At 71.1% G+C, this 56,721-nt stretch carries 49 protein-coding genes, 3 tRNA genes and 1 pseudogene (2 of these 53 running past the window's edge); 19 read left to right on the top strand and 34 right to left on the bottom strand.

All coding sequences use genetic code 11. The features are described from left to right. On the bottom strand, nt 1-956 hold the 5' portion of the coding sequence (locus tag RKD05_RS10250; RefSeq protein ID WP_424709825.1) for a class I adenylate-forming enzyme family protein. 487 nt of this gene lie to the left of the window's left edge; only the first 956 of its 1,443 coding nucleotides appear in the window; its start codon is at nt 954-956; its stop codon lies beyond the left edge, outside the window. A 706-nt stretch (nt 957-1,662) separates the two neighbouring features. Here RKD05_RS10250 and RKD05_RS10245 point away from each other — a divergent pair. Beyond that, entirely contained in the window at nt 1,663-2,046 is a 384-nt protein-coding gene (locus tag RKD05_RS10245; RefSeq protein ID WP_424709824.1) for a hypothetical protein, read from the top strand. A 136-nt stretch (nt 2,047-2,182) separates the two neighbouring features. On the opposite strand, the gene RKD05_RS10240 is transcribed toward RKD05_RS10245, so the two are convergent. From RKD05_RS10240 to RKD05_RS10225, 4 genes are all read right to left on the bottom strand, one after another. Further along, nucleotides 2,183-2,259, bottom strand: a tRNA-Met gene (locus RKD05_RS10240). Between the two features lie 30 nt (nt 2,260-2,289). Then, nucleotides 2,290-2,361: transfer RNA gene (locus RKD05_RS10235), tRNA-Thr, on the bottom strand. A gap of 55 nt (nt 2,362-2,416) precedes the next feature. Continuing rightward, on the bottom strand, nt 2,417-3,967 hold the full coding sequence (locus RKD05_RS10230) for a peptidoglycan DD-metalloendopeptidase family protein (RefSeq protein ID WP_424709822.1): 1,551 nt from the start codon (nt 3,965-3,967) through the stop codon (nt 2,417-2,419). A 147-nt stretch (nt 3,968-4,114) separates the two neighbouring features. Then, nucleotides 4,115-4,912 carry an inositol monophosphatase family protein gene (locus RKD05_RS10225; RefSeq protein ID WP_424709821.1) on the bottom strand — a complete coding sequence of 266 codons (798 nt, stop codon included), beginning with the start codon at nt 4,910-4,912 and terminating at the stop codon, nt 4,115-4,117. A gap of 65 nt (nt 4,913-4,977) precedes the next feature. Between RKD05_RS10225 and RKD05_RS10220 the strand changes: the two genes are divergently transcribed. Beyond that, nucleotides 4,978-6,750, top strand: coding sequence for a phytoene desaturase family protein (locus tag RKD05_RS10220; RefSeq protein ID WP_424709819.1), 1,773 nt, complete (start codon nt 4,978-4,980; stop codon nt 6,748-6,750). An 802-nt stretch (nt 6,751-7,552) separates the two neighbouring features. Beyond that, nucleotides 7,553-9,112 (top strand): DUF222 domain-containing protein, encoded by a 1,560-nt coding sequence (locus tag RKD05_RS10215; RefSeq protein ID WP_424709818.1) that lies wholly within the window; start codon nt 7,553-7,555, stop codon nt 9,110-9,112. 39 nt (nt 9,113-9,151) lie between these two features. On the opposite strand, the gene RKD05_RS10210 is transcribed toward RKD05_RS10215, so the two are convergent. Continuing rightward, nucleotides 9,152-9,703, bottom strand: coding sequence for an aminotransferase class I/II-fold pyridoxal phosphate-dependent enzyme (locus RKD05_RS10210; RefSeq protein ID WP_424711892.1), 552 nt, complete (start codon nt 9,701-9,703; stop codon nt 9,152-9,154). Between the two features lie 79 nt (nt 9,704-9,782). After that, nucleotides 9,783-10,601: pseudogene (locus RKD05_RS10205) on the bottom strand (PLP-dependent aminotransferase family protein); the annotation flags it as partial. A gap of 106 nt (nt 10,602-10,707) precedes the next feature. On the opposite strand from RKD05_RS10205, the gene RKD05_RS10200 reads away from it, so the two are divergent. Continuing rightward, a complete protein-coding gene (locus RKD05_RS10200; protein ID WP_424709817.1) occupies nt 10,708-11,382 on the top strand; it encodes a pyridoxamine 5'-phosphate oxidase family protein in 675 nt (224 codons plus the stop codon). A gap of 6 nt (nt 11,383-11,388) precedes the next feature. Here RKD05_RS10200 and RKD05_RS10195 read toward each other — a convergent pair whose 3' ends face one another. Further along, a complete protein-coding gene (locus RKD05_RS10195; RefSeq protein WP_424709815.1) occupies nt 11,389-14,823 on the bottom strand; it encodes a bifunctional proline dehydrogenase/L-glutamate gamma-semialdehyde dehydrogenase in 3,435 nt (1,144 codons plus the stop codon). 98 nt (nt 14,824-14,921) lie between these two features. Here RKD05_RS10195 and RKD05_RS10190 point away from each other — a divergent pair, with 98 nt between their 5' ends. Then, on the top strand, nt 14,922-15,836 hold the full coding sequence (locus RKD05_RS10190) for a LysR family transcriptional regulator (RefSeq protein ID WP_424709814.1): 915 nt from the start codon (nt 14,922-14,924) through the stop codon (nt 15,834-15,836). Here the strand turns inward: RKD05_RS10190 and RKD05_RS10185 are convergent. Beyond that, entirely contained in the window at nt 15,808-16,236 is a 429-nt protein-coding gene (locus RKD05_RS10185; protein ID WP_424709813.1) for a MarR family transcriptional regulator, read from the bottom strand. The genes RKD05_RS10190 and RKD05_RS10185 overlap by 29 nt on opposite strands. An 85-nt stretch (nt 16,237-16,321) precedes the next feature. Between RKD05_RS10185 and RKD05_RS10180 the strand changes: the two genes are divergently transcribed. Continuing rightward, complete coding sequence (locus RKD05_RS10180) at nt 16,322-16,699, top strand: hypothetical protein (protein WP_424709812.1); 378 nt, start codon at nt 16,322-16,324, stop codon at nt 16,697-16,699. Nucleotides 16,700-16,792: 93 nt separating this feature from the next. Next, a complete protein-coding gene (locus RKD05_RS10175; RefSeq protein ID WP_424709811.1) occupies nt 16,793-17,140 on the top strand; it encodes a hypothetical protein in 348 nt (115 codons plus the stop codon). A gap of 73 nt (nt 17,141-17,213) precedes the next feature. Here the strand turns inward: RKD05_RS10175 and RKD05_RS10170 are convergent, their stop codons facing one another. Beyond that, entirely contained in the window at nt 17,214-18,023 is an 810-nt protein-coding gene (locus RKD05_RS10170) for a helix-turn-helix domain-containing protein (RefSeq protein WP_424709809.1), read from the bottom strand. 73 nt (nt 18,024-18,096) lie between these two features. On the opposite strand from RKD05_RS10170, the gene RKD05_RS10165 reads away from it, so the two are divergent. Continuing rightward, nucleotides 18,097-19,044: a phytanoyl-CoA dioxygenase family protein gene (locus RKD05_RS10165; RefSeq protein ID WP_424709807.1), complete on the top strand. Its 948-nt coding sequence runs from the start codon at nt 18,097-18,099 to the stop codon at nt 19,042-19,044. A gap of 70 nt (nt 19,045-19,114) precedes the next feature. Here the strand turns inward: RKD05_RS10165 and RKD05_RS10160 are convergent, their stop codons facing one another. From RKD05_RS10160 to RKD05_RS10140, 5 genes are read right to left on the bottom strand one after another with little or no spacing between them, the layout of a single operon-like run. Continuing rightward, nucleotides 19,115-21,178 (bottom strand): alpha-galactosidase, encoded by a 2,064-nt coding sequence (locus tag RKD05_RS10160; protein WP_424709805.1) that lies wholly within the window; start codon nt 21,176-21,178, stop codon nt 19,115-19,117. 9 nt (nt 21,179-21,187) lie between these two features. Then, a complete protein-coding gene (locus tag RKD05_RS10155) occupies nt 21,188-22,513 on the bottom strand; it encodes an ABC transporter substrate-binding protein (protein WP_424709803.1) in 1,326 nt (441 codons plus the stop codon). Between the two features lie 48 nt (nt 22,514-22,561). Continuing rightward, nucleotides 22,562-23,500: a carbohydrate ABC transporter permease gene (locus RKD05_RS10150; RefSeq protein WP_424709801.1), complete on the bottom strand. Its 939-nt coding sequence runs from the start codon at nt 23,498-23,500 to the stop codon at nt 22,562-22,564. Next, on the bottom strand, nt 23,497-24,405 hold the full coding sequence (locus RKD05_RS10145; protein ID WP_424709800.1) for a carbohydrate ABC transporter permease: 909 nt from the start codon (nt 24,403-24,405) through the stop codon (nt 23,497-23,499). The genes RKD05_RS10150 and RKD05_RS10145 overlap by 4 nt, the downstream gene beginning before the upstream one ends. Continuing rightward, complete coding sequence (locus RKD05_RS10140; RefSeq protein ID WP_424709799.1) at nt 24,402-26,411, bottom strand: beta-galactosidase; 2,010 nt, start codon at nt 26,409-26,411, stop codon at nt 24,402-24,404. The genes RKD05_RS10145 and RKD05_RS10140 overlap by 4 nt, the downstream gene beginning before the upstream one ends. 163 nt (nt 26,412-26,574) lie before the next feature. Here RKD05_RS10140 and RKD05_RS10135 point away from each other — a divergent pair, with 163 nt between their 5' ends. Further along, nucleotides 26,575-27,588 carry a LacI family DNA-binding transcriptional regulator gene (locus RKD05_RS10135; RefSeq protein ID WP_424709798.1) on the top strand — a complete coding sequence of 338 codons (1,014 nt, stop codon included), beginning with the start codon at nt 26,575-26,577 and terminating at the stop codon, nt 27,586-27,588. 61 nt (nt 27,589-27,649) lie between these two features. Here the strand turns inward: RKD05_RS10135 and RKD05_RS10130 are convergent. The 3 genes from RKD05_RS10130 to RKD05_RS10120 form a co-directional block, all read right to left on the bottom strand. Continuing rightward, nucleotides 27,650-27,731 (bottom strand) — tRNA-Tyr (locus tag RKD05_RS10130). Between the two features lie 92 nt (nt 27,732-27,823). Beyond that, complete coding sequence (locus RKD05_RS10125) at nt 27,824-28,699, bottom strand: PfkB family carbohydrate kinase (protein ID WP_424709796.1); 876 nt, start codon at nt 28,697-28,699, stop codon at nt 27,824-27,826. Continuing rightward, a complete protein-coding gene (locus tag RKD05_RS10120; RefSeq protein ID WP_424709795.1) occupies nt 28,696-29,196 on the bottom strand; it encodes an FBP domain-containing protein in 501 nt (166 codons plus the stop codon). The genes RKD05_RS10125 and RKD05_RS10120 overlap by 4 nt, the downstream gene beginning before the upstream one ends. A gap of 67 nt (nt 29,197-29,263) precedes the next feature. Here RKD05_RS10120 and RKD05_RS10115 point away from each other — a divergent pair, with 67 nt between their 5' ends. The 3 genes from RKD05_RS10115 to RKD05_RS10105 are packed head-to-tail and all read left to right on the top strand — an operon-like array spanning nt 29,264 to nt 30,549. After that, a complete protein-coding gene (locus tag RKD05_RS10115) occupies nt 29,264-29,752 on the top strand; it encodes a YajQ family cyclic di-GMP-binding protein (RefSeq protein ID WP_063256091.1) in 489 nt (162 codons plus the stop codon). Between the two features lie 21 nt (nt 29,753-29,773). Further along, entirely contained in the window at nt 29,774-30,415 is a 642-nt protein-coding gene (locus RKD05_RS10110) for a dihydrofolate reductase family protein (RefSeq protein WP_424709793.1), read from the top strand. Further along, on the top strand, nt 30,412-30,549 hold the full coding sequence (locus RKD05_RS10105) for a hypothetical protein (RefSeq protein WP_424709791.1): 138 nt from the start codon (nt 30,412-30,414) through the stop codon (nt 30,547-30,549). Before RKD05_RS10110 ends, RKD05_RS10105 begins: the two co-directional genes overlap by 4 nt. A gap of 19 nt (nt 30,550-30,568) precedes the next feature. Here RKD05_RS10105 and RKD05_RS10100 read toward each other — a convergent pair whose 3' ends face one another. From RKD05_RS10100 to RKD05_RS10075, 6 genes are all read right to left on the bottom strand, one after another. Next, entirely contained in the window at nt 30,569-32,260 is a 1,692-nt protein-coding gene (locus tag RKD05_RS10100) for an AMP-binding protein (protein ID WP_424709789.1), read from the bottom strand. Nucleotides 32,261-32,280: 20 nt separating this feature from the next. Then, nucleotides 32,281-33,252 (bottom strand): alpha/beta hydrolase, encoded by a 972-nt coding sequence (locus tag RKD05_RS10095; protein WP_424709787.1) that lies wholly within the window; start codon nt 33,250-33,252, stop codon nt 32,281-32,283. Nucleotides 33,253-33,284: 32 nt separating this feature from the next. Further along, entirely contained in the window at nt 33,285-34,658 is a 1,374-nt protein-coding gene (locus RKD05_RS10090; protein ID WP_424709785.1) for an FAD-dependent oxidoreductase, read from the bottom strand. Between the two features lie 38 nt (nt 34,659-34,696). After that, nucleotides 34,697-35,758: a polyprenyl synthetase family protein gene (locus RKD05_RS10085; RefSeq protein ID WP_424709784.1), complete on the bottom strand. Its 1,062-nt coding sequence runs from the start codon at nt 35,756-35,758 to the stop codon at nt 34,697-34,699. 76 nt (nt 35,759-35,834) lie between these two features. Beyond that, complete coding sequence (locus RKD05_RS10080; protein WP_424711812.1) at nt 35,835-36,497, bottom strand: class I SAM-dependent methyltransferase; 663 nt, start codon at nt 36,495-36,497, stop codon at nt 35,835-35,837. A 66-nt stretch (nt 36,498-36,563) separates the two neighbouring features. Next, nucleotides 36,564-37,127, bottom strand: a complete 564-nt coding sequence (locus RKD05_RS10075; protein ID WP_424709782.1) for a DUF402 domain-containing protein — start codon at nt 37,125-37,127, stop codon at nt 36,564-36,566. Between the two features lie 161 nt (nt 37,128-37,288). Between RKD05_RS10075 and RKD05_RS10070 the strand changes: the two genes are divergently transcribed. After that, nucleotides 37,289-38,503 (top strand): isochorismate synthase, encoded by a 1,215-nt coding sequence (locus RKD05_RS10070; protein WP_424711811.1) that lies wholly within the window; start codon nt 37,289-37,291, stop codon nt 38,501-38,503. An 8-nt stretch (nt 38,504-38,511) separates the two neighbouring features. On the opposite strand, the gene RKD05_RS10065 is transcribed toward RKD05_RS10070, so the two are convergent. The 3 genes from RKD05_RS10065 to RKD05_RS10055 are packed head-to-tail and all read right to left on the bottom strand — an operon-like array spanning nt 38,512 to nt 41,627. Beyond that, nucleotides 38,512-39,369, bottom strand: a complete 858-nt coding sequence (locus RKD05_RS10065; RefSeq protein ID WP_424709781.1) for a polyphosphate kinase 2 family protein — start codon at nt 39,367-39,369, stop codon at nt 38,512-38,514. A 54-nt stretch (nt 39,370-39,423) separates the two neighbouring features. After that, entirely contained in the window at nt 39,424-41,199 is a 1,776-nt protein-coding gene (gene menD / locus RKD05_RS10060) for a 2-succinyl-5-enolpyruvyl-6-hydroxy-3-cyclohexene-1-carboxylic-acid synthase (RefSeq protein ID WP_424709780.1), read from the bottom strand. 2 nt (nt 41,200-41,201) lie between these two features. Then, the gene (locus tag RKD05_RS10055) at nt 41,202-41,627 is read right to left on the bottom strand and encodes a PLD nuclease N-terminal domain-containing protein (protein ID WP_022877862.1); all 426 of its coding nucleotides are present in this window, start codon (nt 41,625-41,627) and stop codon (nt 41,202-41,204) included. Between the two features lie 74 nt (nt 41,628-41,701). Here RKD05_RS10055 and RKD05_RS10050 point away from each other — a divergent pair, with 74 nt between their 5' ends. After that, entirely contained in the window at nt 41,702-42,013 is a 312-nt protein-coding gene (locus tag RKD05_RS10050) for a DUF4229 domain-containing protein (RefSeq protein WP_424709778.1), read from the top strand. A gap of 3 nt (nt 42,014-42,016) precedes the next feature. On the opposite strand, the gene RKD05_RS10045 is transcribed toward RKD05_RS10050, so the two are convergent. The 3 genes from RKD05_RS10045 to RKD05_RS10035 are packed head-to-tail and all read right to left on the bottom strand — an operon-like array spanning nt 42,017 to nt 45,076. Continuing rightward, complete coding sequence (locus RKD05_RS10045; RefSeq protein WP_424709776.1) at nt 42,017-42,985, bottom strand: 1,4-dihydroxy-2-naphthoate polyprenyltransferase; 969 nt, start codon at nt 42,983-42,985, stop codon at nt 42,017-42,019. 11 nt (nt 42,986-42,996) lie between these two features. Beyond that, nucleotides 42,997-44,145, bottom strand: coding sequence for an AMP-binding protein (locus tag RKD05_RS10040; RefSeq protein WP_424711809.1), 1,149 nt, complete (start codon nt 44,143-44,145; stop codon nt 42,997-42,999). 28 nt (nt 44,146-44,173) lie between these two features. Further along, the gene (locus RKD05_RS10035; RefSeq protein ID WP_424709774.1) at nt 44,174-45,076 is read right to left on the bottom strand and encodes a 1,4-dihydroxy-2-naphthoyl-CoA synthase; all 903 of its coding nucleotides are present in this window, start codon (nt 45,074-45,076) and stop codon (nt 44,174-44,176) included. Between the two features lie 162 nt (nt 45,077-45,238). On the opposite strand from RKD05_RS10035, the gene RKD05_RS10030 reads away from it, so the two are divergent. Continuing rightward, nucleotides 45,239-46,372 (top strand): Fic family protein, encoded by a 1,134-nt coding sequence (locus RKD05_RS10030; protein ID WP_424709773.1) that lies wholly within the window; start codon nt 45,239-45,241, stop codon nt 46,370-46,372. Nucleotides 46,373-46,385: 13 nt separating this feature from the next. Here the strand turns inward: RKD05_RS10030 and RKD05_RS10025 are convergent, their stop codons facing one another. Next, nucleotides 46,386-47,183 (bottom strand): LLM class F420-dependent oxidoreductase, encoded by a 798-nt coding sequence (locus tag RKD05_RS10025; RefSeq protein ID WP_424709771.1) that lies wholly within the window; start codon nt 47,181-47,183, stop codon nt 46,386-46,388. Between the two features lie 47 nt (nt 47,184-47,230). Between RKD05_RS10025 and RKD05_RS10020 the strand changes: the two genes are divergently transcribed. Continuing rightward, nucleotides 47,231-48,226 carry an o-succinylbenzoate synthase gene (locus tag RKD05_RS10020; protein WP_424709770.1) on the top strand — a complete coding sequence of 332 codons (996 nt, stop codon included), beginning with the start codon at nt 47,231-47,233 and terminating at the stop codon, nt 48,224-48,226. A gap of 4 nt (nt 48,227-48,230) precedes the next feature. On the opposite strand, the gene RKD05_RS10015 is transcribed toward RKD05_RS10020, so the two are convergent. Beyond that, nucleotides 48,231-48,854: a TetR/AcrR family transcriptional regulator gene (locus tag RKD05_RS10015; protein WP_063256041.1), complete on the bottom strand. Its 624-nt coding sequence runs from the start codon at nt 48,852-48,854 to the stop codon at nt 48,231-48,233. 122 nt (nt 48,855-48,976) lie between these two features. On the opposite strand from RKD05_RS10015, the gene RKD05_RS10010 reads away from it, so the two are divergent. From RKD05_RS10010 to RKD05_RS10000, 3 genes are all read left to right on the top strand, one after another. Further along, a complete protein-coding gene (locus RKD05_RS10010) occupies nt 48,977-51,778 on the top strand; it encodes an MMPL family transporter (protein WP_424709769.1) in 2,802 nt (933 codons plus the stop codon). Continuing rightward, on the top strand, nt 51,775-53,817 hold the full coding sequence (locus RKD05_RS10005; RefSeq protein ID WP_424709768.1) for a YhgE/Pip family protein: 2,043 nt from the start codon (nt 51,775-51,777) through the stop codon (nt 53,815-53,817). The genes RKD05_RS10010 and RKD05_RS10005 overlap by 4 nt, the downstream gene beginning before the upstream one ends. 220 nt (nt 53,818-54,037) lie before the next feature. Beyond that, a complete protein-coding gene (locus RKD05_RS10000; protein WP_424709767.1) occupies nt 54,038-54,934 on the top strand; it encodes an endonuclease domain-containing protein in 897 nt (298 codons plus the stop codon). A gap of 323 nt (nt 54,935-55,257) precedes the next feature. Here RKD05_RS10000 and ccsB read toward each other — a convergent pair whose 3' ends face one another. Continuing rightward, nucleotides 55,258-56,274 (bottom strand): c-type cytochrome biogenesis protein CcsB, encoded by a 1,017-nt coding sequence (gene ccsB, locus RKD05_RS09995; protein WP_063256030.1) that lies wholly within the window; start codon nt 56,272-56,274, stop codon nt 55,258-55,260. Nucleotides 56,275-56,278: 4 nt separating this feature from the next. Then, on the bottom strand, nt 56,279-56,721 hold the final stretch of the coding sequence (gene resB / locus RKD05_RS09990; protein WP_424709766.1) for a cytochrome c biogenesis protein ResB. Its footprint extends 1,258 nt past the window's final position; only the last 443 of its 1,701 coding nucleotides appear in the window; the start codon falls outside the window, past its right edge — the gene reads right to left on this strand; the stop codon is at nt 56,279-56,281.

Below are 56,721 nucleotides of genomic sequence, written 5' to 3'. Positions count from 1 at the left end.
AGGCCGTCTTCCCCGAGGATGACGATCTGCTGGCCGGGCAGGACGCGTCCCACGGTGCCGGGCTTGCGTTCGCCCCACAGGGGGTTGCACGTGGACGCGCACGTCGCCTCGGTCAGCCCGTAGCCTTCCAGCACGGGCACGCCCAGCCGCTCCTCGGTGAGCGCGAGCAGGTCCGCGTTGGCGGGGGCGGCGCCGCAGATGACGAAGCGGAGGGCGGGCAGCCGCGGAATCGCCTCACGGGGCAGCTCCGCCAGCCGCGCGAGAATCGCCGGCACCGTCGAGAAGTAGGTCACCCCGGAGCGCGCTGCGGTCTGCAGGAAGGTGTCGGGCGAGAACCGCTCCAGGATCGTCACGCTCCCGCCGGCGCTGAGCGGCGCGAGGAAGCTGACGCACAGCGAGTTGACGTGGAACAGCGGGAGGACGAGCAGCGCCTGGTCGTCGGGCCCGAAGCCGACGTGCGACCGCAGGGCCTGCGCCATCGCCCGCAGGTTCGCGTGGTCGAGCATCACCCCCTTCGGCTGGCCCGTCGACCCGCTCGTGTACACGAGCAGAGCGAGGGTGTCTTCGGCGATGGCCGGATCCGTCACCGGGTCGTCGGGGACGCGCTTGAGATCGCTGGGGCGGAGGGTTTCGACATCCATCCCGGGGTACTCGTTCGCGGTGATGAGCAGGCGCGCGCCCGAGTCTTCGAGCTGGTAGCGAAGCTCCCGTTCGGTGAACGTCGGGTTCACCGGCGTGACCGCCGCCCCGACCCGCCACGCTCCCAGCAACGCGACGACAAACGCGACGGAGTTGGGCAGCATGATCGCGACGACATCGCCCCGACCGATGCCCCGCTCCTCGAGTTGCTCGGCGCACGCGGCCGCACGCTTCTCCAGGCCGATGTAGGTGAGCTCTTCGTTCGCGTCGCGGACGCTCAGCCGCGTCGATCCCGCTCCCGGGCTGAGCCACGGCAAGTGCTGCAGAGAGGTGTGCGCTCCCTCGCGAACAGGGGAAGGTCCCGATACGAATACGCGTGACATGGATCCGCCTTTCCTCCCGACCACCGCGTCGATGCGATGTCGGTCTGCGCGACATCGCGCTCGCTCCACGGTAGAAATCGGCTGGGCACGGCACAGTGGCTGGGGTGGCGAAGTTCACGGCGGCGGGTGTGCACAGTGCACGGGTGGTCCGAGCGCACTCGATCCGAGATGCGGGATTATGCGATGGCCACCCGAGGAGCGCGCACTCTGCGCTCGACCTCGTCACGAGACCCTGCCGTTCCTGCAAGGAGCCCCACGGAAAGAACCGGAATGTTCCGCGGCCGGACCGCGCGATCACTTCCTCGAGTTCGTAAGAGTCGGACCTGCGAACCGTGTCACCGAGCGCGATAGCCGGGTCGGGCGGATATTTCAAGACACTGCTGTTGCTACAACCCTGGAGTCGTGCGAATCAACCGCAGGTGAAGTGCCGATTCGATCGCCCCTGAGAAACACCGCAGAATGCCGATCCTTCCCATTCGGCTGCACGTGCACGAACATGGCCGACGATGCGACGGAGGGCGAAGGGGAAGGTGAGATGAACATGTACAGAGGGCTGGCCTTTGTCGGAGCCGTGCCACTCGTGATGGCAGTGGCGGCGTGCACACCACAAGCCCCGCGCCCCGCTCCGACACCTCCCTCCGTGACATCGACGACTCCCGCCGCTGGCACCACTGACGGGGAACGCTTCGCCAGCCAAGGAGAGAAGGTCCTGACGCAATATCCCCGCGCGGTCCCCGCCGGCAACTTCTCCGGGTATGAGGACGAGACCGTCACGCTCCCGGCCACCGAACTCAGCGCCCCCGTCGAAGTGGTGGTTCTTCTGACCTGCACCGGCACGGACACCTACTCGGTGACGGTGGAACAAGCGCACCCGAACACCGTCGGCGCCACCTGCGGCACGGCGGGCACATCGATCGCCGCGGTACCGCTGGACGACCCGTCGCAGCCGACGACCCTGCAGATCGACGTCCCGGACGGAAGCGACTACTGGCTCACCGCGTACTACACGCAGAACGGTCGGTGACGCGGAATCGAGCGGCGAAGCGCTGCGCGATTCCGCGGTGGAGACGCTCGACTCCGTGCAGGGAACGTGAATGTGCGGGCCCCCCGCCCGACAATGACAGAAGCCCCGGCGGGAAACCGGGGCTGATCTGACGTTCTGGTAGCGGGAGCGGGGCTTGAACCCGCGACCTCACGATTATGAGTCGTGCGCTCTCACCAACTGAGCTACCCCGCCGCGCGGCATCCCCTCGAAGGAGATGCTGTGAGCCCCGAGTCAGGATTGAACTGACGACCCCTTCCTTACCATGGAAGTGCTCTGCCACTGAGCTATCGGGGCGTACCCGGATCGCTCCGGGCAACTAGAAGAGAATATCAGAGCTTGGCAGCCTCTTCTAATCGAGCGAGTGACGTCCGGCGTTCGCGCGGAGCCACGTGATCGGGTCGATCGCGACCGTGCCGTTCATCAGGATCTCGAAGTGCGTGTGGGCACCGAACGAGTGACCGGTGTTGCCCGTATGGCCGATGACCTCGCCGACATGGACGACGTCGCCCTGCTTGACCTGCATCGACCCGTGGAGCATGTGCGCGTATCGGCTCGACACGAGCTGGCCGTCGATCTTGTGGTCGATGATGATCATGACGCCGTAGCCGCCGCCGTCCTCGGTCGCGGTGCGGACCACGCCGTCGGCGATCGCCTGGATCGGCGCACCCTCACCGGGGACGAAGTCGGCGCCCTCGTGCATGACGCCGTCGCGCATGCCGAAGCCGTACGTGATGCCGACGCCCACGGCGAAGGGCCACTGGATCGCGGCCGACGTGTCGTTCTTGTAGAAGTCGCTCGGGTAACGGATGCCACTGTCGGCGGCGACCTGCGCGTACGTGGCCGCGGAATAGCCGTCGGCGCGGTCGACGATCGCCGACTGCGACTGGGCCGGAGCGACGTAGGCCTGGATGGCGCCGTTCCCGGCGTCCCCACCGGCCACCGCGAGGTTCTGCGTCACCGCCGTCTCGGGGGCGGCGACGTTGGTCGTGCCGTTCGCGGAGGCGAGCGCGCTCACCGGCATGGTCATCCCGACGGTCATGAGTCCGACGAGACCCATGACGCCGACGGAGAAGGAGGCGGCGGCAACGCGACGTCCGCTGCGGCGGCGGGGCGAGGCATCCACGGGCAGACCCTGCGTGACCGGGCGCGTTGCGGCGGCGACCGGCTCGGCAACGGGCTGCTGCACGGGGGTCTCACCGGTGAACGCGAACAGGCGCGCGGCGGCCTCGAACTCGTCGGCGATGTCATCCGCGGTGGTCGCGTCGGTCGGCGCGGCTTCCGCGGGAGCCTCGGGGGCAGTCGGCTCAGCGGGCGCGGCCTCGACAGCGGGCGCCTCGACCGCCGCCGGCGACTCGTCGGATTCGACCGCGGCGGGGCGACGGCGGCTGCGGCGCGTCGACGGGAGGGTGATCGGCGAGGTCGGGAGGGCGACGGGCGTGGTCGCCTCCGTCGCGTCGGCGCTCTGCAGGATCACGGCGACGTCGTCGTCGGAGCGACGCTCGTCGACGACGGTGACGTCGAGGGCATCGGATGCCGGAGTCGTGGATGCCACGTCCTCGGTCGTCGCGATCGCTTCGGTCTCCGTCACCGCGGGGGTGGCGGAGCTCGCAGCGGCACGCGACGAGCGGCGGCGCGGAGCGGGGAGGGTCGGCTGGATCGTCGCGGCGATGACGGTCTCGACGACGGCGGCGGCCACCTGCTCGACGATCTCGGGCTGCGACGCGACATCCGCGTCGACCGGGGCGACCGACCCGCCGAGCTCATCGCTCGGGGTCTCCGCGGCGGAGGCGGAGAGCCGGCGACGCTCGGATCGTGTCAGCTCGGTCGCGACGGGCGTGGTGGAGGGGCGACTGGATCGCCGCGTTCGGGCGGGCTCAGTCTCGGGGGCTTCTGACGGCAACGCGCGGGGGCTCTCGGTTCATGTCGCGGGCGCGACGGCTTCGGGCTTTCGGGCTTCTGCCATTTCCGCAGGTTCGGGTCGCGAAAATAACGAACAGGTAACTACCCTAACCCGGCGTCACTGGGAATGCCATGAAGGGTTCGAGATTCACAGTTCCGGTTCGAGGATCTCCTCAAGGCGCCCGTAGAACCCCGGACCCGCGGCGATCACCATTCCCTTGCCCGGACGTCCGCCCGGCGCTCCCCCGACCATGCCGCCGGCCTCCTCGACCAGCAGCACTCCCGCGGCGTGATCCCAGGGGTTGGTGCCCTTCTCGTAGTAGGCATCCATTCGTCCGGCGGCGACGGATGCCAGGTCGAGTGACGCGGCACCGATACGGCGGATGTCGCGCGCGATCGGCATGACGCGGGCGAGTCGCTCGAGCGTCGGGGCGTGGGTTGCGGGGTCGTAGCCGAACCCGGTGGCCACCAGCCCCCCGGCGGCGCCGACCTCGGGGGTGACCGAGAGCCGCTGGTCGCCGAGCCACGCGCCCCCACCCCGCGAGGCGCGGAACATCTCCCCCGAAACGGGGTTGTAAACGACTCCGACGAGCGCGCTCCAGGTTGCCGGATCGTCCGACCCCTCGACGGCGGCGATGCTCACGGCCCACGCCGGGATGCCGTAGGCGTAGTTGACCGTGCCGTCGATGGGATCCACGACCCACGTGATGCCGCTGCGGCTCTCCTGCGCGGTGGACTCTTCGCCGAAGAAGCCGTCGTCAGGTCGTTCCCGCGCGAGCTCGGCCCGGACGAAGGCCTCCACCTCCTTGTCGGCGGCGGTGACGATGTCGGCGGCGACGGACTTCGTGGCGATCTCGAGCCCCTCGCGGCGGCGCCGGGCGGCCAGATCGCCGGCGTCTCGAGCGATGCGGGTGGCGATGTCGAGCAGATCTGCGGCGAGAGTCATGGCATCCACGCTACTGGGGATGCCACCCCCTGGGCGATGTCGGACGGGGTGGCTAGCGTGGGCGCATGAACCCCCCGGAGACCACTCGATACGACGTCGTCATCGTCGGCGGAGGGCACAACGCCCTGGTCGCCGCGGCGTACCTCGCGCGCGCCGGCCGATCGGTCGTGATTCTCGAGAAACAGGATGCCGTGGGCGGCGCGGCCGTGTCCGAGCGACCGTGGCCGGGGGTCGATGCCCGCCTTTCGAGGTATTCCTATCTCGTGAGTCTCCTGCCGCGGAGAATCATCGACGACCTCGGCCTCCGGCTGGAATTGCGACGTCGGCGGTATTCGTCCTACACGCCGGACCCCGCCGATCCGACGCGCGGCATCCTGATCGACACCGCGGATGCCGAGGCGACAGCCGCCTCCTTCGCGCGGACACTCGGCGACGCCGAAGAGGCGCGGCGGTTCGCGGCGTTCGGCGAACGTCTCCTCCCCCTCGCACGCGCGGTCTTCCCGACGATGACCGAACCGCTGCCGACCGCGGACGAGGTACGGGCGCAGCTCGACGATGACGAGCTGTGGGAGGCCGTGACGGAGCGGCCGCTCGGCCAGCTCCTGCGCGCGTCGCTCGAGAGCGACCTCGTCCGGGGCATCGCGCTGACCGACGGGCTCATCGGAACCTTCGCGTCGTCGGACGACCCGTCGCTCGCGCAGAATCGATGCTTCCTCTATCACGTCATCGGCGGCGGGACCGGCGATTGGGACGTCCCGGTCGGCGGGATGGGCGCGGTGACCGCTGAGCTCGAACGCGCCGCGCGCGACGCCGGCGCCGAGATCCGCACCGGGGTCGAGGTCATCTCCGTCTCGCCGTCGGGTGAGGTGCACGCCGTGACCGGCCGCGCCGAGGTGTACGTGGGCGACGTCGTGCTGAGCGGAGTGGGGCGGGCCGTCCTCGCACGGCTGCTCACCGCGGGTGGCGCACCGACGGCCGCGCCCGAGCCCGAGGGCGCGCAGATCAAGGTCAACATGCTGCTGTCCCGGCTGCCCCGTCTCCGGGACACGTCGGTCTCCCCCGAGGCCGCGTTCTCCGGAACGTTCCACGTCAACGAGACGATGACCCAACTGGATGCCGCCTACGTCACGGCATCCGCCGGTCTCGTGCCCGCGCCGCTTCCGGCCGAGATCTACTGCCATTCGCTGACCGACCCGTCGATCCTCGGTGACGAACTCCGCGCGAGCGGGGCGCAGACCCTCACGCTGTTCGGGCTCCAGGTGCCGCACCGGCTGATCGACGGGGAAGACCCCGTGGCTGCCGGGGCGCGTCTTCTCGCCGAGGCGCAGCGATCGCTGGACTCGGTGCTCGCGGAGCCGCTGCGGGACTGCATCATGGCGGCCCCCGACGGGCGGTTGTGCATCGAAGCTCGCACGACGACCGACCTGGAGCGGTCGCTCGGGATGCTCGGCGGCGACATCTTCCACGGCGGGCTGTCGTGGCCTTGGCGGGAGGGGGACGGCGGTGGGCGCGGTTCGGGCGGCGGGGGCGCGGGGGCGGGCGACGGGGCGGGAACGGGTGCGGATGCGCGCGGCAGCGGCGGCGGCACGGCGCACGGGGCGGGCGCGGCCGACGGGGCGGGGGCGGATCGCGGCGGCGCGGCACACGGGGCGGGCGCGGGGGCGGGTAGCGTCGGAGCCGGTCTTGGGCCCGCGGAGCGGTGGGGCGTCGAGACCGGGCACGCGCGCGTGCTGGTGTGCGGCTCGTCGGCCCGGCGCGGCGGAGCGGTGAGCGGTATCGGCGGCCAGAACGCGGCGATGGCGGCCCTGGAGATCCTGGGGCGTCCTGGGCGGGGGTAGCGGACGGGCCGGGTTCGGCGGGTTCTGCGGTACTGGCGTCGGTTCGGGCGGTGGGCCACCACTGGCGCGGGCAGACCAGGCCATTGCCGTTCGGTGACGGGGCACACACGAGCGCAGCCGATCAGGCAGACACCATTCGGTCGACGGGGCACACACGGGCGCAGCCGATCAGACAGACACCATTCGGTCGACGGGGCACACACGGGCGCAGCCGATCAGACAGACACCATTCGCCCACGACGCGGGCGCCGGTTCGGCCGACAGTCCGCCCGGCAATTCGATCGACGGCTCGGGAGCAGAGTGGGCCCGACGGAGACGAACGCGGTCCGGCCACAGCGACGGCGCTGCGACCCGCAGCGGTCGAGCCGATGCGGGACCGGCGAGAGCGCTTGGGCCGTGGAGAGTGGGCACACGCGGGTTCAGTTGCGTGGGCCCTCCGCCCGGCGACAGCCGTCGGCAGGGTCGGCGGGCAGGACTTCGCGATGGTGGCCGGAATGAGGCTCGACACTGTCCGGGTGACACCTGCGGACGGTGCGGAGCGACGCGGCGTGCAGGTCCTGCCCCTTCCGGATGGCCCCGAAGTCGTGGGTCCGCGAGGCCGCGACGGTCTGCGCATCGCCCGTGTCAGCGCGGGGAATGCGATCCGCGGGGGTGTGGTGCGATGACGCCCGGACCGAGACCGGATCGGACCCGACACGCGAATCCTCGAGGCGTCGGCCCGCCTGCTCAGCATCGGGTGAATCAAGGACCGGCACAGGTGAGATCTCGACGCACATTCGAATATATGTTCTAACTTGGATGCATGACCTCCCAGCCGCCTTCGGACTCCGAGTCTCCCGCCGACGAGCGGGAGCGGGTGCGGGCGCTCGTGGAGGCGATTCGCGACGAGTCCGTTCGCGTGGCACGCGTGCAGGCCTCGCTCGTGAGGCTCCGTGCGGAGGCGCTGCAGATCGCGCTCGATCAGATGGCACGCGTTCGCTCCCGCGACACGCGCGCGCGGGAGATGCCCGTCCGCTCTCTCGCGCTCGAGATCGCGGTGGCCACGCACACTCACGACCTCACCGTCCAGAAAGAACTCTCCGATGCCCACACGCTGACCGAGAAGTTCGCCGCGACGGTCGATGCGCTCGGCGAGGGACGCATCGGCATGCGCCACGCTCAGGCGATCCTCGAGACCGGCATCGTCCTCGACGATGACGACACGCGGGCGGGGTGGGAACAGGTCGTCCTCGCACGGGCGGAGCGCGACTCCCCCGGGCGCGTGCGCGCGTTCGGACGCGAGCTTGCCGAAAGCGTGCACCCGGTGGGCATGACCGAGCGGCACGCGCGTGCCGCCGCGACCCGCGGGGTAAGCGTCCGAGATCTGGCCGATGGCATGGCGGAACTGAGTGTGATCCTCCCGGCGACGGTGGCCTACGGCATCCGCGACCGTCTTCGGCGGCAGGCCGCGGCCATCCGCGCGGCGGCCGCGGAGGCACAAACCGAAGAAGCACCGGAGGCAACCGGAGCCGACACGGGTTCGGACGCACACACCGGCGGCGCCGCGGGAACGGCTCCGACGCCGATGGACGGCACGGCGGCGGTCGGTGAGAATCCAGGATCGGACGCACCCGCCAGCCTCGATGAGTGTGGGGAGGCGATGCCGGAGGCCCCGGCTCACGCTGCTTTCCTCTCCGTCGACACTCCGGCCGAAGTGACGGCGCTCGACGTGCCATCCGTGGCGGAGGACCCGCAGAGCTCTCCGCGCGATACCCGGACTCTCGCGCAGATCGGCGCCGACCTGTGCGCGGATCTGCTCCTTACCGCGGCGCCGGCGGTCGACCCGACCACAGACGCGACATGTCCCGGAGGGCTGGGGGCAATCCGTGGGCACGTGCAGATCACCGTGCCCGTGATGACGCTTCTCGGCCACGCCGACGTCGGCGCCAGCCTCGACGGGTTGACGCCGATCGACCCCCAGACGGCGCGTCATCTCGCGGCGCGGGCTCCCGGGTGGGATCGCGTGCTGTGCGACCCGGTGACAGGCACCGTACTCGAAGTCGACCGCTACTCCCCCACGACGTCGCAACGCCGATTCCTCGCCGCCCGCGACCGACACTGCCGCGCGCCCGGATGCCGAGCGCCCATCGGCCGGTGCCAGCTCGACCACAACCACGAAGCTCACGACGGTGGACCGACCCACCTGAGCAACCTCGCCTATTTCTGCGTGCGCCATCACACGCTCAAGACCGAGACCGACTGGACGGTGACGCAGGAAGCCGACGGCAGCCTGAGGTTTCACAGCCCGCTCGGGCAGGACCACCACGAGAAGCTCGCCGGGCGAGTGATGTTCGTCCCGGATGCCGACCCACCACCGTTCTGATCGCCGTGCGCGCCGGTCGAGCTCGGCGTGAAGGGAACGTCAGGAGCGCCCGAGCGTCAGGAACGCCCCCGCGTCAGGAGCGCCCCCGCGGCGTCCGAGCACCTCCGCAATGACCGACAACGCCTCCGTCAGCCGCACGGTGGTCGGCTCGGCGTAGCCGAGGACGATGCCCGCCGGAAGTCCCGTGGGCGTACCCGGGAACGCGTAGTCGCCGAGCCCGGCGACGAGCACTCCCCGCGCCGCGATCTCCGCCACGACCCGCGACTCGTCGTCGGGTGCCGCGTCCGGCAGGAGCGCGACGGCGTGGAGCCCGCCGTTCATGGCCGTGAGAGTCACCCCGACGGTCGAACCGAGCGCCTCCAGCACGAGCTGCCGCCGATGGCGGTACTCGCGGCGACGACGAGCCACGTGGCGGGCGAGCGAACCGTCGGCGAGGTACGCGGCGAGCGCCTCCTGCGTGACCGCGGACACCGCGAGGTCGAGGTCCGCACGTACCACCCCCAGTCGATCCCGCATCTCCCCGGATGCGACGATCCATCCGAACCGCAGCGCCGGTGTCAGCACCTTCGACAACGTCCCGATGAGGACCACCCCGCCCGGATCCAGCAGACGCAGCGGCGGGAAGCGGCGCGCGACCGTGCGGGAACTCGCTGTCGTAGTCGTCCTCGATGACGACGGTCCCGTGTTCGCGGGCCCAGGCGATCAGACGCGCGCGGGCCGCGGCATCCAAGCGACTCCCGAGCGGGTAGTGGTGGTGGGGCGTGACGACGATGGCATCCAGGTCGCGGTGCTGCTCGATGGCATCCAGGTCCCATCCGGCCTCGAGGGTCACGGGCAGGGGGACCATCTCGATCCCCAGCCGATCGAGGATCGTGCGCACCCGCGGATACCCCGGGTTCTCGACGCCGACCCGCCGGACGCCGTCCGCCCGTCGTGCGGGCAGCGCGAGCGCCGCGAGGAGAAGGGCGTCGCTGGTCCCCGCGGTCACGATGACGTCGCCGGGGTCGACGGTCACGCCGCGCGTGCGTCCGAGGTGCCGACCGATCTCGCTCCGCAGAGCGGGCATCCCCCGCTCGTCCTCGACGTCGGGCTCGGGATCGACGGCGCTGGCCCGACGCCACGCCGACCGCCACGCGGCGTCGGCGAGCCCTCGCGATCCGGGCCGTCCCGGACGGAGGTCGACGACCGACGGCGCCGCCACGGCGGGCGGCCCGGGCACCTCGGCGCTGACGACCGGAGACCGCGGAAGCTCGGCTACGGCCGTCCGGGCACCCGGGCGCGCGAGCAGGTATCCCTCGCCGACGAGCGTCTCGTAGGCGGCGACGACGGTCCCGCGTGCGACACCGAGGTCGTCGGCGAGCGCGCGCGTCGACGGCAGCGTCTCGCCCGCAACCAGCCGCCCTTCGACGACGGCGACGCGGAGACCCTGCGTCAGCTGCGCGTGCAGCGGCACGGGCGACGACCGATCCAGAATGCCGACGGAGATCATGGATGCCACTCTCCCACTGACCGCTCCCACCGAGACCGAACTGGACCACCCGATTCTCGTGGAATCGGCCTAGGGATCAGACCACTCCCAGCGGTGGAATCGGAACATGACCGACCTTCCCGTCACCCCCCTTACACGCGTGCGGCGACTGCCGCAGTACCAGGTCACCGACCGTGAAGCCCTCTACGACATCGTCGACGGCGCGCTCTCGGCGACCCTCGCGATCGTGCGCGACGGACGGCCGGTGGCCCTTCCGGTCGGGATCGGCCGCGACGGCGACGACGTCCTGATCCACGGATCGACGGGCAGCGACTTCTTCCGACGGATCGCCGCGGGAGCGCCGGTGTGCCTCACCGTGACGCACCTGCTCGGCCTGAAGTACGCCCGCTCGCTGTTCGACAGCTCGATGCGCTACCGCTGCGCGGTCGTGTACGGGGTGGCATCCGTCGTTCCCTCGGAGGAGAAGGAGGGCGCCTTGCTCGCCCTGTCGGAGCACCTCATGCCGGGGCGCGCCGCCGAGGTCCGTCCGATGAACGCGCGCGAACTCGCCGCGACGCTCGTGCTGCGCCTGCCGCTCGCGGAGGCCAGCGTCAAGGACAACGCCGGATCAGAGGTCGAGGAGGACGGTGACGGCGAGGACCGCGCGGTCTGGGCGGGCGAACTGCCGCTGCGGGTCGTCGCGGGCGAGCCGGTCACCGCGCCGCAGACGGTGCCGGGAACGCCGGCTCCCCCTTCGGTCCACCGTGCCGCGGAACGGGTCGCGTCCCACGGCACGGTGTAAGAAAGGTCAGGCCCGAACCAGTGGGGCGACGGCGTAACGCCGAGGCGTTCCGAAGCGGTGCGCGGTGATCGACACGGCCTGCTCGCGCACGAACGGAAGCATCTCCACTTCCCCGGCGCGGGTCGGTTCGCCGGCGTACAGCGCCACCGCGGGAGATCCGGCGGTGTCCTCGGCGAAGCGTTCGGCCGAACCGCCGAGCAGCCGCACGCGGCCCCCGGTGCGCGCGAGCCGCGCCGCACGCCGCGTCCAGGCCGCGGCGTCCTCGATGTCGTAGGCGACGCCCGCACCCTCGAGCCACGCCCGCACGGCGGGGGTCAGTTCGCGGCCGGCGCTCACCGTGACCGCGGAGCCCGTCCGCACGCCCGCCGCGACCACGCGCACGAGCGCGACGTCGGCCGCGTCCTCGAGCCGCACCGTGACCGGCACGGCGCCGTAGCGCAGCACGTTCTGCTCCGACTCCAGCCCCGTGACGTCCCGCGCCACGGAGAACTCCGACGCCCACACCGCGGCGTCGGACGCCAGGGCGGATGCCAGCCACTCCCGATCCGCGGCGGGCACGGCCGCACACGCCGGCCCCGCGAGGGCATCGGCGAGCCGCGGCGCCGATGTCTCGGCATCCGTCCACGACCCGAACCCGAAGAGGTAGTGCGGGCCGCCGGCCTTGGTGCCGGCGCCCACCGCGGACTTCTTCCAGCCGCCGAACGGCTGCCGCTGCACGATCGCCCCGGTCGTGCCCCGGTTGACGTAGGCGTTCCCGGCCTCGATCCGCGAGAGCCAGCGCTGAATCTCGGTCTCGTCGAGAGCGTGCAGCCCCGACGTCAGGCCGTACTCGATGGCGTTGACGATGTCGATCGCCTCGTCGAGGGTCTCGGCCGTCATGATCCCCAGCACCGGCCCGAAGTACTCGGTCCGGTGGAACTCGCTCCCCGGCTGCACGCCCTCGCGGATGCCGGGACGCCACAGACGCCCGTCCTCGTCGAGACGGCGCGGCTCGACGACCCAGCGCTGCCCGGGCTCGAGGGTCGTCAGCGCGCGCAGCAGCTTGCCCTGCGCGGGTTCGATGAGCGGTCCGACGCGGGCGGCGTCGTCCCACGGCATCCCGACCTCCAGGGAGTCGACGGCGTCGACGAGCTGGTCGCGGAAGCGGCGGGAGGTCGCGACGGAACCGACGAGCACGACGAGCGAGGCCGCCGAGCACTTCTGACCCGCGTGGCCGAACGCCGACAGGGCGACGTCCTTCGCGGCGAGGTCGAGATCGGCGCTCGGGGTCACGATGACGGCGTTCTTGCCGCTCGTCTCCGCGAGCAGCGGCAGGTCGGGACGGAACGAGCGGAACAGCTCCGCGGTCTCGTACGCCCCCGTGAGCACCACGCGCTCCACTGCCGGATGCGTGAGCAACTGCCGGCCGAGGTCGTTCTCGGACACCTGCACGAGCGTCAGGACATCGCGCGGGATCCCGGCTTCCCACAGCGCCTCCACCATCACCGCCCCGGAGCGTTCGGCGAGCGCCGCGGGCTTGATGACGACGGCCGACCCGGCGGCGAGGGCGGCGAGCGTGGACCCCGCGGGGATCGCGACGGGGAAGTTCCACGGCGGCGTCACCACCGTGAGCCCTGCGGGCGTGAACCGGGCGCCGTCGATCCGGTCGAGGCGTCGCCCCTGCTCGGCGTAATAGTGCGCGAAGTCGATCGCCTCGGACACCTCGGGGTCGCTCTGCTCGACGACCTTGCCGCACTCGGATCCCATGACCTCGATGAGCTCGGCCCGGCGCGCCTCGAGCAGGTCGCCCGCGCGGTGCAGGATCTCGGCGCGCGCATCGGCCCCGAGGTCACGCCACGCGGCCGCCGCATCGGCGGCCCGCCGGAGGCGCTCGTCGAGCACGGACTCCTCGGTCACCGTGTGCGCGGCGATCGTGTCGGCCCCGACCCGCGAGGTCGCCATCCGCGCCACGATCCCCCCGGCCCACGCGCGGTTCGCCGCGATCGCCGGGTCGGAGTCGGGCGTATTGCGGAAACCGTCGCGCGGCGCAGGCTCGGGCGCGACCGTGCGGTCCTGCACCCGGTGCGACGCCGGAACGCCCACCGGCATGTCGGCGAGCGAGGCGAGGAACCGGTCGCGCTCGCGCGCGAACAGCGCCTCGTGCGTGCCGAGGTCGAACACGGCCGACATGAAGTTCTCGCTCGACGCCCCCTCTTCGAGGCGCCGGATCAGGTAGGCGATCGCGACGTCGAACTCCTGCGGGTGCACCACGGGCGTGTACAGCAGGATCGACCCGACCGTGCGGCGTACGACCGCCTGCTGCGCCGTCGCCATGCCGAGAAGCATCTCCACGTCGATGCCGCCCGTGACCCCGCGCCGCTCGGCGAGCAGCCACGCGAGCGCGACGTCGAAGAGGTTGTGTCCGGCCACGCCGATCCGCACGTGCGCGGTGTGCTCGGGCCGCAGCGCGTAGTCGAGCACCGCCTTGTACGAGGCATCCGTCGCCTGCTTCGAGGGCCAGGTCGCGAGCGGCCAGTCGTGCACGTCGGCATCCACGCGCTCCATCGGCAGGTTCGCGCCCTTGACGACGCGGACCTTGATCGGAGCGCCTCCGGATGCCACCCGCGCGGCGGCCCACTCCTGTAGGCGGATCATGGCGGCGAGCGCGTCCGGCAGGTACGCCTGGAGCACGATCCCCGCCTCGACCCCGTGGAACTCGGGCTCCCCGAGCAGCGTCTCGAAGACGGCGAGGGTGAGGTCGAGGTCCTTGAACTCCTCCATGTCGAGGTTGAGGAAGGTCCCCGTCTCCTTGGCCACGCGGTACAGCGGCCGGAGCGCCGAGACCGCGTCGGCGACCGCGGCGTCGAACGCCCACGGCGTGTGCGGGGCGACCGTCGAGGAGACCTTGATCGAGACGTAGTCGACGTCGTCACGGGCGAGCAGTCGCCGGGTGCCTTCGAGCCTCCGCCCGGCCTCCTTCTTCCCGAGGATGGCCTCGCCCAGCAGGTTCACGTTGAGCCGGATCCCCTCGCCGCGCCCGCGGATCGCCGCGATGGCGTCGCCGAGCCGGCGATCGCTCGCGTCGACGATGAGGTGCCGCACCATCGACCGCAGCGCGGTCCGCGCGGCCGGCACGACGATCCGCGGCAGGAGCGGCGCCGTCAGCGCGCCGAGACGGATCGCGGCCTTGAGGTGCAGCGGGAGGAAGCCCGGGACGAGCGGCGCGAGCCCTGCGAGGTTGGCCGCCGCGACGCGGAGGTCCTCGGGCCGCACGACCCCGTCGACGAAGCCGACGGTGAACGCGAGCCCATTCGGATCGCGCAGCACCCCGGCCAGCCGGGTGGCCGCGGCATCCACGGGCTCGTTGCGGCTCTCGGCGAGCCAGCGGCGGACGAGCGCGACGGCGTCGTCGGCGAGGTCGGCGGGAGCGACCTCGGAACGGGTGACATCGGTGAGCGACATGGCGTTCCTTCCTCGATGCCCTCAGTGTGCGTCGGCGTACGATTCGAGAAAAGCGATGATTCGTGACGGGTATCGCTCGATGAAACCGAAGGAATGCCGTGTTTGATCTACGCCGTCTGCGTCTGCTGCACGAACTGTCGATGCGCGGCACCCTCGCTGCCGTCGCGGAGGCCCTGTCGTTCAGCCCCTCGACGATCTCGCAGCAGCTCGCGCAGCTGGAACGCGACGCCGGTGTCGCCCTGCTCGAGCCCGACGGCCGGCGCGTCCGGCTCACCGCGCAGGGCGAGGCCCTCGCCGCCCACGCGGCCCGCATGCTCGCCGCCGACGAGGCGGCCCGAGCCGAGCTCGAGTCGCTGCAGCCGTCGCTCGCTCCCGTGCGCCTCGCGGTCATGCAGTCCGCCGCCCACGGCCTCGTTCCGCGCGCCCTCGACGCGCTCGCCGAGGCGGAGCCGCGCCTGCGGGTCGAGATCGCCGAACTCGCGCCCGAGGAGGGGCTGTTCGAGGTCGCCGCGCGGGGCTTCGACCTCGCCGTCGCCGAGCAGTACCCCGGTCACACGCGCGAGCAGCGGGCGCTCCTCGACCGCCGCGCCCTGGGGAGGGATGCCATCCGCCTCGCCGTCGCCCCGGGAGACCCGGCCCGCTCGCTCGCCGACCTCCGCGATCGAGCCTGGGTGATGGAGCCCGAGGGCACCGCCGCCCGCCAGTGGGCGACGCAGCAGTGCCGCGCCGCCGGGTTCGAGCCCGACGTGCGGTTCGAGCTCGCCGACCTCACCGCGCACGTCCGGCTCGTGGCATCCGGGCATGCCGTGGGGATGATTCCGGCCCTGGTGTTCGGCGGCGACGAACCCACGACGCGCTCCATCGACCTCCCCGGGCAGCCGCGCCGCGAGATCTTCACCGCGGTGCGGCGGGGTACGGCCGACCGCCCCGGCATCCGCGCGGTGCGCGCAGCCCTCGAGGACGCGTTCGCCCGCATCCCGGGGATCAGCGCCGGGCCAGAACCTCTCCCGTGATCCGCTGCAGGGTCTCGGCGAAGGCGTTCGCCGTGGCCACGGGTTCCGCCGCGATGGCATGGTCGAGGTCGCGGGCGAAGCGGTCGAGCTGGGCCCACGGCATCGCGGAGAGGTCGACCTCGAGGTGGATGTGGTTGACCCGGCGGTCCTCGGTGTCGAGTTCGCGGCGCAGGAGGCCGCGCTCGACGAGCCGGTCGACGAGCGTCGTGACACCGGCCGACGTGACCCCGAGATGATCCCGCAAGACGGACGGACGGATGCCGGGCTCCTCGCGGATCCGCAGCAGGGCACGCACCTCGGTCTCGCTGAGGCGCAGCTCGGCGCGGGTGGCGGCCTCGGCGGAGCGCCGCGCCTCGATGTAGGCGTCGAGCGCCGTGGAGAGAGCGGGCCGGGAGGACATGGCATCCACCCTAGTCAGAGCTGATTAAACCTGTGAATATTTCAGAGCGTTATTTAACTCGATTAAATAGTGCTACGGTCGCGACATGGCCCGTCTCTACTACGGCACCGACGCTTCTCCGGTGGCCTTCCCCGACCGTCTGCTGGCCTACGTCAAGGTGATCACCGCCACCAAGCTCCGACGCAACGAGTCCTTCACTCTCACCTGGACCGGCGACCCCGACACCGCCGGACGCTCCGCGATCTGGCTGCACCCCTCCATCCCGATGCGCTTCGTGTTCACCTCCGCCGAGCCCGAACAGCTCGTGGGCGAATACCTCCGCGCGCTGGCCGATCAGGCGAACGCCTCCGCCGGTCTCGTCATCGACCTGCGCACGTGGGAGAACGACGAGCAGTCCGTCTCGCAGGCGTCGACCTCGCAGGCCCGCGCTCGTCGCCCGGTGCGGGCGGTGCGCGCCGCGTAGCAGCGGCGGAGAAACCCGCCGCACTCGCCCTTTCTCCAGGTGGCAGCCGGGATAATGGCTCGAGCGCATGTCGCGCCCGAGATGGAGTGTGCTGTGCCCGTACGTGATCTGCTGGACATGCAGCTGCTCGAGGAGTGGCTCGAAGAGTTCCGCCGCCTCGGCTACCTGACCGGCAGCGACATCCGCGTGCTCGAACAGCAGGACGAGACCGACGTCAACCGCGGCCTGATCGTCGTCGACCTCAGCGAAGCCGCCACGATCACCTACCTGCAGCCGATCGCCGGGAGCGACGGGCGCTGGTCGGCGACCATGGAGGCCCGCGACACGACGATCGTGCTCACGGCCGTCGAGATCGTCAACCTTGGCAACGAGCTCAACGTCCTCGGCGCGCTCGTGTCGTTCCTCGAGACGAAGTCGCGCGCACTCCTCGCCGCCGGCTGAGACGTCATCCCCCGTGACGACGCGTCTTTCCTCGAGACGAAGTCGCGCGAACTCCTCGCCGCCGGCTGAGACGTCATCCCCCGTGACGACGCCGATAGGCAGCGGGGGCTTCGCCCGTGTGGTCGCGGAAGCGCGCGTAGAACTGGCTGAGTGAACCGAACCCCGCGGATGCCGCGATGTCGGGGATCGCGTCGTCCGTCGTCAGCAGCAGCTCCCGTGCGCGAGCGATCCGGCACTGCGCGAGGTACTCACCGATCGTGACCCCGAGGGCCGCCCGGAACACCGACATGGCGTGGTGCGGGTGCAGGTGCACGTGGTCGGCGACCGCGGCGATTGAGACGTCCTCGGCGGCGTGCTGAGCGATCCAGGCCGCCATGTCGGCCACGTCGGCCCGTAGCCCTCCCGCGATACTGCCCGCGACCGACCCGGCCGCGGTCGCGTGCGCGGCGCGCAGGACGAACGCCTGCACCTCCCCCACCGCCGCCCGCCGGAGCGGATGCCCGGGACGCAGCTCATCGCCCCACGACCCGACCCGCTCGGCCAGGTCGAGCGGCCCGCGCGCCGCCTCTGCCACCGCGATGTCACCGGCGAACATCCGCGCGAGGAACTCCCCCGGCAGGCGCCACCCGCGCGCCTGGGCGAGCGGCACCGTGAGCCACGCCAGCTCGCTGCCCCCGGAGTCGCGCACGAGCTGATGCGGCCGCGCCGCCCAGAACACCGCGAGCGCCCCCGCCGGGATGACGACCTGTCGGCCGTCGACGAGGTACTCCAGCTCCACCGGAGCGGTGTTGAACTCCAGGTCGTCGTGCGTGTGCGCCACCGACATGCGCGGCACGGCGCCCCGCCAGCAGGCGAGATCGAACGACGGAGGGGTGGCATCCATAATCCGAGTATCCCGGAAGAACATGCGTCTCGACAGGAGGAAGTCGCCGTTCATCCGATCGTACCGTGAGGGCATGAGCACCCTCACCCCGACACCGACCTCCGTGTCCACCGCCCCCTACCACCTGACACCCGAGCAGATCGCGCACTTCGACGCGCACGGCTACGTCGTGCTGCCGGGCCGCATTCCGGCCGACCTGCTGGCCCGCCTGCAGGACGCCGCCGACGAGTGGATCGCCGCCGGTCGCGCGCTCGGCCCCGACCACCCCGACGGTCCCGACTACCAGTGGGCCACCCGCGGCGGCGCGCGGCGCATGTTCCGCGTCGACTACCTCCACGGAAAGGGCTCCGCGGCCTCCCTGGAGCTGCTCGGCTCGCCCGCCGTCCTCGGCATCGCCGAGAGCCTCGCCGGCCCCGACCTCGTCCCCACCTACGAGTCGCTCGTCTTCAAGGACACCGGCGACGGCGCCGCCATCGACTGGCATCAGGATGCCGTGCACCCCCGCACGCACCGCATCTTCAACGTCGACGTCTACCTCGACGCCTCCAAGGCCGGCGAAGGCGCCCTCCGCGTCGCGCCCGGTTCGCACCTCGCCCCCGTCGACGTCTGCCAGCTGCAGGACGAGTACGGGTGGGACGCACCCGGCGTCGTCCAGGTCGAGCTCGAGCCCGGCGACGTGCTGGTGCACGACGTGATGGTGGTGCACGGTTCCGAGGCCGTCACCGGCAACCGCCTGCGCCGCACCATCTACTACGAATTCCGCGCCGCCGAGCAGATCCAGGCGGAGGGACCGTGGGATGCCGAGTGGGTCGACCGTCGCATGCGCCTGCTGCCCCTCGGACTCGAGGCCCACGCCCGCCGTTTCCCCGGTCAGGAGCAGTTCCAGTGGAACGCTTCGCCCCAGCTCCGACCCGAGATGTCGGGCGACGTCGACGCCGAGCTGCGCATCGCCCACCTCGTGCACTCCCCCGGCTCGTACTGCAGCGCCGGCAGCGTGCCGTTCACCCCCGACGAGGACTGAACCCGACGAGGACCGAACCGGGAACAGGAAAACCCCGCCCCTTTCTCGGGGCGGGGTTTTCGCTGTCATCTCATTCCGTCGTCACATGCAGGAGCAGCGCCTCCCCGGGCGCCAGCAGCGGTGGGGGCAGCATGCCCTCGGCCAGCACCGATCCGGGGAGAACCGCGCCGCCGGCCACGAGCCAGGCGGGATCGGCATCCTGAACCGTGCGCACCGGCGCGCCGACGTCGATCGCCCGCACCCGGTAGCGGCGGTCGGGGTCGAGGCCCGGCAGCACGATCGGGGACGGCAGGGCCCGGTCGAACCGGTCCAGCGCGACGTACGCGAACAGCGCCTCACCGCGGTCGGGGGCGACGACACCGTGCTGGAGCACGGCCGGGTCGGGGTCGTCGACCCGGACCGTCGTACCGCCGTGGAGCAGGGCGCGGTGGGCGCGGTACAGCGCGGTCCACGCGGCGAGCGCGTCGAGCTGCGCGTCGTCGAGGCGCGAGATGTCCGACTCGATCCCGGCGTGGAGGAACAGCGCCGTGGTCATCCGGAACGCGAGCGAGGCGGTGCGACCGGTCGTGTGCGCGCGCTCGTCCCCGACGTGCGAACCGAGGAACTCGGGCGGGATCAGGATGCCGGTCCACCGCTGAATCCGCTGGCGGGCGAGCGGGTCGTTGGTGTCGCTGGTCCAGAACCGGTCGACGCGGCGCAGGATGCCGAGGTCGATCCGGGCGCCCCCGGACGCGCACGACTCGATCTCGACGCCCGGGTGCGCGGCGCGCAGGGCGTCGAGGAGGCGGTAGAGAGCGCGCACCTGATCCCCGGTGCGGGGGACGAGGAGGTCGCGGTTGTGGTCCCACTTCAGCGCCGCGATCGGGTACTGCGCGAGCAGCGCGTCGAGCCGGTCGTGGATGTACTGCCACGCGTCGGGGTGCGTGAGGTCCAGCACGTGCTGGAACCGCCAGGTCACGGCATCCGCGGGGGTCAGCATCCACTCGGGGTGCGCCCGCGCGAGGTCGGAGTCGTCGCTGATCATCTCGGGTTCCACCCAGAGACCGAACTCGAGGCCGTCGCCGTTCACGCGCGAGATGAGCGGGCCGAGGCCGTCCGGCCACACGCGCTCGTCGACGGTCCAGTCGCCGAGCGCGCGGCGGTCGTCGGTGCGCCCGTGGAACCAGCCGTCATCGAGGACGAGGCGTTCCGCGCCCACCCGCGCGGCGGCGTCGACGAGCGGCGTGAGGCGCTCCAGGGACTGCTCGAAGTACACCGCCTCCCACGTGTTGAGCGTGACGGGACGGGGGCCCCGCGGTGTCGCCCACGACCGCACCCACGGGTGCAGACGTGCCGACAGCCCGTCGAGGCCGTCGTTGGACCACACGGCCACGACGGTCGGCGCCTCGTGCGTCTCGCCCGGGGCGAGGGCCAGCCCGTCGAGGCGTTCGCCGGCACCGACGACGGAGAAGCCAACGTCGCTGCGCTCGAACCAGACGGAGCGATCACCGCTCCACGCGACGTGGGTGGCCCACACCTCGCCGTGACGGAACCCGAACCCGGGCGTGCCGACGGTGAAGAGGAACGGGTCGTCGTGGCCTCCGCGACCGTGACGGGTGTCGCGCGCCCAGACGCCGTGCCCGGGGCGCAGACGCTGCGGTTCGCGCTCCCCGGCCCAGCGGCCGGAGAAGTCGAGCACCTCGCGTGCCCGCGCGGGCACGGGCAGGAGTGCGGCGAGCGCGCGCACCTCGAGGTCGGCGGCGCCGTCGTTGCGCACGCGGCGATCGACGAGGAGGACGCCCTCGGGGGTGAGCGTGTAGCTCAGCTCGAGCGACGCGTCGCCGAGCGCGAGCGTCGTGACGAGGGCATCGCCCTCGCGTCGGGTGCCCAGGTGGCGCAGCACCGGGGAGAACGGGGAGATCTCGACGGGGGGACGGCCGGTCCAGCCCTCCGTGAGGAGGGGCACGACACCGACCCGGAAAGGACGATCGATCGAGCTCGGCGCGACGGCGGGGATCGCGGCGTCGGCCAGGGCAGTGAGGGCGGCGGCGTCGAGGTCACCGAGGGCTCGCCCCCAGTGCACCACGACGGGCGCCGCCGTGCCGCGGGCGTCGAGGATGAAGTCGACGCCCGCGGCGCGGAGGTGATGGATCATGCCTGGAGGTTACTTCGCGACCGGGATCGACTGCGCCTCGAGGGTCGCGATGGTCTTGTCCTGAGCGGATGCCAGAGCCTCGTCGAGCGTGCCCGAACCGGCGACCGCGGCCTTGAAGCCGTCCGACACGTCGGCGTAGACCTGGGTCATCGTGGGACCCCAGACGAAGTTCGGGTCGACCTCGCTGGAGGCCTTGGCGAACACGTCGTAGATCTTCTGGTCACCGTAGAAGGGCACGCCCTCCTGCAGCGAGGGCAGCTTCAGGCCGTCCTTGGTCGCGGGGTAGATCGCCGCGGTCTTGTTCAGCGACGTCAGCGCCTCCTCCGAGGTGTTCAGCCACAGCGCGAACTTGGCCGCCTCGTAGAGGTGCTTCGTCGACTTGAAGACGGCGATCGACGAGCCGCCCCAGTTCCCTGCCGCGGACTGCCCGGCCGCCCACTGCGGGGCCTCGGCGACCGCCCACTTGCCGGCGGTGTCGGGGGCGCCGCTGGAGATGGAGTTGGCACCCCACACGGCCGAGTTCCACGTCCAGACCTGGCCGGTGTTGTATGCGTTGTTCCACTCGTCGGTCCACGCCGGGTACGACGAGACGAGACCGTCGTCGATCAGGCCCTGCCAGTAGTCGGCGACCTTCTTCGAGGCGTCGCTGGTGAGGTCGACCTTCCAGGCGTCGCCGTCGTTGGAGAACCACTGACCGCCGGCCTGCCACACGAAGCCCGCGAACTGGTTGATGTCGCTCTGCGAGAAGTTGGTGATGTAGCCGCCGAGCGCGCGGATCTTCTTCGCCGCCTCGCGGTACTCGTCCCACGTCGTGGGGATCGCGATGCCGTTCTGCTCGAACAGGTCCTTGCGGTAGAACAGCGCCATCGGGCCGGCATCCTGCGGCACGCCGTAGACCTCGTTCTCGGTGCCGAGGGTGACCTGCTTCCAGGTCCAGTCGACGAACTGGTCCTTGGCCTTGACGACGTCCTCGCACGCGCCGAGGTTCGCGAGGCCGTCCTGCACGCGGAAGTTCGGCAGCGCGTCGTACTCGATCTGCCCGAGGTCGGGGGCGTTCCCCGCCTGGAGCTGGTTGAAGAAGTTCTGGTACGTGCCGGCGTTGCCCGAGGGGCCGGTCTGCACCTGCACCTGGATGTCGGGGTTGTCCTTGTTCCAGATCGCCACGGCATCCTCGATCCCGGGGATCCACGACGTGAACGTGAGCGTCACGTTCTCGCCGGCGGGGGCGCACGACGCCGCGTCGGTGCTGCCGGTGCTCGACGACGAGCATCCCGCCATGACCAGGGCGCCCGCGGCGAGCAGGGCGACGCTGACCGCTCTCTTCTTGTGCTGCATGATTCCTTCTCTCGGTTGACCCGCCGGTCGTGCCGGCGGGAGGGTGTGTTACTTGATGGCTCCCGTGCCGAGCCCGGTGCGCCAGTACCTCTGGAGCAGCAGAAACGTCACGATGAGCGGGACGATGGAGATGAGGGACCCGACCAGCACGTACGTGCGCAGCTCGGGGAACTGGTTGATGGTGGAGTTCCACGCGTAGAGCCCGTACGTGACGGGGAACAGCTCTTCGCTGCGCAGCATGATCAGCGGCAGGAAGAAGTTGTTCCAGATCGAGACGAACTGGAACAGGAACACCGTCACCAGCGCCGGGAACATCAGGCGGATCGACACCGTGAAGAACGTCCGCACCTCCCCCGCCCCGTCGAGGCGGCTGGCCTCCAGGAGTTCGTCGGGAACGGATGCCTCGGCGAACACGCGCGTGAGGTAGACGCCGAACGGGCTCACGATGCTCGGGAGCAGCACGGCCCAGTAGGTGTCGGTGAGCTGCACCTGGCTGAACAGCAGGAACAGCGGCAGCGCGAGGGCCGTCGCGGGCACGAGGACCCCGCCGAGCACGGTGTTGAAGATGGCCTCGCGGCCCGGGAAGCGGTACTTCGCCAGCGCGTAGCCGCACATCGCGGCGATGACCGTCGCGATCACGCCGCCGACACCGGCGTACAGGACGCTGTTGCCCAGCCACTTCAGGTACACGCCGTCTCGGTAGGCGAACAGCTGCGCGACGTTGTCGAAGAACCGGAAGTCGGCGAACCACAGCGCGTTGGTGCTGAACAGCTGTCCGCGGTCCTTCGTGGATGCCACGACGAGCCACCACAGCGGGATGAGGAAGTACAGCGTGAAGATGCCCATCACGACCATCGCTGTCGTGCGCGACAGGAGGCTCTCGCGGGGGCCTGTGGCGGCCGGTCGCGGCCGGTCAGTGCGGCGCCCGGCGCGGCGCCCGGTGGTGAGCGTGCGGGTGTCGGTGGGGGTGGGGGCGAGCGCGCTCATGACTGGGCTCCACGACGGCTGAGACGGAGGAAGGTGAACGAGAGCACGAACGTCGCCAGTGCGAGGACGACGGAGAAGGCCGCCGCGAGCGAGACGTTCGGGATCGAGCTGGTCGCGTAGATCGTCATGTTGGGGGTGAAGGTGCTCGTCACCGCTGAGCTGAACGACCGGAAGGTCTGCGGCTCGGCGAGGAGTTGCAGGGTCCCGATGATCGACAGCACGCCGGTGAGCACGAGCGCCGGCCGCACCAGCGGGATCTTGATCGACCAGGCGATACGGACGTGGCCGGCACCGTCGATGCGGGCCGCCTCGTAGATCTCCTGCGGGATCGCCAGGAGCGTCGAGTAAATGATCAGCATGTTGTAGCCGACGAACACCCACGTCACGACGTTGGCGATGGACCACAGCACGAGATCCGCGGACAGCAGATCGACGTTCGAGGTGACGGCGGGGAACGGCGAGAGGTTCGGGGAGTACAGGAAGCCCCACATGATCGCGGCGATCACGCCCGGAACGGCGTACGGCACGAAGAACGCCAGGCGGAAGAACCGCTTGCCACGCAGCAGCGGCGAGTCCAGCAGCAGGGCGAACAGCAGGGCGAGGCCGAGCATCACCGGCACCTGCACGACGCCGAAGAGCAGCACGCGGCCGACCGACGTCCAGAACGCGGTGTTCTGGAACACGAGGGCGTACTGCGCGAGGCCGCCGAAGACCTCGCGCGCCTGGCCGAACGTGCCCTCGCGCTCGACGACGAGCAGCGACTTCCAGATCGCGTAGCCGATCGGCACCAGGTAGAAGAGCACGAACAGCACGACGAAGGGGGCGATGAAGGCCGCGATGGCCCTCTTGTGGGGGATGCGTCGACGTCCCCGGGGCGTCCGCGCCACGGCGGCGGGAGCGGTCATGAGTGGTTCTCCTCTCGGACGACGCGCACGGCGCCGGAAGGGACGCGCAGTCGGTCCTCGACCGCGGTTCCCGTGATGAGCTCGGTGCCGCGCACGTCGGCAACGAGGTCGGTGTCGCCGTGATTGACGACGAAGACGTAGGAGGCGTCCGCCCCGCGGCGCCGCACGACCTCGAACGCGCCGGGGGCGTCGACCTCGACGGGCGGACGCACGCCGGCTCCCCGGGCGATCGCGCCGATCCGGTCGGCGAGGGCCGCGGGCTCGAGCTGCGTGGCGAGGTACCACGCGCTCCCCCGCCCGTGGGCGTTCCGGGTGATCGCGGGCGACCCGGCCGCGGGGCCGTCGGCGAACGTCGCCACGGTCTCGGCCGTCGTCGCGCGCAGGCGCTCGCTCCACAGGTGGGAGCGCGTGCCGTCGTCGAGCGCGATCGCGACGCCGGGCGCGACGGGCGCGAACTCTTCGACATGGATGCCGAGTGCTTCGCGCAGCGGACCGGTGTAGCCCCCCGGCCAGACGCGGTCGTTCTCGTCGACGATGCCCGAGTAGTAGGTCACGACCGCGGTGCCGCCGGCGGCGACCCAGTCGGTGAGGACGGCGGCTTCGTCGGCGCGCAGGAGGTGGAGCCCCGGGACCACGACCAGGCGGTACGCGGAGAGGTCGGCGCCCGGGCGCACGATGTCCACGGTCAGCCCCTCGGCGTGCAGCGCGGCGTAGGCCGCGTGGACCTGCGTGAGGTAGCCGACCGCCTGGCTGGGACGGCACTCGGTGTCGGTCGCCCACCACGCCTCCCACGAGAAGACGACGGCGGCGTCGGCGAGGACGCGCGAGCCCGCGACCTCGCCGAGCCGGTCCAGGATGCCGCCGAGTTCGACGACCTCTCGCCACACCGCGGAGTCGGTGCCGGCGTGCGGCAGCATCGCGGAGTGGAACTTCTCGGCGCCCTGCAGAGAGGCACGCCACTGGAAGAAGCACACGCCGTCGGCGCCGCGCGCGACATGGGTGAGCGAGTTGCGCAGCAGCTGACCGGGCTCCTTGGCGAGGTTCAGCGGCTGCCAGTTGACGGCACCGGTGGAGTGCTCCATGAGGATCCACGGCGCACCCTGCGCGAGCCCACGGCTGAGGTCCGCCGCGAACGCGAGCTCGCTCAACGGGTCGCCGAGGCGGTGGTCGAGGTAGTGGTCGTTGGCGACGACGTCCATCTCGTCGGCCCACGACCAGTAGTCCATGTTCTCGATGTGCGCGGTGACCATGAAGTTCGTCGTCACAGGGCGGTCGCTGAGACGCCGGAGCACCTCGGCCTCCGCGCGGTACTGCGCGAAGACGGCGTCCGAGCTGAAGCGGTGGAAGTCGAGCAGCTGCCCCGGGTTCCGCGCCGACAGGGCCGCCCGCGGCGGGAGGATCTCCTCCCAGTCGTAGTACGACTGGGACCAGAACGCGGTGCCCCACGCCCGGTTGAGCTCGGCGACGGAGCCGTACCGCTCGCGCAGCCAGACCCGGAACGCCGCGGCGCTCTCGTCGCAGTAGCAGAGGGCGTTGTGGCATCCGAGTTCGTTCGAGACGTGCCAGAGCGCCACGGCGGGGTGCGACCCGTACCGCGCGGCGACTGCCTCGACGAGACGGAGGGATGCCGTCCGGAAGATCGGCGAACTCGGGCACCACGCCTGGCGGCCACCGGGATAGCGGCGCGTTCCGTCCTCCGCCATGGGCAGCACCTCGGGGTGCGCGCGGCTGAGCCACGCGGGCGCGGAGGCGGTTCCGGTCCCGAGATTGACCCGGATACCGGCGGCGTGCAGCCGCTCGAGGATGTCGTCCAGGGCCGCGAAGTCGAACGAGTCCGGCCCCGGCTGCAGGTGCGACCATCCGAAGATGTTGATCGCGACGAGGTCGACCCCGGCCTCGCGCATCAGGCGGATGTCCTCGTCCCACACCTCGGGCGCCCACTGCTCGGGGTTGTAGTCGCACCCGAAGGCGATGCCCTCGTGGGTGAAGGGGGTCCGGCCGGTCATCCTGCTCCTCGTTCTGTGAACGTGCACAGTCTCAAGCGGGATGCCTCTCCGTCGAGGTTCTGTGAACGTACACAGAGTGGCATCCGTCGTTTTCCGCGTCAAGTCGTCGTTATCAAACTGTGCTCGTTCACACACGGGGTCTCCCCGCCCTAGGATCGGGATCGTGGATACGGAGCGTCGGCGTCGCGCCACGGTGAAGGACGTCGCTCTCGAGGCGGGGGTCTCGCGGGGCACCGTCAGCCGCGTGCTGAACGGGCAGCCGTACGTGTCGGAAGACGCGCGCGCGGCGATCGAGGCCGCGATCGCGAAGGTCGGGTTCGTCCCCAACCGCGCGGCGCGCAGCCTCGTGATGCAGAGCTCCCAGGCGATCGGCCTCATCGTGCACGAACCGCACTCGCTGTTCGTCGAGGACCCCAACATCGCCTCGATCCTGCTGGGCGCCAACAGCGCTCTCTCCGAGGCGGACTACCAGCTGTCGTGCCTGATCGCCGACACTCCCCGCGACGTGGACCGGCTCGCGCGATACCTCAGCGGCGGCCTCATCGACGGCGTGATCATCGTCTCGGCGCGCGTCGGCGACCCCATCACCCGCGCGGTCGTCGAACTGGGGCTGCCCGCCGCGTTCGTCGGCAACCCGCGCGACATCGGCGACGCCGCGCACGTCGCGATCGACAACCGCGGCTCGGCGCGCGAGATCACGAAACGTCTCGTGGCGACGGGCCGCGGCCGCGTCGGCATGGTCGCCGCGGCTCTCGACCGCGACTCCGGCGCCGATCGCCTCGCCGGGTTCGTCGATGCCCTCGGCGGCGACTTCGACCCGCAGCTCGTCGAGCGGGTGCCGTTCTACTCGTTCTCCGACGGCAAGGCCGGCATGAAGCGCCTGCTCGACCGCGTCCCCGACATCGACGGCGTCTTCGCCTCGAGCGACGCCGTCGCCGCCGGAGCCATCGAGGCGCTGCGCGAAGCCGGTCGTCGCGTGCCCGACGACGTGGGCATCGTCGGCTTCGACGACAGCTCGTGGGCCCTGCGGTGCGATCCCCCGCTGTCGACCGTGCACCAACCCGCCGACGAACTCGGCAGCGCCGCCGCCCGCGCCGTCCTCGCGCAGCTCGACGGCCAGACCTTCACCGCCCCGATCCTGCTGGAGAGCCCGATCGTCTGGCGCGAGTCGGCCTGAGACGTGGAGCCAGTCAACGAGAAAAGCCCCGGTCTCCCGGGGCTTTTCTCATATGTGTCGGTGGCGAGTGAGGGATTCGAACCCCCGAATGCAATGCAGTCTGATTTACAGTCAGATCCCTTTGGCCGCTTGGGTAACTCGCCAGGGTGCGCACCCGCCCGGCTTTCGCAGTCGACCGGAGGCGCGATCACCTACCTTACCCTCCCCGAGGGGGTGCTTCCAACACGAGCCAGGATCACTCGGGGATACGCAGCAGGGCGCCCTCGCTCCGGCACGTCGCCGCGGCGACTTCCATGGCGCGGTCGAGCACGTACCCCCACTCCGCCTCGGCCACCGGCAGGCCCTCGCGCACCAGTGCAACCGACGTCGACAGCACGGCGTCGCCGCCGCCCATCGTGTCCACGATGCGGCCGGGAAGGTCGGCGATGCCCCGCGAGACGGTGAGTCCGTCGGCGTCGATCGCCGCTCCCCCGGCTCCGTAGGTCGCGAGCACGGCATCCACGCCGAGGGCCGTGAGCTTCTCCCGCAGCCCCTCGAGCGGCGCGCCGTAGAGCAGCTGCGCGTCGTCCTCGCCCACCTTCACCAGCTGCGCGTGAGCCGCGGCCTTCTCGAAGCCGCGGACGAACTCGTCACGATCGTGCAGCATCCCGGCCCGCGGGTTCGGATCGATCGCGAGCGACGCCGAGCCCACGGCATCCAGGAGCGCGTCCGTCTGCTCCGCGTCGTCGAAGGGGAAGCAGCTGACGACGACCATCGCCGCGTCGGCCAGCGCCGCCCGCTCGGCGTCGCCGTAGTGCACACGACGGTTCTGCGCGGCCTCGTTGAAGACGTACTCCGGCTCGCCGCCCGCCGAGCGGGTGCTCACGGCGCGCGACGATCCGTGCTCCGAGGGGCTCGCGAGCAGGTCGACGTCGTACTCGGCAAGGTAGGCGCGGATCTGCTCCCCGGCGGCGTCGTCGCCGACCATCGCGATCAGCGACGCGGGGACGCCGAGACGGGAGAGGCCCACGGCGACGTTCAGCGCCGCGCCTCCGACGAACTCGCGGACACCGTCGTCGTCGCGAAGCTCGTCGATCAGGGCGTCGCCGATGACGACGACCCGGCCGGTCACCGCTCGACCCCGGCCGTCTCGAGCACACGCTCCACGAACGCCTCGGTACGGCGCTTGGTGCCGTCGATCTTCATGTCCACACTCCCGCGGATCTCACTCGGCGCCAGCGGCATCGCGAGGCGCACGTTCTCGTGGCACGACAGGTCGGCGCACATGTACGTCCCGACCGTATCGCCGTGTTCCCCCGCAGCCCCGGCTTTGCGCGCCGTGAAAAGCGACACCTGGTCGCCGGGCTGCATCGTGTGGCAGAGGTTGCACATCGCCGCGCGCGCCCGGGACTGCCCGTCGGCGACCCGCAGCACGATGCCGGTGGGCTCGCCGTCGCGCTCGGTCACGAGGTAGCCGCGCCCGCGGGTGCGGGGGTCGCGCCACGCGAAGAAATCGAGGTGGTCCCAGTCGGTGAGCAGGAAGTCGTGCGGCAGCGCCACGACCCGCAACTCCTCGGGCGCGGCGTTGACGAACGCGTCGCGCACCTCGTTCTCGGTGAGTGCTCGCATGGCATCCGAGTCTACGAGCGACCGCCACCCGCTGGGCCGGTCGCCTTCGGCTCGATAGAATCCCGGGATGGCCGACAGCTCATTCGACATCGTCTCCAAGATCGACCGCCAGGAAGCCGACAACGCGCTCAACCAGGCGCGGAAAGAGGTCGAGCAGCGCTACGACTTCAAGGGCGCCGACGCCTCCATCGAGTGGAGCGGCGAAGCGATCCTCATCAAAGCCAACTCGGAGGAGCGCGCGAAGGCCGTCCTCGACGTCTTCCAGACCAAGCTCATCAAGCGCGGCATCTCGCTGAAGAGCCTCGAGTCCGGCGAGCCGACGGCGAGCGGCAAGGAGTACCGCATCACCTCGACGCTCAAGGAAGGAATCTCGCAGGAGAACGCGAAGAAGATCGGCAAGATCATCCGCGACGAGGGCCCCAAGAGCGTCAAGTCGCAGATCCAGGGCGACGAGCTGCGCGTGCAGTCCAAGTCGCGCGACGACCTCCAGGAGGTGCAGCGCCTCCTCAAGGCCGCCGACCTCGACGTCGACCTGCAGTTCACGAACTACCGGTAAGAGCGAGATCCAGGGCTCCTCATGGCCGTCCGCGTCGATCTGAACATCTCCCTCGACGGCGTCGCCGCGCCCGCCGACATCTCGCCCGAGAACCCGATGGGGGCGGACTGGGGTCTGCTCGTCGCGGACTACATGGCGACGCGGACGTTCCGCGAGCGTGTGTTCGGCGACACCTCCGGCGAGGGCACCACCGGGGTCGACGACCGGTACGCCGCGGAGTACTTCGAGGGCATCGGCGCCGAAGTGATAGGAGCCGGGATGTTCGGCATCCACTCGTTCCCGGACGACCCGGACTGGCGCGGGTGGTGGGGCGACGAGCCGCCGTTCCGCGTGCCGGTCCTGGTGCTGACGCACCGCGAACGCCCGCCGATCGAGTTCGCCAACGGCACCCGCTTCGAATTCCTGCAGACCGGGATCGAGGATGCCGTGCGCCAGGCGACCGAGCTCGCCGGCGACGCCGACGTTCGTGTGGGCGGGGGCGTCTCCACGGTGCGTTCGGCCCTGGCTGCGGGCCTCGTCGACCGGCTGCACGTCGCGATTCGGCCCGTCGTCCTCGGCAGCGGCACGCGGCTGTGGGACGACCTTCGCCACCTCCACGCCGACTACACGGTCACGTCCGAGGTCGCCGAGAGCGGCGTCGTGCACGTGACCTTCGCGCGGTGAGAACGCCCGAGGGCCTCCCCACGTGCCCGACGTGCGGCGACCCCCTCCGGTTCGAGGTGCTCGACGACGAGCGCTTCCTCGTCGCGTGGTCGTGCGTGAACTGCGGGCTCATCCGCACCACCGAACCGAGCTGACGCGGCGGATCGTTCTCCCTCAGCCGCGCAGGCTGTCGTCGCGCCACTCCACCACGACGATCTCCCCGCGGGCCGCGCGCTCCTCGCGCTCGCGCAGCTCGACGCGGCGGATCTTGCCCGAGATCGTCTTGGGCAGCTCCGCGAATTCGATGCGCCGCAGTCGCTGGAAGGGCGCGAGGTTCTCGCGCGCGAAGCGCAGGATCTCGAGCGCGACCTCCTCGCCCGGCTCATGACCGGATGCCAGGACGACGTACGCCTTCGGGACCGACAGCCGCAGCGCGTCGGGCGCGGGCACGACGGCGGCCTCGACGACCGCGGGGTGCTCGATGAGCACGCTCTCAAGTTCGAACGGGCTGATCTTGTAGTCCGAGGACTTGAAGACGTCGTCGGTGCGACCGATGTAGGTGATGCTCCCGGTCTCGTCGCGCCGCGCGACGTCGCCCGTGTGGAAGAGCCCGTCGGCGAAGGCATCCGCGTTCCGCTCCGGGTCTCCGACGTAGCCCGTCATGAGGTTGAGGGGGCGGTCGGTGAGGTCGAGGCAGATCTCGCCCTCGTCGGCGAACGCGCCGGTGAGCGGATCGACGATCACCACCGGGCAGCCCGGCAGCGGGCGCCCCATCGACCCGGGGACGAGCGCCGCGCCGGGCGTGTTCGCCACGATCGCGGTCATCTCGGTCTGCCCGTACCCGTCGCGGATGTCGAGGCCCCACGCGCGCTGCACGTGCGCGATCACCTCGGGGTTGAGCGGCTCCCCGGCGGAGACGACCTCACGCAGTGCCCCGCGTCGCCCGGTCAGGTCGGCCTGGATGAGCATGCGCCATACCGTCGGCGGCGCACAGAACGTGGTGACGCCGTCACGCTCCAGCACGTCGAGCAGCCGGTCGGCCGAGAACCGCGAGTAGTTGAGCGCGAGGACCGTCGCCTCGGCGATCCACGGCGCGAAGAAGCAGCTCCAGGCGTGCTTCGCCCAGCCGGGCGAGCTGATCGCGAGGTGCACGTCGCCCGGCTCGAGCCCGAGCCAGTACATGGTGGACAGGTGCCCGACCGGGTAGGACGCGTGCGTGTGCTCGACGAGCTTCGGCTTCGACGTCGTGCCCGAGGTGAAGTACAGCAGCAGCCGGTCGTCCGCGACCGTCCCCGGGTGCGCGGCCTCCGGCGCCTCCGCGAGGAATGCGTCGTCGTACGAGACCCAGCCCGGCACGGGCTCCCCCACGACGACGCGGCCGAGATCGTCCGGCGCGGCCTCGAACTTGTCGGCATCCGCGGAATCGACGATGACGTGCCGGATCTCGGCGCGCTCGATGCGGTCGGCGAGATCGTGGGCGCCGAGCGCCGTCGTCGTGGGCGCGATGACGCCGCCGAGCTTCATGATCGCGAGCATCGCCTCCCACAGTTCGACCTGGTTGCCGAGCATGAGCAGGACCGCGTGTCCCTTCCGAACGCCCCGGGATGCCAGCCACGCGGCGACCTGATCCGAGCGCCGCGCGAGTTCGTCGAACGTGCGCTCGTGGTGCGTGCCGTCGTCGTCGACGACGATCAGCGCCGGACGATCGTTCCCCCGCGCCATCGGATCGAACCAGTCGATCGCCCAGTTGAAGGGCCCCTCGATCCGCGGCCACGCGAATTCCGCGGCGCGGTCGGGATCGGTGCGGGCGGCGAGGAGGAGGTCGCGGGCAGCACGGTACTGCTCCGTGGGGGTCGTCGAGGTCATGGGACTCCTTGTATCGCCTCCTACGCTAGCCACCCCGACCAGCGCTCGAGCGCAGCGAACGCGGCATCCCGGGCGTCCGCCCGAGACAGGAAGACGTCGTGCAGCGCCCCGTCGATGCGGACGATCGTGACCTCCCGCGCGATGCGGGTCGCCGCGCGGGCGATGTCGTCGACGACGAGCACCGAATCGGACTCGCGCATCGCGTCGCTCCACGACAGCGCCGACGCCGAGCGCGCGGACAGCAGCACGAGCGCCGGACATCCGACATCGACCCCGGATGCCACCCGAGCATGGCCCGCGACGACCGCGGCGAGCCAGCCGGGATGGGTCGGGAAGCCGCGCTCGGGCCGCCACCCGTCGGGGCTGTCGGGCAGCGTGCCGACCTCACGCTGCGCGCGCGTGTAGAAGCCGAGGTCGACGACGGGGTGCGTACCGAGCGGGTCGATGCGGGCGCGGGCGTTCAGGATCGGGGCAAGAGCCTGCCGCCCGAGCGGACCGAGCTGCAGCTCCAGCCACGGACTGTTGAGCACCACCGCGTGCGCGCGCCCGGGGTGCCGCGCCGCCCACAGCGTCAGCGTCAGCCCACCGGTGCTGTGACCGAGGAGCACGAGGCGTCGGCCGTGCGCCTCGGTGCCCATGGCATCCAGGGCCGCCTCGATGTCGGCGTCGTACACGTCGAGCGCGGCGACGTACCCGGGCGTCTGCCCGGGCCGGAGACTGCGGCCGTACTTGCGCAGGTCCAGCGCGTGAAAACGCGCGCCCCGGTCGGTGAAGAACCGCGCGAGCGCGGTCTGGAAGAAGTAGTCCGACCATCCGTGCACGTACAGCACGTCGACCTCGCGCCACGGCCCGAACAGGCGCGCGCCCGGGTGCGGCATCGCGCGGACGAGCGTCGCGACGACCTCGCCCTCGTCATCGGCGCCGAGCGCCAGCGTGCGCTGCTCGAACCCCGGGCCGAGGATGTCCGGATGCCACTCCCCCACGTCGCCCATGGGCACAGCCTACGGGCGAGGGTCTACCTCTGTTATTCGCCGCGGGAGACGCGGATCATCTCGTCGCGCGGGACGACCTTGATGCGCGCGCGCTCGTGCGGGGCGCCGAGGGCGATCTCGTGCTCGTCGAGTCGGTGCCAGCCCTCGAGGTCGGTCCAGCGCACGCCGCGCTCGGCCAGGAGGGCGGGGATCGCCTCCTCCTCGGGGTGCGCGGGACGCCACCACTCGGCCTGGTCGTTGATGACGTGGCGCACCGTCTCCATGGCATCCGACTTGGTGTGTCCGATGAGGCCGACGGGTCCGCGCTTGATCCACCCGGTGGCGTAGAGGCCAGGGATCCGCTCGTTCGAATCGGATGCCAGCACCTGGCCCTCGTGGTTCGGGATGACGCCGTGACGCTCGTCGAACGGCACGTCGGTCAGCGGCGAGCCGAAGTACCCGACAGCGCGGTAGATCGCCTGGATCGGGACCTCGCGGATCTCGCCGGTGCCCGAGACGCCGCCCTCGGCGTCGGGCTTCGTGCGCTCGTACTTCAGCGCGGCGACGCGGCCCTCGGCATCCGTCACGACCTCCAGGGGCTTCGCCCAGAAGTGCAGGTGCAGGCGGCGAGAGGCCTCGCCCCCGGCGTTGTTGGCGCCGGGACGCGTGCGCCACTCCTGCAGGACGCGGTCGATGACCTTGACCTGCTTGTTGGTCTGGATGGCGGTGAGGGAGGCCTCGTCGTAGTCGAAGTCCTCGTCGTAGACGACCATGTCGACATCGCGCAGTTCACCGAGTTCGCGCAGCTCGAGCGGCGTGAACTTCACCTGTGCGGGACCGCGGCGGCCGAACACGTGCACATCGGTGACGGGCGAGGCCTTGAGCCCCTGATACACGTTGTCGGGCACCTCGGTGGGGAGCAGGTCGTCGGCGTGCTTGGCGAGCATGCGCGTGATGTCGAGCGCGACGTTGCCGTTGCCGATCACGGCGACCGACTCGGCCTCGAGCGGCCACTCGCGCGGCACGTCGGGGTGACCGTCGAACCAGCTGACGAAGTCGGCCGCGCCGTACGAGCCGTGCGCGTCGATGCCGGGGATGTCGAGATCGGCGTCCCGGATCGCGCCGGTGGCGAAGATGACGGCGTTGTAGTGCTGCTTCAGGTCGTCGAGCGTGATGTCGGTGCCGAAGTTCACATTGCCGAAGATCCGGATGTCACCGCGGTCGAGCACCTCGCGCAGCGCCGTAATGACGCCCTTAATGCGCGGGTGGTCGGGGGCGACGCCGTAGCGGACGAGACCGTAGGGGGCGGGGAGCTGCTCGAACAGGTCGATCGACACGTCGAACTGGCGCTCGGCCTTCAGCAGGATGTCGGCGGCGTAGATGCCGGCGGGGCCGGCTCCGACGATGGCAAGGCGCAGCTTCGTCATGGGGGTCCTCTCGATCGCGATCGGGGGGTGGGGAAAGGTCAGGCGGAGCGGTCGGCCACCGCGCGGGCGAACCGCGTCAGCGCCTCGCGGACGGCTCCGTCCGGCAGCGGCTCGAGCGCGTCGATCGCGTCCTGCGACCACCGGTGGGCGAGGTCGAGCGTCTCGCGCGTCGTCTCGTGCTCGCGGAGCTCGGTGAGGGCGTCGTCGAGGATCGCCGGGTCGGCGCCCGCGGCGATCAGGTCCTGCCCCTCGTCGATGCGCGCCCGGAGGTCGGCCGAGGCCTGGTCGGAGCGGTGGCCGAGCAGCAGGTAGGGCATGGTCGGCACGCCCGCGCGCAGGTCGGTGCCGGGCACCTTGCCGGTCTCGGACGGGTCGGGGGAGAGGTCGATGACGTCGTCGAGCAGTTGGAACGCGACGCCCGCCTTCTCACCGAAGACGACCATCGGGGCCTCGAACTCCTCGGGGGCGCCCGAGTAGATCACGCCCGACTGCGCGGCGGCGGCGATGAGCGAACCGGTCTTGTCGGCGAGGACGCGCAGGTAGAACTCGACCGGCTCGTCGCCCTCCTGCGGGCCGACGGTCTCGTGCATCTGACCGAGGACGAGCCGCTCGAACGTGTCGGCCTGCAGCTGGATCGCGCGCTCACCGCGCCGGGCCATGAGCTGGCTCGCGCGGGAGAAGAGCAGGTCGCCGGTGAGGATGGCGATGTTGTTGCCCCACACCGTCTGCGCGCTGGGCACGCCGCGACGCTTGTCGGCACCGTCCATGACGTCGTCGTGATACAGCGAACCGAGGTGCGTCAGCTCGAGGGCCGTGGCCACCTCGACGACCTCGGGCGTCGTGCCCTGTCCGAGCTGCGCCGTGAGGATCGCGAGCATCGGGCGCACGCGCTTGCCGCCCGCCTCGTACAGGTAGCGGGCGGTGACGTCGGCGAGCCGGTCGGCGCTGCGCACCTCGCGCTCCAGCGTGCTCTCGACACGGTCGAGGCCGGCCTCGACGGTGGAGAGCAGGGTGCGCGCACGGAGTCCTGCGAAGATGCGGTCACTCAGGCCCAGCTTGCCCGACAGGCGGGTGCCGGCCGCGGGCGGTCTCGGGGTCACGGGTTTCAGCCTATCCTGGCGCGGTCCGGCGTCGCCGTCGGTATCTCGACGGTTGACAGGACGCGCCCTCTCGGAACTACGCGCCCGGGTTGATTCCGCGGTGGAGGGCCACGATGCCGAACGTGAGGTTGCGGTAGGCGACGTCCACCCAGCCCGCGTCGCGCATCCACGCAGCGAGCGTCGGCTGGTTCGGCCAGTCGCGGATCGACTCGTTCAGGTAGTCGTAGGCTTCGGCGTTCGAGCTCATCGCCTTCGCCACCGTCGGCAGCACGCGGTCGTTGTAGAAGCGGTAGAGGCCGTTGAAGGCCCGGGACGGCGGATGCGAGAACTCGCACACCACGATGCGACCCCCGGGCTTCGTGACCCGACGCAGTTCCCGCAGCGCACGACGAGGGTCGTTGACGTTGCGCAGCCCGAAAGACATGGTCACCGCGTCGAACTCACCGTCCTGGAACGGGAGGTCGGTGGCATCCGCCTGCACGAACTCGAGGTTCGGGACGTTCCCGTGTCGACGGCGTCCCTCGGCGATCATTCCGGGCGAGAAGTCCGCAGCGACGATGTGGGCACCGCTCGGCACGAAGGCCATCGACGAGGTGCCGGTGCCCGCTGCCAGGTCGAGGATGCGCTCACCCCGCTTCGGCGCGACGGCCTTCAGGGTCGCGACGCGCCAGAATCGGTCGTTACCGAGGCTCAGCACCGCGTTGGTGCGGTCGTAGGCCGCGGCCACCTGGTCGAACATGCCGCTGACGCGCTGGGGGTCCTTGCCGAGGTCGGCGCGGTTGGGGTCGCTGCTCACCCGTCGAGTCTAGGCGCGGGGCGCGTCGTCGTCCCCGGCTTGCGCGAGGTCGGCCAGACGCTGCAGCCACGGGCCGGTGACGTCGTCCGAGAACGGCGCCTCCCGATCGCGTACACGCCGCTCGAGGTCGACGGCGACCGTTTCGAGGTGAGTCTGGATGTCGGCGGGGTAGCCGTATCGGACGCGGTGCTCTTCCCACTCGTCGCGGTCGTCGATCCAGGTGCCGCGCTCGTCGGTGCGGCGCACGACGTCGAGATCCATGTCGATGCCGACCGGGTTTCCGTCGTCGTCCCAGCCTGCGTCCCACGCGAGGTCGATGTAGACGGCCACCGGGTGCGGGGCCGCGTTGTGCGTGAACGCCCAATCGCCGCTCGCCGGAACCAGCGTCACGTTGGGCTCGCGGCACACGAACTCCCGGCCCGGACGGACGCTCCGCCACCCGATCTGCTGTCCGAACCAGTCGCCCCAGCTGTCCGACCCGAGGTAGACGCAGTCCTGCTCCCAGTGCGGCGAGCCGTCCCACTTCCGCCAGCGGAACACGAGCCGGGTGCCGGGTGCGGGACGGGAGGTCATGCCGCGAGTCTAAGTCGCGGCGCATACCCGACAGGTGACGGTGCCGGCGTCCTGGCGCTTCCCTGCCACGAGTCTCAGTGGCGGTCTATCGTGGAAACGTGCAGCAACCGGCGGACGACACCGTGCCTCGTCTGCGCGTCGTCACGCGGGAACTGCCGCCGATGGACGACGTGCTCGACTACACCACGGGCTACGACCCGCTGTTCTGGAGTCGCCGCGGAGAGTCCCTCGCGGGTTTCGGCGACCTGCTGACGATCCGCTACACCGGCGCTCAGCCCGGTGACACGACGATCGCCGACCGCTGGCGGCGGATCGCCGCGGCCGCCGAGGTCGATGACCCGGTGGGCCTCCCCGGCACGGGTCTCGTCGCGTTCGGCTCCTTCGTCTTCGACCCCCGCTCGGCGCGCGAGAGCGTCCTGCGGGTGCCCGGCACGATCGTGGGACGCCACGGCGGTCGCGCCTGGGTCACGCGACTGGCCTTCGCCGACACCCCCGACGGACCGGAACCCGATCTGCCGCCGCGGTCCCCCTTCGGACCGCACTGGTCGGCCACTCTCGGCCCGGGCCGTCAGACCGCCGAGGGCTACCAGGAGGCCGTCCACCACGCCGTCGAGGCGATCCGTCTCGGCGAAGTGCGCAAGGTCGTCCTCGCGCGCGACATCGTCGGCACGATCCCGGCCGGCTCGGACCGGCGCCGCCTCGTGCGGTCCCTCCTCGAGGGCTACCCCGACTGCTGGGTCTTCGCCGTCGACGGCCTCATCGGCGCGAGCCCCGAGACCCTGGTCACGGTCTCGCGCGGCACGGTGACCGCCCGGGTCCTCGCCGGCACCACGGCGCGCGGCGGCGACGCCGACAGCGACGTCGCGGCCGCCCTCGCCCTCACCGAGAGCACGAAGGACCAGGAGGAGCACCGGTTCGCCGTGCAGAGCGTCCTCGCCGCCCTCCGCCCGCACACCTCGGCCCTCGCCGCCGCCGAACAGCCCTTCACGCTCAAGCTCCCCAACGTCTGGCACCTCGCCACCGACGTCGAAGGAGAGCTGTCGGAAGCGGCATCCTCCCTCGATCTGATCAGCGTGCTGCACCCGACCGCCGCGGTCGCGGGCACCCCGACGGCCGTCGCGATGGATGTCATCCGCCACCTCGAACCCTTCGACCGCGGCCGCTATGCCGGGGCCGTCGGCTGGATCGGCGCGTCGGGCGACGGCGAGTGGGCGATCGCGTTGCGCTGCGCGCAGATCGACCCCGCCGCGCCCTCCTCGCCGACCGCGCCCATCACCGCCTACGCGGGAGCGGGGATCGTCGCCGACAGCGTGCCCGAGTCCGAGTTGCTCGAGACGCGCGTGAAGTTCCGCCCGATCGTCGAGGCGCTCGCCTAGGACATCGGCTAGGACTCCGCCAGCCGCTGCCGCTCGGTCGCGACGTCGTAGTCGGCCGCAGGCCACTGCGGATCGATGTCGGTCAGGGCGTCGATGAGCAGCTGCTGCACGGCGAGCCGCGCGTACCACTTGCGGTCGGCCGGGACGACGTGCCACGGCGCGAGCGGCGTCGAGGTCCGTTCGAGCGCCACCTGGTAGGCATCCATGTACTCGTCCCAGAGGGCGCGCTCGTCGACGTCGGACGGGTTGTACTTCCAGTGCTTGTCGGGATGATCGAGACGGGATGCCAGTCGCTCGCGCTGCTCGTCCTTCGAGATGTGCAGCATGACCTTCACGACACGGATGCCGAGCTCCGCCGCCTCGGCCTCGAACGCGACGATCGCGCCGTAGCGGCGCTCGATCTCCTCCGCCGGGGCGAGGGAACGGACGCGTCCGATGAGCACGTCCTCGTAGTGCGAGCGGTCGAAGACACCGAGGCGCCCGGCATCCGGGAGGCGCTTGCGGATGCGCCAGAGGAAGTCGTGCGACAGCTCCTCCGCGGTGGGTTTCTTGAACGAGGCCAGCTCGACGCCCTGCGGGTCGACGGCCCCGACGACGTGCTTGACGATGCCGCCCTTGCCGGCGGTGTCCATCGCTTGCAGCACGAGCAGCACGGAGCGGGTCGCGGTACCGGCGACGCTCTGCGCGAAGAGGCGCTCCTGCAGATCGGCGAGAGGGGCGACGCCGGCCTCGAGGTCGGCCCTGCCCTGGTCCTTGTCACCGTCGTAGCCGGGCGTCGCGCGGGGGTCGACGTCGGCGAGCCGGAATCCCGGCGAGACGGTGAGGGCTTCGGCGGCGGGCGTGGTCCAGCGGTTGTGCGAACTCATCGCCACATCGTGTCGCGCGGGCGAGTTCCGCGCCAAGAGGTTGACGAACCCGACTCAGCGGTCGAGCGGAACCTCGATGAGCTGTCGGCCGCCCACGGGAGCGGTGAGCGCCTGGTCGAGCGCGACGCGCGTCGTCACGCGGTGGTACTCCCAGCCGAACGCGAGCGCCAGCTGCTCGAGCCGAACGTCCTGGGGCGTGTACTGCACACGCTCCATCGCGTCGGCCCCCGCGACGCCGGCCACCTCGAGGCCGTCGAAGATCGTGCCGCCGCCGTCGTTCCCGACGATCACCTGCAGGCGCGGTTCGTGCTCGCCGGGCGGCAGCAGCAGCGCACCCACGTCGTGGAGGAACGCGAGGTCGCCGAGCAGCACCCGCGTGACGCCGGGGCGGTCTCCCTCCTGACTGGCGAGGGCGACACCCGTCGCGGTCGCGATCGTGCCGTCGATGCCGGCGAGTCCGCGGTTCGCGTGCACGGCCACCTTCTTGCCGCCCAGCAGCTCGTCTGCGACACGCACGAGACGCGACGACCCGAACACCAGCCGGTCGTGGGGCCACGTCGCTCGCCACAGGGCGTCGACGAGAGTCGCCCGGTCGACGGGCGCGCGCACCACCGCGACCTCGGCGTTGATCGCGCCGAGACGTTCGTGCGGCACCGCGGACGACAGTCCGTCGGCGTCGGGCGCGGGCGGGCTGAGGTCGACGGCCGCGGCGCGCGAGGCTCGCATCCACTCCCCCAGCCATTCGCGGTCGACCGCACCGTCGGCGCGGACCGCGTCCACGGCGTGGGTCGCACCGTTGAGGTTGACGGGCTCACCGGGACCGCGCACCGCGATCACCTCGACGTCGGCGCGACCGAGGAGCTGCGCGATCTCGCGGCTGAGGGTCGGGTGTCCGAACACGACGACCCGCTCGACGCGTCCACCGAGGTCCGGATCGCGCAGGAGCGCGCGGTACGAGTGCACGACGTGCCGACCGAAGCGGGCACCGCTGACGATCTCGGCCACCAGCGGCAGACCGCCGCGGTGGGCGAGGTCCTCAGCGGCGGGACCGGCATCCGCCCCCGCCACGACGATCGTCCGCGGCCCCGGGGAGAGCACGAACGCCGCCTCGGGCTCGGGCGCGACGTCGGCCACACCGATCCCGCCCCCGCCCTGGTACAGAGCACCGGATGCCTCTTCGTCGGGCACGTCGTCCACCGGCGCCGGTCGCGTCGCGCGGTCGACCAACCACGCGGGAGCGGCCCCCGCGAGCGGCTCGCGCAGCGGCACGTTGAGGTGGACGGGACCGGCCGGACGGGTGCCTTCACCGAGCGCCGCGGCGAGCGCCGTCGCCGCGACGGCGTCGAAGGCATCGGTCTGGGGGTCGGTGGCATCCGGATCCACCGCTTCGGGCACGGACAGGTCGGCCTCGAACCGCGCGGCGGAGTGGAAGAGACCCGGCTGACGGGTCGTCTGGTTCGCGCCGACGCCGCGGAGCTCGGGCGGACGATCGGCCGTCAGCAGCAGCAGCGGAATACCGGAGTGGTGGGCCTCGAGAGCGGCGGGGAGCAAATTCGCCACCGCCGTGCCCGACGTGCAGATCACCGCGGCGGGCATGCCGGTCTCGCGGCCGATGCCGAGCGCGGTGAACCCGGCGACGCGTTCGTCGATGCGGACGTGCAGACGCACGAGCCCCGCGCGCTCCAAGTCCGCCGCGACGAGCGCGAGCGCCTGCGACCGCGATCCGGGGCTCACGACGAGGTGCCGCACCCCGCGCGACACGAGTCCCGCCAGCAGCGCCGCGGCCGCGTCGGTGGCCGGGGCCTGAGCGCCCCTCTCGACCGGTGCCACGGTCAGCCGACAGCGCCGCGCTGACCGCGGGTGTCGTCGTCGCCCGGCTTGCCACCGGGGTCGTCACTGTCGGGCTTCGGAGCGGGCCGTGAGTCACGCGGGTCGTCGCCCTCGGAGTCGAGCTGCGCCAACTCCTCCTCGAGGCGGCGGATGCGCTCGTCCTGCTCGGCACGATCGCGGGCGGACAGCCGACCGAGGAACTCGGGGTCGTCGTCGGGAGCGCGCCGGAGCACGGGGTCGCTCGCACGGCCGCGACCGATGAGGAACCACAGGATGCCACCCAGCACAGGCAGCAGGATCACGATGACCATCCACGCGGGCTTGCTGACCCCGCGATGGCGGGAGGCCGGTTGAACGGCGCAATCGACGATCGTGTAGACCCAGAACGCGGTCGCCACGAGCGCCAGGATCAGCAGCAGGCGTGCCATGCACCGATTCTACCGGCGCTGCCTGGGCGGCGGCCGGGCACCGGGGTGGCGTGAACCGGTCGTAGAGTGGGAGTATGCGTGCCCGTTCCGCCCTGGTCTACACGGTGCTGCGTCTTCTCGCGTTCGTGGTGCCGCTCGGCATCCTGCTGCTGTTCCCGGTCTTCCAGGAACTGCCCTGGCTGGCCGCGGTGTTCGCCGCGCTGATCGGCCTGAGCCTGTCGCTGCTGTTCCTCCGGCGCCCCCTCGATCAGGTGACCGGCGACCTCGCCGAGCGCCGCGAGGCCCGTCGCGCCGCGAACCGCCGCACCGGCGCCGAGCGGGACGCCGACGTCGAGGACGCCGTGGTCGACGCGGCGACGGACGACCGGCCCGCCACCGAGCGCTGAGCCTCAGGCCGCGAAGGCCCAGAAGAGCACGGCGCCGTATGCCACCGACGTGAAGCTCGTGACCTGCAGCGCCACGATGAGTTCACGGGGCGCGCGGTACGTCCAGACGATGAGGATCGCCGACAGACCGCCGAGCAGCGCGATGAGCGTCAGCCACGCGATGGGGTACACCAGCGCGAGGAACGCCGCGATGGCGAACGGGGCGAGCACGAACAGCGTGAACAGCACCTGCGTCGCCCGACGCCCGATGAGCACCGAGAGCGTGCGCTTGCCCGCGAGGCGGTCCTGATCGATGTCGCGGAGGTTGTTGGCGAGCAGCACCGCGCACGCGAGGAGGCCCGCCGCCACCGCGCCGAACCACGCCTCCTGGGGCAGCGACTGCACCTGGAGCCACGTCGTGCCGAGCGTGGCGACGAGGCCGAAGAAGACGAAGACGAACACCTCGCCGAGGGCGTTGTAGCCGTACGGCCGCTTGCCCCCGGTGTAGAACCACGCGGCGACGATGCTCGCAGCCCCCACCGCGATGAGCCACCACTGCCCCGTGCGGATGACGAGCGCGAGACCGATGACGGCGGCGAGCGCGAAGAAGGCCAGCGCGACGATCAGCACCGTGCGCGGCTTCGCCTTCTTGCCGCCCGTCAGGCGCCCCGGCCCCACCCGGACGTCGTCGGTCCCGCGGATGCCGTCGCTGTAGTCGTTGGCGTAGTTCACGCCGATCTGCAGCGCGAACGCCACCGCGAGGCACGCGAGCGCGATCACCCAGTGGAGCTGGTCGTCGACGAGCGTCGCGGCACCGGTTCCGACGAGTACCGGCGTGATCGCCAGCGGAAGGGTCCGCAGGCGGGCGGCGCCGATCCAGTCACGCGCGGTCGCCGGGGTGGCGCGGGGCGCGGGACGGTGGGCCTTCTGGGGATTGCCGCCGGGACGCCGCTTCGGGGCGGGACGCGAGCGCTTGCGAGACTGTGCTGCCACGGAGGGAAAGCCTAATTCTTCGCGGAGCCGAACCGTTGCCGCAGGGCGGCGCGATCGGGCTTGCCGGATGCCAAGAGAGGCAGCACGTCGATCGAGATCACGCGCGCGGGCCGGGCCACCGGACCGATCGCCGCCGCGACCGCGGCCCGGACGCGCTCGAGCGTCTCCCGTTCGTTGGCGTCGGTCCCCGCGACCACGACCGCGGACCCCTGCCCCCAGCGCGCGTCGTCGATCGGGATCACGACGGCGGACTCCAGACCCGGGATGCCACGCACCGCCGCCTCGACCCGGTCAAGCGACACGTTCACACCGCCCGAGACGATGACGTTGTCGAGGCGCCCCGTGATCCGCAGCACCCCGTCGACGAGTTCGCCGCCATCGCCCGTGCGGTACCACCGCGTGCCGTCGGCATCCGTCGGGAAGATCTCGGCCGTGCGCGCCGGATCGCCGACGTATCCGTCGGCGAGCGTCGGACCCGAGATGCGCACCTCGCCGTCGACGATCGCGAGCTCGACGCCGTCGAGCGGGACACCGTCGTAGACGCAGCCGCCGCTGGTCTCGGTCGACCCGTACGTGCGCGCAATCCGCGCCCCGGCCGCCTCGGCGCGCTCCCGCAGCGACACCGGCAGCGCTTGCCCGCCGACGAGGATGCGCTCGAACGACCGCAGCGCGCGGGCGACCTCGGGGTCGTCGTCGGCGGCGTCCAGGAGCCGCTGCAACTGCGCCGGGACCAGCGAGGTGTACGTGGGCACCCGCGCGCCGTTCTCGTGCGACGCCATCCCGAGCGCCGCCGCGGCGAACGGTTCGGGACGGAACGGCCCCGCGAGGACGGCCGGCTCCCGGCCGTTCACGAGAGCGCGCACCAGCACCTGCACGCCGGCGACGTACGTCGCGGGGACGGCGAGCAGCCACGCCCCCTCACCGATCCGCGCCGAGGTGGCGAACGCGCTCGCGATCAGCGCGTTGCGTCCGAGCGCCACCGACTTCGGCACCCCGGTGGACCCCGACGTCGTGATGACCACGGCCGTCCCCGCCGGCACCTCGGCGGGCAGTCCGTCCCCCGCCCCGAGCGCCACGGCCGGCCCCGCTCCCAGGACGGCGTGCCGCAGCGCGCGCAGCACGTCGCGCGGATCCTCGGATGCCACCCGCTCGAGCTTCACGACGGCACCGGGTCCTGGCATCCGGGGATCAGTAGTGCCACGGGATGCCGGACCAGTCGGGGTCGCGCTTCTGGAGGAAGGCGTCGCGACCCTCGGCCGCCTCGTCGGTGCCGTACGCGAGCCGCGTGGCCTCGCCGGCGAACAGCTGCTGGCCGACGAGCCCATCGTCCACGGCGTTGAACGCGAATTTGAGCATGCGGATCGCCGTCGGCGACTTCGTCAGGATGGTGCGCGCCATCGCCAGCGCCTCGCGCTCGAGGTCGGCGTGCGGCACGACACGGTTGACCGCGCCCATCTCGTACGCGCGCTGCGCGGAGTACTCCTCCGCGAGGAAGAAGATCTCGCGGGCGAACTTCTGCCCGATCTGCCGCGCGAAGTACGCCGAGCCGTAACCGGCGTCGAACGACCCGACATCGGCATCCGTCTGCTTGAACCGACCGTGCTCGGCGCTCGCGATCGAGAGGTCGCAAACGACGTTGAGCGAGTGGCCGCCGCCGGCCGCCCACCCCGGGACGACCGCGATGACGACCTTCGGCATGAACCGGATGAGGCGCTGCACCTCGAGGATGTGCAGGCGACCCGCGCGGCCGTGGTCGGCGACGGCCGTCTCGTCGTCGGAGTACTTGTAGCCGTCGCGGCCGCGGATGCGCTGGTCGCCGCCCGAGCAGAACGCCCACCCACCGTCCTTCGGACTCGGCCCGTTGCCCGTGAGGAGCACGACGCCGATGCGGTGGTCCTGGCGCGCGATGTCGAGAGCGCGGTAGAGCTCGTCGACCGTGTGCGGGCGGAAGGCGTTGCGCACCTCGGGGCGGTCGAACGCGATGCGTGCGACACGGCCGTCGTGGGTGACGTGCGCCGTGATGTCGGTGTACTCCTCGGCGCCCGGCGCCAGGGTCCACTCGGCGGGGTCGAAGATCTCGGAGACGCTCACGGAAACCTCTCTACGCAAGTCTCGATCGAGACCCACGCAAGTTCTAGCGTACGGTAGGTGCAATTAATCCAGTCCGTAACGCTGGCAGACTTCCCGTCATTACGGGGAACAAGACCGATTTCATGCAAGTAGTACGACTATCGATTCGCAAATGAGAACCTGATGACCGACAAGTACGCGATCCCTCGCCTGGACTTCGAGTCGCAGTTGGTGGCGACGCTGTTCGAGATCGAACGGCTTCGATCGGACATCGGCACGGGTGACACTCCCCGTGACACCTATCTCGAGTTGCACCACCTGTTCGACTTCGTCATGAGCGTCGTGTCCGCCCGCATCGAGGGCAACCACACCACCGTGTACGACGCCCTCGATCAGATCGAAACCGGGGGTTCGACGAGCGCGGACCAGATCAGCGAGATCCGGAACATCGCCGCCACCGCGCGCTTCATCGACCAGCTGCCGCCGGACGCCCCGTTGACTCACACGCTCGTCCGGGAGATCCACCGCCGCACCGTCGACGGGCTCGTCCGAGAAGGCGACCCGACTCCCGGGTCCTACCGGGTGGTGGATGTCGCCATCACCGACTCCGCCCACGTGCCGCCGAGTTGGGTGACGGTGCACGCCGAGATGTCCGCTCTCCTGGACTTCGCGAACCAGGAGCGGCCACTGCACGAACAGATGCTGCAGATCGCCATCGCGCACCACCGGTTCGTATGGATCCATCCGTTCCGCAACGGCAACGGTCGCGTCTCGCGGCTCTTCACGTACGCCATGCTGCGAAAGACCATCTTCGCCACGCGCGGGTACAGCGCACTCAACCCGACCGCGGTCTTCGGGAACGATCGTGACGCCTATATCTCCGCGCTCGAACGGGCGGACGACCTCTCCGCGGAAGGAACGATCTCCTGGGCCGAGTTCTTCGTCAGTGGCATCCGCGACGATGTCGCGCGACTGATCGACCTCCAGCACCACGACTTCGTGATCGAGCGAGTGGTCGGCCCCGCGCTGGACAGCCTGCTGCACGATGGGTTGGTCTCGCGCGACAGCCACGCGGCGCTCCGTGCCAGTCTGGAGCGCGGGGTGGTGAAGGCCGGCGACCTGGTGGATGTCGTGCCCGGTACCGCTGCGCAACGGTCCCGTTTCATCCGCGCCTTGCGCGAACGGAATTTGTTGCAGCAAGCCGAAGAAGGGCCGCGGTTCTATCGACTCTCGTTGTCCCGCGGCCCCCTGGCACCGAGGCTCATCCGACGCCTCGACGCCCTCGGCTACCTTCCCCGGATGCTGTCGGACGACTGACGGGGACCCGGGATCAGGCGTTCTTGGAGTCGCGCCAGGCCAACCAGCGCTCGACGAGCGAGTAGTCCCAGTCGGGGCCGGAGAAGCCGAGGGTGAACAGGCGCGTGCCCGCGTCGAACAGGGCGTCGGCGTCGGTCTCGTCGCGGTCCTTCAGCTCGTTCGAGACGATGAGCCCGGACAGGTCGCGCTCCTCGGTCTCGGCCCAGCGCTCGATCACGTCGAGCTTGTGGGTGACCTCGCCGGGCGTGACGAAGCTGTGCCAGATGTCGGCGTGACGGGCGACGATGCGCAGCGTCTTCTGCTCCCCCTTGCCGCCGATCATGACGGGGATCTTGCGCGTGGGCGCGGGGTTCAGCTTGCCCCAGCGCTCGACGATGCGGTCGAGGTCCGACGCGAGGGCGTTCAGACGCGAACCGGCGGTGCCGAAGTCGTAGCCGTACTCGTCGTAGTCGCGCTGGAACCAGCCCGACCCGGTGCCGAGGATGAAGCGGCCGGTGTCGCCGCCCTTCTTGCTGATGTGGTCGACGGTGCGGGCCATGTCGGCCTGCAGGTCGGCGTTGCGGTAGCTGTTGCAGTTGACGAGAGCGCCGAACTCGACGCGCTCGGTCTGCTCGGCCCACGCCGAGAGCATCGTCCACGACTCGAAGTGCTCCCCGTCGGGATCTCCGTAGAGCGGGAAGAAGTGGTCCCAGTTGAAGAGGATGTCGACGCCCATCTCTTCCAGGCGGAAGACGGCGTCGCGGATGTCGGAGTACTGCACGTGCTGCGGCTGGATCTGGACGCCGAGCCGGACCGGGGTGTCGAAAAGCATGTCGCCAGCCTATTCCCGGCGTCCGACACCGAGGCCAGGATGGAGGGGTGAGTCCCCTCCCCCCGCTCGTCGACGTCCTCGCCACGGCCCGCGTCGTCGCCCTCCCCCTCGCCACCCGCTTCCGCGGCATCCAGACTCGCGAGGCGGTCGTGTTCGAGGGCCCCGAGGGCTGGACGGAGTTCTCGCCCTTCGTCGAATACGGCGACGGCGAGGCGGCGACGTGGCTCGCGGCGGCGCTCGACTTCGGGTGGCATCCCACCCCTCCCCCCGTGCGCGCGCACGTCGCCGTGAACGCGACGGTGCCGGCCGTCGCCGCGTCCGCGGTCGACCGGGTGCTCGCCCGATTCGATGGATGCCGCACGGCCAAGGTGAAGGTCGCCGAGGCGGGTCGGACGCTCGCGGACGACGTGGCCCGGGTTCGCGCGGTGCGCGCGGCGATGGGCCCCGAAGGTCGCATCCGCGTCGATGCGAACGGAGGCTGGAACGTCGACGAGGCCGAGCGCGCAATCCACGCCCTCGCCGAGTTCGACCTGGAGTATGTCGAGCAGCCGTGCGCCGAGGTGGAGGAACTCGCGCAGCTGCGCGAGCGCATCGCGTACCTCGACATCCCCATCGCCGCGGACGAGAGCGTGCGCAAGGCGACAGACCCGCTGCGGGTCGCCCGGGCCGGAGCCGCGGATCTGCTCGTGATCAAGGCGCAGCCGCTCGGAGGCATCCGCGCGGCGCTCGCGATCGTGGCCGAGGCGAGACTCCCCGCCGTCGTCTCCAGCGCGCTGGACACCTCGGTCGGCCTCTCGATGGGGCTCGCCCTCGCCGCCGCGCTGCCCGACCTGGAGTACGACTGCGGTCTCGGGACGGCCTCCCTGTTCACCACCGACGTCGTCGCCCGCCCGCTGCGCGCCCAGGACGGCTTCCTCCCGTTGACGCGCATCTCGCCGACGACCGCGACCCTGGATCGCGTCGAGGCCCCGGAGGACCGCCGCGACTGGTGGCTCGAGCGCCTGACCCGCTGCTACGGCGTCCTGGCCGAGAGCGGGGCGTGAGCGCTCAGAGGATCAGGGCGATGATGTGCGAGAGGCGTTCGGCGAGCTCGTCACGCACGACCCCGGGGTCACGACGCGTGATGAGCGCACGCTCAGCCGCCGAGATCCACGTCGAGAGCAGCAGCTCCGTCGCCTCGGCGAGCGGCACGCGCAACTCGAGACCGCGGGCTTCGGCGACGTCGCTGATGAGCCGCGACACGTTCTCGGACAGCCCCCGGTCCAGCGCGAGGTAGGCCTCGGCGAAGTCGGCGTTGCGCAGCGCCTGCACGCGGATCTCCGCGCCCAGCAGGACGTCGAGGCGATCGTGCCCGGCGACCTCCAGCACTTCCTGCACGAGCGTGCGCATTTCGCTGCCGGCATCCAGATCGCTCTTCTCGATCGAGGCGATGCGCTCGCGGACCGCGTGGATGGTCGTCTCCGCGGAGCGCTCGCACAGCGCGAGGAACAGCTCCTCCTTGGAGCCGAAGTTCGAGTAGAACGCCCCGCGGGTGAATCCCGCACGCTCGCAGATGGCCTCGACCGACGAGGCGTCGATGCCCTCCTCCGCGAACAGCTGGGCCGCGGCATCCATCAGCCGGGAGCGGGTGTTCTCGCGTCGCCGCGACGGCGCCGGTGCCGTGTCGGTCATGCCGCGCTCCTTCGGTTCACGGACGAGACTCAGGTTGGTGGCCCCCTCCGCGAACTACGATACATTGTTGTATCCGATACGGTGCTGTATCGACCAAGCCGCCGACCTCGGGAGCAGCCACCGTGTCCACTTTCCTGTACACCCTCGGTCGCTGGTCGTTCCGCCACCCGTGGCGCGTGCTGTCGGCCTGGGTGCTGATCCTCGTCCTCGCCGGCGGCGGAGTGGCCCTCTTCGCGAAGGGCACCGACAACACCTTCGCGATCCCGGGTACCGAGTCCCAGGCCGGCCTCGAGATGCTGTCCCGCACCTTCCCCCAGGTGAGCGGTGCGGGCGCCGACATCGTCGTCGTCTCGGCCGACGGCACGAGCGTGCGCGACCAGAAGTATCAGGATGCCATCGGCACCTCGATCTCCGACATCGAGAAGCTCGACTTCGTCGAGGCCGTCACGAACCCCTTCGACGAGCGCATCTCCGGCGGCGTGTCCGACGACGGTCGCGCCGCGATCATCCGCATCCAGTTCTCCGGCGAGGCGACCGCGGTCCCGGGCGACACCAAGGATGGACTGCGCGACGACACGACGGCCCTCGCGTCCGCGCTGCCGTCGGGGTCGCAGGCGGTGCTCGGCGGTCAACTCTTCGCGACCGAGATCCCCGGCGCGAGCCTGACCGAGGCCCTCGGCGTCGTGATCGCCGCCCTCGTGCTGATGCTGACGTTCCGGTCGTTCCTCGTGGCCGGGATGCCGCTGGCCACCGCCCTCCTCGGCGTCGCGCTCTCCGTCGCGTTGATCTTCATCGCCACCGGGTTCGCGACCGTGTCCTCGACGACGCCGCTCCTGGCGGTCATGCTCGGGCTCGCCGTCGGCATCGACTACGCGCTGTTCATCGTGTCCCGACATCAAGACCAAGTGCGCGGAGGCATGGACCCCGAGGAGTCCGCCGCCCGCGCCACCGGCACGGCCGGATCCGCCGTGGTGTTCGCCGGCATCACGGTGCTCATCGCGCTCATCGGCCTCGGCTTCGCCGGCATCCCGTTCCTGACGACCATGGGTGTCGCCGCCTCGGTCGCCGTCGCGATCGCCGTCTGCATCGGGCTGACGCTCACGCCGGCGTTCCTCGGCTTCGCGAAGGGCCGCGTCGTGGGGTGGCGCCGGAAGAAGGCCGTGACGGCCGAGAAGCGGTCGCACGGCCCCGCCGCCCGCTGGGTGGGCCTGGTCACACGGCATCCGGTCGTCACGTCGGTGTCGGTCGTGGTGCTCCTGGGCGTCGCGGCGATCCCCGCCGGGAGCCTCGCCCTCACGCTCCCCACCGCCGGGCAGCTGCAGCCCGGCAACGAGGCGCGCGAGGCGTACGAGCTGACCGACGAATACTTCGGACCGGGGGCGAACGGCCCGCTCATCATGACCGGGACCATCGTCACGTCGAACGACCCCGTCAAGCTCATGACGGACATCGGCGACGAGGTCGCGAAGATCCCGGGCGTCGCCAAGATCGCGCTGGCGACCCCGAACCAGACCGCCGACACCGGCATCGTGCAGATCGTGCCCGAGACGGGTCCGGAAGACCCCAAGACCGCCGACCTCGTGCGCGCACTCCGCGGCGCCGAGGACCGCCTGTACGACCAGTTCGGCGTGCGCCTCCTCGTGACCGGATACACCGCCGTCACGATCGACATCTCCGACCAGCTCGGGGCCTCGCTCGTGCCGTTCGGGATCTTCGTCGTCGGCCTCTCGCTGATTCTCCTGATGATCGTGTTCCGCTCGATCTGGGTGCCCCTGACGGCCGCCGCCGGCTACCTGCTGTCGGTCGCGTCGTCGTTCGGCGTCGTCGCCGCGGTGTTCGAGTGGGGCTGGTTCGCCGACGCGCTGCACGTGGCGAAGGTCGGACCGATCATCAGCTTCATGCCGATCGTCGTGATGGGCGTGCTGTTCGGCCTCGCGATGGACTACCAGGTCTTCCTCGTCTCGCGCATGCGCGAGGACTACGTGCATGCGTCTCGCGAGGGGCGCACGCCCCGCGAAGTGGCGCTCGGTGCCGTCCGGAGCGGCTTCATGGGCTCCGCGCGCGTCGTCGTCGCGGCCGCGGTCATCATGTTCTCGGTGTTCGTCGCGTTCGTCCCCGAGGGCGACTCGAGCCTCAAGCCGATCGCGCTGGGCCTCGCCGTCGGCGTCGCCGTCGACGCGTTCCTCGTGCGCATGACCCTGGTCCCCGCGGTGCTCGCACTGCTGGGGGCGAAGGCCTGGTGGATGCCACGGTGGCTCGACCGTCTGCTGCCCAAGCTGGACGTCGAGGGCGAGGCCGTCGAGCGCGAGATCGGCCTGCGCGACTGGCCGGCCGAACCCGCGATCGCGATCGCCGCGGACGACCTGCGCGCGGGCACGGCGTCGGACGACGAGGAACCGGCGTTCGCCGACGTCCACCTGCGCGTCGGGTACGGCGGGACGCTGCTGGTGACCGGCGAGACGCGCGTCACCCGTCCCCTGCTGCTGGCACTCGCCGGCCGCCTCTCCGCGGTGGAGGGTCGACTGCGCGTCGACGGGCTCCTGGTCCCCGAACGGGCCGGTGCCGTGCGCTCCCGCGTCGGGCTGGCGCTCCTCGACGATCCCGACGCCGCCGGGGACGAGGTCGCGCGCGCCGTGTCGGGCCGCGCGCGCCTGGCCGTCCTGTGCGACATCGATCGGCTCGACGCCGACACGCGCGCCGACGTCGCCGAAGCACTACGGCGAGCCGCGGTTGCCGCGCGCGAACGCGGCGGCGACGCCGGGTCCGCGTTCACCCTCGTGGTGTCGGCGCGCGACGAGCGCCGCGCGCTCGCACTCCTCGCCGACGCCCATCGTCCCGACGTGACGTCTCTCGCGCTGCCCTCGCCGCATCGGCATCGCCCGACCCCCGAGTCCTCCACCGACCTTTCCGAGGTGTTCGCATGACCGTCCCCGTCGAGCGCTCCCGCTCGCGCCGCCCCGTGACCTGGCTGACGCTCATCGGCGTGCTTCTGCTGCCCGCTGTGATCGGCGGCATCCTGGTCGGTGCGCTCTACAACCCCACCGACCGGCTCGACAACATCACCGCCGCGATCGTGAACGACGACAAGCCGGTGCAGCTCAACGGCCAGACCGTTCCGCTCGGACGTCAGCTGACCGGTGGGCTGGTCAAGGGCGCGGACGACCAGCCGAGCAACATCGACTGGGTCATCTCGAACGACGAGGACGCCGCGGCGGGCCTCAAGGACGGCACGTACACGGCGGTCGTCACGATCCCGGAGAACTTCACGTCGGCGGCGCTCTCCACCCGCCCCGGCGAGACACCCGAACGCGCCACGATCGGCGTGGAGACCGCTCCCGACGCGCGCGTCGTCGACGGCGCGATCACCGCCCAGCTGGCATCCACCGCCTCCTCCGTGTTCGGGAGCGCGCTGTCGTCGCAGTACCTGACGAACGTGTTCCTCGGATTCACGGACCTGAGCAAGAACCTCGGCGACGCCGCGAGCGGCGCACACCAGCTCGCCGACGGCGCCGGCCAGGCCGCGACCGGGGCGACGGGCCTGAAGGACGGCCTGGGGCAGCTCTCCGACGGGGCGTCACAGCTCGCGACCGGAACGCAGCAGCTCGCGGCCGGCGTGGGCCCGCTCGCGGACGGGGCGTCGCAGCTCGCCGGTGGCGCGACGGCCCTGGCGGGAGGGACGCGGAAGACGGCGACGGGGGTCGACCAGATCGCTCAGGCCAACAAGGCGATCGCCGACGATCTCACGAAGCAGGCCGCAAACTTCCCGCCGAACTTCGCGGAGGACGCGACCAAGCTGTCGCAAGCGGCGCCCCAGGTGAACGATGCACTGACGCAGGCCACGGCCGCGCTCCAGTACGCCGCGGCGAACTGCACGGGAACGCCCGAGCAGTGCAAGGCGCTGAAAGATGCGGCCGACAAGGCGGCAGCGGCGCTTCCCAACCTGACCGCGGCGGTCAGCGGCATGGGTCAGATCACCGGGCAGGTCGCCGGGATCCCCGCCGGGTTCACCAAGCTCGCGAAGGCGAACGCCGACCTCGCCGCGGGCGGAAATGAAGCCGTCGCCGGACTCAACACCATCGCCGGCGGAATCGACGGCCTCGGCAGCGGCGCGAGCCAGCTCGCCGACGGCGCGCAGAAGCTCGACGCGGGTGCCGCGGGCCTCAGCTCGGGCGCCGCTCAGGTGGCGTCCGGGGTGTCCGGAGCCGAGGACGGCGCCGGACAGCTCGCGGACGGCGTGCAGAAGGTGGCATCCGGGACCTCCTCGCTCGCGGACGGGCTCGACACCGCCGTCGAGAAGATCCCGTCGTACACCGACGATCAGGCGAAGAGCCTCGCCGACGTCGTCGCCGACCCGGTGTCGACCACCGGTGTGAGCGACTCGCTGTTCGGCATCGCCGCGGTCCCGCTGCTCGCGATGGCCGTGCTGTGGTTCGGTGGCCTCGCCTCATTCGTGGTGTTCCAGGCGGTGTCGGCTCGCTCGCTGACGAGCCGCCGCGCGTCGGGCCTCGTCGCTCTGCGCGGCTTCGCGCCCGCGGCGATCATCGGTGCCGCGCAGGGCTTCCTGGTCGCGGGCGTCGTGCAGGTGGCATCCCGCTACGACTGGGGCGACTGGGCGCTGTTCGCCCTCGTCTGCATCGCCGCGGGCGTCGCGTTCGCCGCGGTGAACCAGGCGCTGGTCGCCGTATTCGGCGGGGTCGGGCGCTGGATCGCCGCGATCGTCGGCGCGCTGGCGGTGGCGGCGAACATCGTGTCGACGGTGCCGCCGTTGCTCGCGGGCCTCGCCTCTCTGCTGCCGACGTCTCCGGCGTACTCCGCGATGCTCGGCGCGCTCGCCTCGTCGGGCGGCGTCGGCGCCGGGATCGTGGCGCTCGCGGTGTGGGCGCTGATCGCGCTGATCGTGACGACGCTCGTCGTGGTGCGGCGCCGCACCGCGTCGCTGCGGGCCGCGGCCCAGCCCGCGTAGCTCACACGCCGGGGCGTCGCGGCGCATTCCTCCGGGTTGAGTGTCCAAGACACGCGGACGTGCGCACGCAGGATCCGCGTGTCTTGGACAGCGAACGTCGGAGCCGAAGCCCGGGGTGGCGCGAACGACCCCTCCTCCCCTGGTGCGAGAGCGGCGAGATTCTCCACGGAACGGCGATCGAGTCCCGCGCCGCGTGACCTCGTTGCGGTTCCCTGAGGCGGTGCGCCGCTCACCTCTCCCTTCAAGCCTCGGGGTCGCTTTCGACGTCGCGAGCGCTCGTCGAGCCGGCGTCTCCTCGAACCGCCTGTTCGCGCGCGACCTCGCGGCGCCGTTTCATGGCATCCGTGTTCATTCCGACCGCGATCTCGGCACGCTTCTCGAACGATGCCACGCGTACGCCCCTCGACTCCGAGGGCCGCAGTTCTTCAGCCAAACCACGGCCGCTGTCGTCTGGGATCTGCCCCTGCCCGCCTCTGCCACGCATGACCTGCACGTCTCGGCGAGCCCGCCCGCACGGGAGCCGCGCACGTCCGGAGTCATCGGTCACCGGATACTCATGGATGCCGCCGACCTCACCCTCCGTTCGGGGCTCCCGGTTCCCGCGGCCGCCGAGACCTGGGCACAACTCGGCGGACTGGTTCCTCGTGATGCACTGGTGGCCGCAGCCGACGCGATCCTGACGCGCGGCGACGCAGCCTTGGAAGACCTCCGGGCAGCCGCCGAGCGGTTACGCCGCCGCGGCGCTGCCGACCTCACCACAGCCCTCGAGCTCGCCCGTCGCGGTGCGGATTCACCGCGCGAGACCGAGGTGCGTCTCATCCTGCAGCGGGCGGGCCTTCCCGAGCCGGAACTGAACAGCGACCTCATCGACGACGGACGCTTCATCGCGCGCCTCGACCTCGCCTACCGTCGGTACCGTGTCGCGGTCGAGTACGACGGCCGGCAGCACGCGTCGATGGAGCAGTTTCGACGGGACGCCGACCGCTGGCCGGCCATCGCGAACGCGGGCTGGATCCTCGTCCGCGTACTGGACCACCACCTGCGGAACCCTGAACGTGACGTCGTCGCCCCCGTGCGCACCGCGCTGATTTCCCGGGGCTGGCGTCCCGGGGTGTGAACTTCCCACGCCCCTTCCTGTGCCTTCGCCGATCCGTTCAATGTCCAAGACACGCGGATGCCATGACGACACATCCGCGTGTCTTGGACACTCAACCCCCAGAAACCGTGCGCACGGCGAACGCCGCAACGCGACACCGGCCGCCCACCCCCGAGCACTGGCGGCGCGGGGCGAGAGCGGCCACCAAGCTCCTCGACTCAGTGTCCAAGACACGCGGATGCCACCGCGGCACATCCGCGTGTCTTGGACACTCAACGTCAGCCGCCGACCCCATGCGGCGTGTCTTGGACACCCGGCAGCCCGGCGGACCCGGGGGCGCCGCGTCAGGTCGTGAGGCCCGAGTAGGCGTGCAGGCCCTTGAAGAAGACGTTGACGATCGTGAAGTTGAACAGCACGGCGGCGAAGCCGATGATCGACAACCAGGCCGAACGGGTGCCGCGCCAGCCGCGCGTCGCGCGGGCGTGGATGTACCCGGCGTAGAGGACCCAGATGACGAAGGTCCAGACTTCCTTGGTGTCGAAGCCCCAGAAGCGACCCCACGCGTCGTTGGCCCAGATCGAGCCGGCGATGAGCGTGAAGGTCCAGAAGATGAAGCCGACGATCGCGAAGCGGTAGGCGAGCGATTCCAGGGCGTCGGCATTCGGCAGCGTCTGCAGGAAGCTGCGGCGCGGGGTCGCGGCATCCGAGGAGGCGGCGATCGCGAGCTTGCGCTCGCGGCGCGTCTGCAGAAGCTGCATCACCGACAGGCCGAACGCGAGCGCAAACAGCGCCGTCGCGAGCGACGCGACGAACACGTGGATGACGAGCCACACCGACTTGAGCGGGTCGGCGAGCGGGACGACCTCGACGTGGAACGCGAGCGTCGCGCCCCCGAGCAGCACGACCGCGAGGCCCGTGATGAGCGCACCGAGGAACCGCAGGTCGAAACGCGTCAGCACGACGAGGTACACCGCGACGACCAGCAGCGTGCCGGTGAGCGCGAACTCGTACATGTTCGACCACGGCACGCGCCCCGCGGCTACACCGCGCAGCACGTCGCCGGCGAGGTGAAAGAGGAAGCCGAGCGCGACGAGAGCGGTGCCCATGCGGGCCCACAGGTACCGCGGCTTCGCGGCGGAGGTCCCGGATGCCGAGGACGTCGGCGGCGCGACGAGGACGCCGCCGCCTCCCGCGGTCACGAGCTCGCGCGCGACGACCTCGTCCTTGGCCTTGATCGCGAGGTCGGAGCGGCGCGCCAGGTCGATCGCGTAGGCGATGAAGGCGAGCACGTAGATCGCGACGGCCGTCCACACGAGGAGGAGGGAGATCTCGTCGAGCAGGAGGGGGTCGGTTCCGGGCATGGTGTCAGTCTACTTTTCCGGTGTCGGGGCGGCTCTGGTGATCGGCGGGAGTCGGCAGGGAGGCGCGGTGCCGCTCCATCACCTGATCCACGGCCGCGGCGAGGGTGGGGTCTTCTCCGCGGGCGAGGCCGGCGTACTCCACGCGCACGGTGTCGCCGTCCGGCGTGGCCTTCACCCACATGCGGCGGCGGGGCACGAACAGCGCCGCGAGCAGTCCGAGGGTCGCGAGCGCGGCGAAGCCGAGCACCCAGGGACCCGCGAGGTCGCGGTGGATCGACAGCGACGCGAAGCGCTTCACCGATCCGGCGTACCCGGTGGAGCCCGCCGGGGCTTCGTTCTCGAACGTGATCGTCCCGAGGCCGTTCGGGAGGTCCTGCGTCTCCCCCGGCATGAGGCGCAGCGCCGGCGTGCCGCTGTCGCCGCCGGCGATCTGCGTCATACCGGTCG

The sequence above is a fragment of the Microbacterium sp. SLBN-111 genome, from assembly GCF_049739645.1.
In the GTDB taxonomy this organism is placed as follows: Bacteria; Actinomycetota; Actinomycetes; order Actinomycetales; family Microbacteriaceae; genus Microbacterium.
The sequence above is the reverse complement of the archived record's forward strand: the minus strand, read 5'-3'. Positions and strand labels throughout refer to the sequence as shown.

Bases quoted from the DNA above. Each gene is read 5' to 3' on its own strand.
- RKD05_RS10225 (WP_424709821.1), bottom strand. From the start codon at position 4,912: ATGACTCTCGCCGCAGATCTGCTCGACATCGCCACCCGCATCGCTCGA.
- RKD05_RS10220 (WP_424709819.1), top strand. From the start codon at position 4,978: ATGAACCCCCCGGAGACCACTCGATACGACGTCGTCATCGTCGGCGGA.
- RKD05_RS10215 (WP_424709818.1), top strand. From the start codon at position 7,553: ATGACCTCCCAGCCGCCTTCGGACTCCGAGTCTCCCGCCGACGAGCGG.
- RKD05_RS10200 (WP_424709817.1), top strand. From the start codon at position 10,708: ATGACCGACCTTCCCGTCACCCCCCTTACACGCGTGCGGCGACTGCCG.
- RKD05_RS10195 (WP_424709815.1), bottom strand. From the start codon at position 14,823: ATGTCGCTCACCGATGTCACCCGTTCCGAGGTCGCTCCCGCCGACCTC.
- RKD05_RS10185 (WP_424709813.1), bottom strand. From the start codon at position 16,236: ATGTCCTCCCGGCCCGCTCTCTCCACGGCGCTCGACGCCTACATCGAG.
- RKD05_RS10180 (WP_424709812.1), top strand. From the start codon at position 16,322: ATGGCCCGTCTCTACTACGGCACCGACGCTTCTCCGGTGGCCTTCCCC.
- RKD05_RS10170 (WP_424709809.1), bottom strand. From the start codon at position 18,023: ATGGATGCCACCCCTCCGTCGTTCGATCTCGCCTGCTGGCGGGGCGCC.
- RKD05_RS10165 (WP_424709807.1), top strand. From the start codon at position 18,097: ATGAGCACCCTCACCCCGACACCGACCTCCGTGTCCACCGCCCCCTAC.
- RKD05_RS10160 (WP_424709805.1), bottom strand. From the start codon at position 21,178: ATGATCCATCACCTCCGCGCCGCGGGCGTCGACTTCATCCTCGACGCC.
- RKD05_RS10155 (WP_424709803.1), bottom strand. From the start codon at position 22,513: ATGCAGCACAAGAAGAGAGCGGTCAGCGTCGCCCTGCTCGCCGCGGGC.
- RKD05_RS10150 (WP_424709801.1), bottom strand. From the start codon at position 23,500: ATGAGCGCGCTCGCCCCCACCCCCACCGACACCCGCACGCTCACCACC.
- RKD05_RS10145 (WP_424709800.1), bottom strand. From the start codon at position 24,405: ATGACCGCTCCCGCCGCCGTGGCGCGGACGCCCCGGGGACGTCGACGC.
- RKD05_RS10140 (WP_424709799.1), bottom strand. From the start codon at position 26,411: ATGACCGGCCGGACCCCCTTCACCCACGAGGGCATCGCCTTCGGGTGC.
- RKD05_RS10120 (WP_424709795.1), bottom strand. From the start codon at position 29,196: ATGCGAGCACTCACCGAGAACGAGGTGCGCGACGCGTTCGTCAACGCC.
- RKD05_RS10115 (WP_063256091.1), top strand. From the start codon at position 29,264: ATGGCCGACAGCTCATTCGACATCGTCTCCAAGATCGACCGCCAGGAA.
- RKD05_RS10110 (WP_424709793.1), top strand. From the start codon at position 29,774: ATGGCCGTCCGCGTCGATCTGAACATCTCCCTCGACGGCGTCGCCGCG.
- RKD05_RS10100 (WP_424709789.1), bottom strand. From the start codon at position 32,260: ATGACCTCGACGACCCCCACGGAGCAGTACCGTGCTGCCCGCGACCTC.
- RKD05_RS10095 (WP_424709787.1), bottom strand. From the start codon at position 33,252: ATGGGCGACGTGGGGGAGTGGCATCCGGACATCCTCGGCCCGGGGTTC.
- RKD05_RS10090 (WP_424709785.1), bottom strand. From the start codon at position 34,658: ATGACGAAGCTGCGCCTTGCCATCGTCGGAGCCGGCCCCGCCGGCATC.
- RKD05_RS10080 (WP_424711812.1), bottom strand. From the start codon at position 36,497: ATGTTCGACCAGGTGGCCGCGGCCTACGACCGCACCAACGCGGTGCTG.
- RKD05_RS10075 (WP_424709782.1), bottom strand. From the start codon at position 37,127: ATGACCTCCCGTCCCGCACCCGGCACCCGGCTCGTGTTCCGCTGGCGG.
- RKD05_RS10070 (WP_424711811.1), top strand. From the start codon at position 37,289: ATGGACGACGTGCTCGACTACACCACGGGCTACGACCCGCTGTTCTGG.
- RKD05_RS10065 (WP_424709781.1), bottom strand. From the start codon at position 39,369: ATGAGTTCGCACAACCGCTGGACCACGCCCGCCGCCGAAGCCCTCACC.
- RKD05_RS10055 (WP_022877862.1), bottom strand. From the start codon at position 41,627: ATGGCACGCCTGCTGCTGATCCTGGCGCTCGTGGCGACCGCGTTCTGG.
- RKD05_RS10050 (WP_424709778.1), top strand. From the start codon at position 41,702: ATGCGTGCCCGTTCCGCCCTGGTCTACACGGTGCTGCGTCTTCTCGCG.
- RKD05_RS10030 (WP_424709773.1), top strand. From the start codon at position 45,239: ATGACCGACAAGTACGCGATCCCTCGCCTGGACTTCGAGTCGCAGTTG.
- RKD05_RS10025 (WP_424709771.1), bottom strand. From the start codon at position 47,183: ATGCTTTTCGACACCCCGGTCCGGCTCGGCGTCCAGATCCAGCCGCAG.
- RKD05_RS10015 (WP_063256041.1), bottom strand. From the start codon at position 48,854: ATGACCGACACGGCACCGGCGCCGTCGCGGCGACGCGAGAACACCCGC.
- RKD05_RS10005 (WP_424709768.1), top strand. From the start codon at position 51,775: ATGACCGTCCCCGTCGAGCGCTCCCGCTCGCGCCGCCCCGTGACCTGG.
- ccsB (WP_063256030.1), bottom strand. From the start codon at position 56,274: ATGCCCGGAACCGACCCCCTCCTGCTCGACGAGATCTCCCTCCTCCTC.